This window comes from Thalassospira sp. MCCC 1A01148, assembly GCF_001613795.1.
GTDB lineage: Bacteria > Pseudomonadota > Alphaproteobacteria > Rhodospirillales > Thalassospiraceae > Thalassospira.
The window spans coordinates 1-53073 of sequence record NZ_LPVZ01000002.1 but is presented as its reverse complement, the minus strand read 5'-3'; the positions used below and the strand labels follow the sequence as shown (position 1 = coordinate 53073).

68 protein-coding genes, 1 pseudogene and 1 riboswitch (1 of these 70 only partly in view) are annotated in these 53073 nt (G+C 55.7%); of the genes and pseudogenes, 15 read left to right on the top strand and 54 right to left on the bottom strand.

From position 1 onward, the window contains the following. Together AUQ43_RS01045 and AUQ43_RS01040 are read right to left on the bottom strand one after the other, a co-directional pair. Positions 1–424, bottom strand: a pseudogene (locus AUQ43_RS01045) (methionine ABC transporter ATP-binding protein) (its annotated part extends 305 nt beyond the left edge of the window); the annotation flags it as partial. A gap of 65 nt (positions 425–489) precedes the next feature. Further along, positions 490–567, bottom strand: a riboswitch (SAM riboswitch). A gap of 105 nt (positions 568–672) precedes the next feature. Further along, entirely contained in the window at positions 673–1338 is a 666-nt protein-coding gene (locus tag AUQ43_RS01040; protein ID WP_062953777.1) for a TetR/AcrR family transcriptional regulator, read from the bottom strand. A gap of 226 nt (positions 1339–1564) precedes the next feature. Between AUQ43_RS01040 and AUQ43_RS01035 the strand changes: the two genes are divergently transcribed. Further along, positions 1565–2524 carry a homocysteine S-methyltransferase family protein gene (locus tag AUQ43_RS01035; RefSeq protein WP_062953776.1) on the top strand — a complete coding sequence of 320 codons (960 nt, stop codon included), beginning with the start codon at positions 1565–1567 and terminating at the stop codon, positions 2522–2524. A 54-nt stretch (positions 2525–2578) separates the two neighbouring features. Further along, the gene (locus AUQ43_RS01030; protein ID WP_084271931.1) at positions 2579–3205 is read left to right on the top strand and encodes a GNAT family N-acetyltransferase; all 627 of its coding nucleotides are present in this window, start codon (positions 2579–2581) and stop codon (positions 3203–3205) included. 21 nt (positions 3206–3226) lie between these two features. Here AUQ43_RS01030 and AUQ43_RS01025 read toward each other — a convergent pair whose 3' ends face one another. Both AUQ43_RS01025 and AUQ43_RS01020 read right to left on the bottom strand, forming a co-directional pair. Beyond that, positions 3227–3682, bottom strand: coding sequence for a DNA polymerase III subunit chi (locus AUQ43_RS01025; RefSeq protein WP_062953774.1), 456 nt, complete (start codon positions 3680–3682; stop codon positions 3227–3229). Between the two features lie 171 nt (positions 3683–3853). After that, positions 3854–5323: a leucyl aminopeptidase gene (locus AUQ43_RS01020; RefSeq protein ID WP_062953790.1), complete on the bottom strand. Its 1470-nt coding sequence runs from the start codon at positions 5321–5323 to the stop codon at positions 3854–3856. Positions 5324–5566: 243 nt separating this feature from the next. Between AUQ43_RS01020 and AUQ43_RS01015 the strand changes: the two genes are divergently transcribed. Next, a complete protein-coding gene (locus AUQ43_RS01015) occupies positions 5567–6799 on the top strand; it encodes an NnrS family protein (protein WP_062953773.1) in 1233 nt (410 codons plus the stop codon). 11 nt (positions 6800–6810) lie between these two features. On the opposite strand, the gene AUQ43_RS01010 is transcribed toward AUQ43_RS01015, so the two are convergent. From AUQ43_RS01010 to AUQ43_RS00995, 4 genes are all read right to left on the bottom strand, one after another. Next, positions 6811–7275 (bottom strand): GNAT family N-acetyltransferase, encoded by a 465-nt coding sequence (locus AUQ43_RS01010; protein WP_062953772.1) that lies wholly within the window; start codon positions 7273–7275, stop codon positions 6811–6813. Between the two features lie 258 nt (positions 7276–7533). After that, positions 7534–7932, bottom strand: a complete 399-nt coding sequence (locus tag AUQ43_RS01005; protein ID WP_062953771.1) for a cupin domain-containing protein — start codon at positions 7930–7932, stop codon at positions 7534–7536. Positions 7933–7995: 63 nt separating this feature from the next. Next, entirely contained in the window at positions 7996–9084 is a 1089-nt protein-coding gene (gene amrS / locus AUQ43_RS01000) for an AmmeMemoRadiSam system radical SAM enzyme (protein ID WP_062953770.1), read from the bottom strand. 69 nt (positions 9085–9153) lie between these two features. Continuing rightward, on the bottom strand, positions 9154–9690 hold the full coding sequence (locus AUQ43_RS00995; protein ID WP_114129842.1) for a hypothetical protein: 537 nt from the start codon (positions 9688–9690) through the stop codon (positions 9154–9156). Positions 9691–9790: 100 nt separating this feature from the next. Between AUQ43_RS00995 and amrB the strand changes: the two genes are divergently transcribed. From amrB to cysQ, 3 genes are all read left to right on the top strand, one after another. After that, positions 9791–11260 carry an AmmeMemoRadiSam system protein B gene (gene amrB / locus AUQ43_RS00990; protein ID WP_062953768.1) on the top strand — a complete coding sequence of 490 codons (1470 nt, stop codon included), beginning with the start codon at positions 9791–9793 and terminating at the stop codon, positions 11258–11260. Positions 11261–11265: 5 nt separating this feature from the next. Beyond that, the gene (locus tag AUQ43_RS00985) at positions 11266–11661 is read left to right on the top strand and encodes a DUF2750 domain-containing protein (protein ID WP_062953767.1); all 396 of its coding nucleotides are present in this window, start codon (positions 11266–11268) and stop codon (positions 11659–11661) included. Positions 11662–11763: 102 nt separating this feature from the next. Continuing rightward, entirely contained in the window at positions 11764–12582 is an 819-nt protein-coding gene (gene cysQ / locus AUQ43_RS00980) for a 3'(2'),5'-bisphosphate nucleotidase CysQ (protein WP_062953766.1), read from the top strand. A gap of 75 nt (positions 12583–12657) precedes the next feature. Here the strand turns inward: cysQ and AUQ43_RS00975 are convergent, their stop codons facing one another. Further along, positions 12658–12861, bottom strand: a complete 204-nt coding sequence (locus AUQ43_RS00975) for a hypothetical protein (protein ID WP_062953765.1) — start codon at positions 12859–12861, stop codon at positions 12658–12660. Positions 12862–13009: 148 nt separating this feature from the next. Between AUQ43_RS00975 and AUQ43_RS00970 the strand changes: the two genes are divergently transcribed. The 3 genes from AUQ43_RS00970 to AUQ43_RS00960 all read left to right on the top strand — a co-directional run bounded on the left by AUQ43_RS00970 (position 13010) and on the right by AUQ43_RS00960 (position 16244). Further along, positions 13010–14005, top strand: coding sequence for an L-threonylcarbamoyladenylate synthase (locus tag AUQ43_RS00970; RefSeq protein ID WP_062953764.1), 996 nt, complete (start codon positions 13010–13012; stop codon positions 14003–14005). A 12-nt stretch (positions 14006–14017) separates the two neighbouring features. Next, complete coding sequence (locus AUQ43_RS00965) at positions 14018–15430, top strand: FAD-binding oxidoreductase (protein WP_062953763.1); 1413 nt, start codon at positions 14018–14020, stop codon at positions 15428–15430. A gap of 64 nt (positions 15431–15494) precedes the next feature. After that, positions 15495–16244, top strand: coding sequence for a DUF4336 domain-containing protein (locus tag AUQ43_RS00960; RefSeq protein WP_062953789.1), 750 nt, complete (start codon positions 15495–15497; stop codon positions 16242–16244). A 62-nt stretch (positions 16245–16306) separates the two neighbouring features. Here AUQ43_RS00960 and AUQ43_RS00955 read toward each other — a convergent pair whose 3' ends face one another. From AUQ43_RS00955 to AUQ43_RS00930, 6 genes are all read right to left on the bottom strand, one after another. Beyond that, positions 16307–17158 (bottom strand): 5'-nucleotidase, lipoprotein e(P4) family, encoded by an 852-nt coding sequence (locus AUQ43_RS00955; protein WP_062953762.1) that lies wholly within the window; start codon positions 17156–17158, stop codon positions 16307–16309. Between the two features lie 170 nt (positions 17159–17328). After that, positions 17329–17643: an acylphosphatase gene (locus AUQ43_RS00950; RefSeq protein WP_062953761.1), complete on the bottom strand. Its 315-nt coding sequence runs from the start codon at positions 17641–17643 to the stop codon at positions 17329–17331. 64 nt (positions 17644–17707) lie between these two features. Further along, positions 17708–18091 carry a DUF1244 domain-containing protein gene (locus AUQ43_RS00945; protein WP_084271930.1) on the bottom strand — a complete coding sequence of 128 codons (384 nt, stop codon included), beginning with the start codon at positions 18089–18091 and terminating at the stop codon, positions 17708–17710. Beyond that, on the bottom strand, positions 18084–18818 hold the full coding sequence (locus tag AUQ43_RS00940) for an HAD family hydrolase (protein WP_062953759.1): 735 nt from the start codon (positions 18816–18818) through the stop codon (positions 18084–18086). Before AUQ43_RS00940 ends, AUQ43_RS00945 begins: the two co-directional genes overlap by 8 nt. A 267-nt stretch (positions 18819–19085) precedes the next feature. Continuing rightward, positions 19086–21086 carry an acetyl-CoA carboxylase biotin carboxylase subunit gene (gene accC, locus AUQ43_RS00935; protein WP_062953758.1) on the bottom strand — a complete coding sequence of 667 codons (2001 nt, stop codon included), beginning with the start codon at positions 21084–21086 and terminating at the stop codon, positions 19086–19088. 21 nt (positions 21087–21107) lie between these two features. Beyond that, on the bottom strand, positions 21108–22640 hold the full coding sequence (locus AUQ43_RS00930) for an acyl-CoA carboxylase subunit beta (protein ID WP_062953757.1): 1533 nt from the start codon (positions 22638–22640) through the stop codon (positions 21108–21110). A gap of 338 nt (positions 22641–22978) precedes the next feature. On the opposite strand from AUQ43_RS00930, the gene AUQ43_RS00925 reads away from it, so the two are divergent. After that, positions 22979–23944, top strand: a complete 966-nt coding sequence (locus AUQ43_RS00925; protein WP_062953756.1) for an ABC transporter ATP-binding protein — start codon at positions 22979–22981, stop codon at positions 23942–23944. A gap of 31 nt (positions 23945–23975) precedes the next feature. Here AUQ43_RS00925 and AUQ43_RS00920 read toward each other — a convergent pair whose 3' ends face one another. After that, positions 23976–24689 carry an ATP12 family chaperone protein gene (locus AUQ43_RS00920; protein WP_232310548.1) on the bottom strand — a complete coding sequence of 238 codons (714 nt, stop codon included), beginning with the start codon at positions 24687–24689 and terminating at the stop codon, positions 23976–23978. Positions 24690–24960: 271 nt separating this feature from the next. On the opposite strand from AUQ43_RS00920, the gene AUQ43_RS00915 reads away from it, so the two are divergent. From AUQ43_RS00915 to AUQ43_RS00905, 3 genes are all read left to right on the top strand, one after another. Then, positions 24961–25983: an ABC transporter substrate-binding protein gene (locus AUQ43_RS00915; protein ID WP_062953754.1), complete on the top strand. Its 1023-nt coding sequence runs from the start codon at positions 24961–24963 to the stop codon at positions 25981–25983. A gap of 127 nt (positions 25984–26110) precedes the next feature. Further along, positions 26111–26896 (top strand): ABC transporter ATP-binding protein, encoded by a 786-nt coding sequence (locus tag AUQ43_RS00910; protein WP_062953753.1) that lies wholly within the window; start codon positions 26111–26113, stop codon positions 26894–26896. A gap of 16 nt (positions 26897–26912) precedes the next feature. Beyond that, positions 26913–27683, top strand: coding sequence for an ABC transporter permease (locus AUQ43_RS00905; protein WP_008892212.1), 771 nt, complete (start codon positions 26913–26915; stop codon positions 27681–27683). Positions 27684–27761: 78 nt separating this feature from the next. Here AUQ43_RS00905 and AUQ43_RS00900 read toward each other — a convergent pair whose 3' ends face one another. Next, positions 27762–28586 carry a dienelactone hydrolase family protein gene (locus tag AUQ43_RS00900; RefSeq protein ID WP_062953752.1) on the bottom strand — a complete coding sequence of 275 codons (825 nt, stop codon included), beginning with the start codon at positions 28584–28586 and terminating at the stop codon, positions 27762–27764. Between the two features lie 272 nt (positions 28587–28858). Between AUQ43_RS00900 and AUQ43_RS00895 the strand changes: the two genes are divergently transcribed. Continuing rightward, positions 28859–29473: an HAD family hydrolase gene (locus AUQ43_RS00895; protein ID WP_062953788.1), complete on the top strand. Its 615-nt coding sequence runs from the start codon at positions 28859–28861 to the stop codon at positions 29471–29473. Between the two features lie 24 nt (positions 29474–29497). Here AUQ43_RS00895 and AUQ43_RS00890 read toward each other — a convergent pair whose 3' ends face one another. The 8 genes from AUQ43_RS00890 to AUQ43_RS00855 all read right to left on the bottom strand — a co-directional run bounded on the left by AUQ43_RS00890 (position 29498) and on the right by AUQ43_RS00855 (position 35686). Further along, positions 29498–29971 (bottom strand): SRPBCC domain-containing protein, encoded by a 474-nt coding sequence (locus AUQ43_RS00890; protein ID WP_062953751.1) that lies wholly within the window; start codon positions 29969–29971, stop codon positions 29498–29500. Further along, positions 29958–30656 (bottom strand): HAD-IA family hydrolase, encoded by a 699-nt coding sequence (locus AUQ43_RS00885; RefSeq protein ID WP_062953750.1) that lies wholly within the window; start codon positions 30654–30656, stop codon positions 29958–29960. The genes AUQ43_RS00890 and AUQ43_RS00885 overlap by 14 nt, the downstream gene beginning before the upstream one ends. Before the next feature lie 44 nt (positions 30657–30700). After that, entirely contained in the window at positions 30701–31087 is a 387-nt protein-coding gene (locus AUQ43_RS20190; protein WP_157088420.1) for a hypothetical protein, read from the bottom strand. Positions 31088–31244: 157 nt separating this feature from the next. Then, positions 31245–32348, bottom strand: coding sequence for an RluA family pseudouridine synthase (locus AUQ43_RS00875; protein WP_062953748.1), 1104 nt, complete (start codon positions 32346–32348; stop codon positions 31245–31247). After that, entirely contained in the window at positions 32345–32737 is a 393-nt protein-coding gene (crcB, locus tag AUQ43_RS00870; protein WP_062953747.1) for a fluoride efflux transporter CrcB, read from the bottom strand. The genes AUQ43_RS00875 and crcB overlap by 4 nt, the downstream gene beginning before the upstream one ends. 185 nt (positions 32738–32922) lie before the next feature. Then, positions 32923–33432 (bottom strand): DUF1499 domain-containing protein, encoded by a 510-nt coding sequence (locus AUQ43_RS00865; RefSeq protein WP_062953746.1) that lies wholly within the window; start codon positions 33430–33432, stop codon positions 32923–32925. Between the two features lie 218 nt (positions 33433–33650). Then, positions 33651–34256 (bottom strand): FMN-dependent NADH-azoreductase, encoded by a 606-nt coding sequence (locus AUQ43_RS00860; RefSeq protein WP_062953745.1) that lies wholly within the window; start codon positions 34254–34256, stop codon positions 33651–33653. Between the two features lie 119 nt (positions 34257–34375). Continuing rightward, complete coding sequence (locus AUQ43_RS00855) at positions 34376–35686, bottom strand: replication-associated recombination protein A (RefSeq protein ID WP_062953744.1); 1311 nt, start codon at positions 35684–35686, stop codon at positions 34376–34378. Positions 35687–35892: 206 nt separating this feature from the next. Between AUQ43_RS00855 and AUQ43_RS00850 the strand changes: the two genes are divergently transcribed. Then, positions 35893–37095 (top strand): MFS transporter, encoded by a 1203-nt coding sequence (locus AUQ43_RS00850; RefSeq protein ID WP_062953743.1) that lies wholly within the window; start codon positions 35893–35895, stop codon positions 37093–37095. Positions 37096–37161: 66 nt separating this feature from the next. Here AUQ43_RS00850 and AUQ43_RS00845 read toward each other — a convergent pair whose 3' ends face one another. The 29 genes from AUQ43_RS00845 to AUQ43_RS20020 form a co-directional block, all read right to left on the bottom strand. Further along, positions 37162–38619 carry a DegQ family serine endoprotease gene (locus tag AUQ43_RS00845; protein ID WP_062953742.1) on the bottom strand — a complete coding sequence of 486 codons (1458 nt, stop codon included), beginning with the start codon at positions 38617–38619 and terminating at the stop codon, positions 37162–37164. 189 nt (positions 38620–38808) lie between these two features. Continuing rightward, complete coding sequence (gene rplQ, locus AUQ43_RS00840; RefSeq protein WP_084271929.1) at positions 38809–39240, bottom strand: 50S ribosomal protein L17; 432 nt, start codon at positions 39238–39240, stop codon at positions 38809–38811. A 197-nt stretch (positions 39241–39437) separates the two neighbouring features. Next, a complete protein-coding gene (locus tag AUQ43_RS00835) occupies positions 39438–40454 on the bottom strand; it encodes a DNA-directed RNA polymerase subunit alpha (protein WP_008892197.1) in 1017 nt (338 codons plus the stop codon). Between the two features lie 123 nt (positions 40455–40577). After that, positions 40578–40970, bottom strand: a complete 393-nt coding sequence (gene rpsK, locus AUQ43_RS00830) for a 30S ribosomal protein S11 (RefSeq protein WP_044828432.1) — start codon at positions 40968–40970, stop codon at positions 40578–40580. A gap of 15 nt (positions 40971–40985) precedes the next feature. Continuing rightward, positions 40986–41354: a 30S ribosomal protein S13 gene (rpsM, locus tag AUQ43_RS00825; RefSeq protein ID WP_008892195.1), complete on the bottom strand. Its 369-nt coding sequence runs from the start codon at positions 41352–41354 to the stop codon at positions 40986–40988. A 119-nt stretch (positions 41355–41473) separates the two neighbouring features. Then, positions 41474–42118 (bottom strand): adenylate kinase, encoded by a 645-nt coding sequence (locus AUQ43_RS00820; protein ID WP_062953740.1) that lies wholly within the window; start codon positions 42116–42118, stop codon positions 41474–41476. A gap of 29 nt (positions 42119–42147) precedes the next feature. Further along, positions 42148–43494, bottom strand: coding sequence for a preprotein translocase subunit SecY (gene secY / locus AUQ43_RS00815; protein ID WP_062953739.1), 1347 nt, complete (start codon positions 43492–43494; stop codon positions 42148–42150). Positions 43495–43574: 80 nt separating this feature from the next. After that, the gene (gene rplO / locus AUQ43_RS00810) at positions 43575–44060 is read right to left on the bottom strand and encodes a 50S ribosomal protein L15 (RefSeq protein ID WP_062953738.1); all 486 of its coding nucleotides are present in this window, start codon (positions 44058–44060) and stop codon (positions 43575–43577) included. Between the two features lie 29 nt (positions 44061–44089). Then, complete coding sequence (gene rpmD / locus AUQ43_RS00805) at positions 44090–44284, bottom strand: 50S ribosomal protein L30 (protein ID WP_007091489.1); 195 nt, start codon at positions 44282–44284, stop codon at positions 44090–44092. Between the two features lie 6 nt (positions 44285–44290). After that, the gene (gene rpsE, locus AUQ43_RS00800; protein ID WP_033067174.1) at positions 44291–44866 is read right to left on the bottom strand and encodes a 30S ribosomal protein S5; all 576 of its coding nucleotides are present in this window, start codon (positions 44864–44866) and stop codon (positions 44291–44293) included. A gap of 11 nt (positions 44867–44877) precedes the next feature. After that, a complete protein-coding gene (gene rplR / locus AUQ43_RS00795; protein WP_062953737.1) occupies positions 44878–45231 on the bottom strand; it encodes a 50S ribosomal protein L18 in 354 nt (117 codons plus the stop codon). Between the two features lie 11 nt (positions 45232–45242). Next, complete coding sequence (rplF, locus tag AUQ43_RS00790; RefSeq protein ID WP_062953736.1) at positions 45243–45779, bottom strand: 50S ribosomal protein L6; 537 nt, start codon at positions 45777–45779, stop codon at positions 45243–45245. Positions 45780–45791: 12 nt separating this feature from the next. Continuing rightward, the gene (rpsH, locus tag AUQ43_RS00785; protein WP_062953735.1) at positions 45792–46190 is read right to left on the bottom strand and encodes a 30S ribosomal protein S8; all 399 of its coding nucleotides are present in this window, start codon (positions 46188–46190) and stop codon (positions 45792–45794) included. A 12-nt stretch (positions 46191–46202) separates the two neighbouring features. Further along, entirely contained in the window at positions 46203–46508 is a 306-nt protein-coding gene (gene rpsN / locus AUQ43_RS00780) for a 30S ribosomal protein S14 (protein ID WP_033067178.1), read from the bottom strand. A gap of 13 nt (positions 46509–46521) precedes the next feature. Continuing rightward, entirely contained in the window at positions 46522–47061 is a 540-nt protein-coding gene (gene rplE, locus AUQ43_RS00775; RefSeq protein ID WP_062953734.1) for a 50S ribosomal protein L5, read from the bottom strand. 11 nt (positions 47062–47072) lie between these two features. Next, positions 47073–47390: a 50S ribosomal protein L24 gene (rplX, locus tag AUQ43_RS00770; RefSeq protein WP_008892185.1), complete on the bottom strand. Its 318-nt coding sequence runs from the start codon at positions 47388–47390 to the stop codon at positions 47073–47075. Beyond that, complete coding sequence (gene rplN, locus AUQ43_RS00765; protein WP_033067181.1) at positions 47390–47758, bottom strand: 50S ribosomal protein L14; 369 nt, start codon at positions 47756–47758, stop codon at positions 47390–47392. The genes rplX and rplN overlap by 1 nt, the downstream gene beginning before the upstream one ends. Positions 47759–47792: 34 nt before the next feature. After that, a complete protein-coding gene (rpsQ, locus tag AUQ43_RS00760; protein ID WP_008892183.1) occupies positions 47793–48026 on the bottom strand; it encodes a 30S ribosomal protein S17 in 234 nt (77 codons plus the stop codon). A gap of 26 nt (positions 48027–48052) precedes the next feature. Continuing rightward, positions 48053–48253 carry a 50S ribosomal protein L29 gene (rpmC, locus tag AUQ43_RS00755; protein ID WP_008892182.1) on the bottom strand — a complete coding sequence of 67 codons (201 nt, stop codon included), beginning with the start codon at positions 48251–48253 and terminating at the stop codon, positions 48053–48055. 6 nt (positions 48254–48259) lie between these two features. After that, on the bottom strand, positions 48260–48679 hold the full coding sequence (gene rplP / locus AUQ43_RS00750; protein WP_033067183.1) for a 50S ribosomal protein L16: 420 nt from the start codon (positions 48677–48679) through the stop codon (positions 48260–48262). Positions 48680–48691: 12 nt separating this feature from the next. After that, positions 48692–49378: a 30S ribosomal protein S3 gene (gene rpsC / locus AUQ43_RS00745; protein ID WP_062953733.1), complete on the bottom strand. Its 687-nt coding sequence runs from the start codon at positions 49376–49378 to the stop codon at positions 48692–48694. Beyond that, complete coding sequence (gene rplV / locus AUQ43_RS00740; protein ID WP_062953732.1) at positions 49378–49758, bottom strand: 50S ribosomal protein L22; 381 nt, start codon at positions 49756–49758, stop codon at positions 49378–49380. Before rplV ends, rpsC begins: the two co-directional genes overlap by 1 nt. A 2-nt stretch (positions 49759–49760) precedes the next feature. Then, positions 49761–50039 carry a 30S ribosomal protein S19 gene (gene rpsS / locus AUQ43_RS00735; protein ID WP_008892178.1) on the bottom strand — a complete coding sequence of 93 codons (279 nt, stop codon included), beginning with the start codon at positions 50037–50039 and terminating at the stop codon, positions 49761–49763. A 16-nt stretch (positions 50040–50055) separates the two neighbouring features. Then, positions 50056–50883 (bottom strand): 50S ribosomal protein L2, encoded by an 828-nt coding sequence (rplB, locus tag AUQ43_RS00730; RefSeq protein WP_062953731.1) that lies wholly within the window; start codon positions 50881–50883, stop codon positions 50056–50058. 4 nt (positions 50884–50887) lie between these two features. Further along, the gene (locus tag AUQ43_RS00725) at positions 50888–51190 is read right to left on the bottom strand and encodes a 50S ribosomal protein L23 (protein WP_062953730.1); all 303 of its coding nucleotides are present in this window, start codon (positions 51188–51190) and stop codon (positions 50888–50890) included. Further along, positions 51187–51807 carry a 50S ribosomal protein L4 gene (gene rplD, locus AUQ43_RS00720; protein ID WP_008892175.1) on the bottom strand — a complete coding sequence of 207 codons (621 nt, stop codon included), beginning with the start codon at positions 51805–51807 and terminating at the stop codon, positions 51187–51189. The genes AUQ43_RS00725 and rplD overlap by 4 nt, the downstream gene beginning before the upstream one ends. A 5-nt stretch (positions 51808–51812) precedes the next feature. Beyond that, positions 51813–52529, bottom strand: a complete 717-nt coding sequence (gene rplC, locus AUQ43_RS00715) for a 50S ribosomal protein L3 (protein WP_062953729.1) — start codon at positions 52527–52529, stop codon at positions 51813–51815. A 16-nt stretch (positions 52530–52545) separates the two neighbouring features. Next, positions 52546–52854, bottom strand: coding sequence for a 30S ribosomal protein S10 (gene rpsJ, locus AUQ43_RS00710; protein ID WP_008892173.1), 309 nt, complete (start codon positions 52852–52854; stop codon positions 52546–52548). Positions 52855–52973: 119 nt separating this feature from the next. After that, positions 52974–53073 (bottom strand): hypothetical protein (locus AUQ43_RS20020; protein WP_198157127.1); only part of this gene is annotated, 100 nt, incomplete at its 5' end.

Genomic DNA, 53073 nt, shown 5'->3' with positions numbered 1-53073 from the left:
CGGCCGGATAGCGATCACGCTTTTCTTCAAGCCCGACGAGCGGCAACAGCGGGTCAACCGCCTTGGCGATATCGGCCTTGGTGGCGCCAGCCAGTTCAAGCGGCAGCGCGATATTGTCAAACACCGTGCGCGAGGAGAGAAGATTGAAATGCTGGAACACCATACCGAGCTGACGACGAAACAGCGGCAAGTCGCGCTTCGACAGCGTGGTGACATTGGTGCCATCCACCGTGACGGTCCCGGATGTCGGGGTTTCGAGCAGATTGATGCAGCGAATCAGGGTTGATTTGCCTGCACCCGAGCGGCCAATGACACCAACAATTTCGCCAGCAGCAATATCAAGATTGATGCCACGAAGCGCGATATGTTCGTCGCTGCCACGCCGGGCTGCATATGTTTTCTGGACGTTCGAGAGCCGGATCATGGGTCTCAACCTTTCCGTAGATACAAAAAAACCGCCGCGGCGTTACCGAGGCGGTCGTACATACGGAGCATATACGCCCTCTCGCTTTAGCCGCATTTTTAACGCGCCCGCAAGCTGAGGAGCAAATCGGCGCGATCAATGAACCCTGTGTATCTGACCGGACGTCATTCTTCAATGGGGAACAACATGCATTTTACGCATGGCATGTATGATTTCCCATTAAATTACAGAAGTTTATGTGTTCAACTTCAGTTCGAACGCGGGGTGAACAGCAACTTGATGAAGCTGCGCAACAACATGACCTGATCGGCCAGTTTACGCGGTTCATTGAGCGCCTTTGACATCACAATCCCGCCTTCCAGCACGGTCGAAATCATGTCAGCGACCTGTTCAAGGTCAACCGGCTCGGTCGTTTGATACTGGCCAGCAATATCATCAAGGGTTGCGCGGAAACGAATGCGCCATGCCAGAACCGCATCACGGTTCAAATCCCGGACTTCCTTGTCAAACAGGCGCTCCTGATAGCAATAAACCGCGACAATGCAGCCCGGATGACCATTGGGCAGGTCTTCGAGCACCTCGGCCAGCATTTTCAGGGCCGCAAGCAACTGTTGAAGCGGATCGTCCACCAGTTCACGTGCGCGATCAAATACCTGATCGAGGATTTCATCATCCTGTTCGATATAGCGTTGCAAAAGCGCACGCGCGAGCTCGTTCTTGTCGCGAAAATGATAGAAGAACCCGCTTTTGGTCAGGCCCGCCTCGCAAATGATTTCCTCGATCGAGGTTGCGCCAAAGCCCTTTTCCAGAATCGATTTCGAAGCAATTTCAAGAATGCGTTCGCGTGTCCGTTCGCCCTTGCGTTTGGGGCTGCCAAACGTGTCGGTGATCGTCAGTTTTTTCGTTTCGTTCATCACTTACCTTACCGCCGGTACGGTTTTTCGTCGCCAAAGGCCTGCATGGCCGCGCCAAAAAGCACCGGATCCCTTGTAAATATTTGTTTTGAATGCGTTTTCGGAAATCTGAAAAAACCGACCGCATGCCTACTAGAAGCAAAACCCAATCAGAGCGAGATTTCCGGCCCGCGTTTAAATACCCAAGCGGTAGAAAATTTGAAACCAAAAACTGAAATTCGGACACATGAGCACACGCAATCCGCACCTTCCGCCACATGGACGGGCAAAATTCATCACCGATGGCGGTCTTGAGACCACCCTGATTTTTCATGACGGGATCGAGCTTCCGCATTTTGCATCTTTCGACCTTCTGAAAACGCCAGAGGGATGCGCGCACATCACTGCCTATTACGAACGTTACCTTGCACTGGCCAAGGAAGCGCAGTCTGGCTTCATCCTTGAAAGCCCGACCTGGCGTGCCAACCGCGACTGGGGAAACAGGATCGGTTATGACGCCGCAGAACTGGCCGCGATGAACGGCAAGGCCATTGAACTGATGGCAGAGCTGCGTGACCGTTATCATTCGGATGCAACACCATGCCTGATCAGTGGCAATATCGGGCCGCGCGGCGACGGGTATGTCCCGTCAGAACGGATGACGATCAATCAGGCACGCGCCTATCACGCGGTGCAAATCGTAGGCTTTGCCAAGGCCGGTGTGGATATGATTTCGGTCGTGACCATCAACTACCCCAACGAGGCCATCGGCATTGCGCTGGCGTGTCGGGATGTCGATGTCCCCTGCGTTATTTCGTTCACCGTCGAAACAGATGGCAACCTGCCAAGCGGCGAGACAATCCGTGAAGCCATTGCGATGGTCGATGAACACACAGGCAATTACCCGGCCTATTACATGATCAACTGCGCACACCCGGATCATTTCCGTGACCGGCTGCAAGAGAATGGCGACTGGAAAAACCGTATCTGCGGCGTCCGCGCCAACGCATCGCGCCAAAGCCACGCGGAACTGGATGCCAGCACGCATCTTGATGATGGCGACCCGGAAGAACTTGGTCAGCTTTATCGCGATCTTGCCGATCTTTTGCCGAACCTGGCGGTGATTGGCGGCTGCTGCGGGACGGATCATCGTCACGTCGGTGCCATGGCAAAACACGTGCTGACGCCAGATCGCGCCGCGCACTGACCCGATACACCATAAAAAAAAGACACGACAGAAAAACCCAAAGGGACACGAGCAATGAATTCAAACCCGAAGCTGGCAGCGCAGTCGCCACAACCAAGACCGCCAATCGAACTGCGGGCTGCCACGCCAGACGATGCCGACGTCATGGCCAAACTGATCAATCTCGCCGGGGAAGGACTGCCGGTTTATCTGTGGCAGGATATGATCGAGGGCAATGAAACTGCGTGGGATGTCGGCCGTCGCCGTGCGCAACGCGAAGAAGGCGGATTTTCATACCGCAACACATGCCTTGCCGTTGGCGACGACCAGATCATGGGGGCCATCACGGCCTATGGTCAGCCAGATGCGTTTGAGCCGGTTGATCCTGCGGAAATACCGCCATTGTTCGTACCGATCCTTGAACTTGAAAGCCTTGCACCGGGCAGCTGGTACATCAATGTGCTGGCAGTGTTTCCGCCGTTTCGCGATCGCGGGGTCGGATCATTTCTGGTCCGGGCGGCTGAAAGTGACGCGCGCAAGGCTGGCAAGCTTTCGGTCAGCATCATTGCATCGGATGGCAATCCCGGCGCGGTGCGACTTTATAAACGGTTGGGATATACCGCCTGTGCATCGCGCAGGATGGTCAAGGAAGATTGGGATAATCCGGGTGAAAACTGGATCTTGCTGATCAAGGAACTTTAAAAACCAAAAGGCCGATTGCTCTTAGCTTTCGGCCTTTTTTTCCCACGCGCCTTGCGGGGTTTGTTGCCAGTAGGACAGTTTGTGTCCGGCGTCTTTCCAGTCTTTCCAGCGCGTGCGGGCCTCGGCCACCGCATCGCGGTCGCGATCATCAAACAGCATGATAACGCGTTCATAATCGCCGACCTTGTCGCTCATGGCGCGGTCGGTCAGAAACAGGAACTGGGCATTGTTGGGATTTTCATCCTCGGCCGTCAGCCAGACCGGCTGCATTTCGGCGTCGCCATCGGATTTGGAACCATGGGGCAACCAGCTTGCCGGATCATAGGTCCAAAGCAGGGTATTGATGGCCTCCACCCGTTCTTCGACACCGGTCATCACCACGGCACGCTTTTCGCGCTCCAGCGTTTTGGAGAGCAGCGTGGGCAAGGCCCGTTCCAGCGGCATGCTTGTGAGATGGTAAAACCAGATATCAGCCATAAGGCGGTTTTATCCCGAACATGAAAATGGGGCAAGGTGATCAACACCCTGCCCCACTTATTTCACCACCGTCATTCCGGGCGAAGCGAAGCGCAGACCCGGAATCTGGTTCCCGTGTAGCGCCGAAGTGGATTCCCGCCTGCGCGGGAATGACGCCAATCGGGAACGTGATTAGTTTTCGTAGTTGTCGGCCACAAAGCGATCAAGCAGACGCACGCCAAAGCCGGTCGCGCCCTTCGGGGTCACTTCCTTGTCGGACGTTGACCAGGCCATGGCGGCGATATCAAGATGCGCCCACGGGCGATCCTTGGTGATAAAGCGCTTGAGGAACTGGGCAGCGGTGATCGAGCCCGCCGCACGACCGCCGACATTTTTCATATCGGCAATGTCGGATTTAAGCTGCTTGTCATAGCCAGATCCCAGCGGCAGACGCCAGACGGTTTCATCAACCGAAAGACCCGCTGTGCTGATCTGGGTCGCCAATTCATCATTGTTGGCGAACAGACCGGCATTTTCATGGCCAAGCGCAATGATGACAGCCCCGGTCAGGGTTGCGAGGTCAACGATCAGACGCGGATCGTGTTTCTCCTGCACATAGGTCAGCGCATCACACAGAACCAGACGGCCTTCGGCGTCGGTATTGATGACTTCGATCGTCTGACCGGACATGGAGGTCACAACATCGCCTGGACGCTGTGCGGTCGATGACGGCATGTTTTCAACCAGACCAATCACGCCGATCACATTGCATTTCGCCTTACGACCAGCCAACGCCTTCATCAGGCCGGAAACCACACCGGCACCGCCCATATCAAACTTCATGTCTTCCATGCCGGCAGCCGGTTTAAGCGAGATACCACCGGTATCAAAGGTCACACCCTTGCCGACAAAGGCGACCGGTGCGTCCTTTTTCTTGCCGCCGTTCCAGCGCATGACGACCATGGCCGGTTTCTGGGCCGATCCCATGGCAACGCCCAGAAGTGCGCCCATGCCAAGCTTTTTCATTTCCTTTTCGTCAAGGACGTCAATCTCGACCCCGAGTTTTTCAAGCGCCTTGACTTCCTTGGTGAAGCTTTCGGGATAAAGAACGTTGGCCGGCTCGGACACCAGATCGCGGGTGAAGAACACGCCTTCGACGACCTTTTTAGCAGAATCAAACTGCTTCTTGGCGTCCTTGTGATCGCGGGCTGAAATATTCAGCGCCTTGAGGACCGGCTTGTCTTCCTTGGTTTCGGTGGTGCGGTATTTGTCGAAACGATAATCGCGCAGCATCGCACCGGTCGCGAAATCAGACGCCAGACCTTCCATATCAAAGAGAACGGAAAGCTCCTTCTCGCCGGTCGAGATGGCGCGGGTGGTGACAGAGCCCCCCAGTTTCTGGGCGGCAATCACGTCAAATTCGGCTTCCTTGCCGATCCCGAAAATGATCACGCGCGACAGATCGACATTGGCCGGTGCAAGGACCTGCAGGCTCTGGCCCGACTTGCCCTTGAAGGTCGACGCCTTGATCGCCTTGGTGATCGCACCCCCGGTTGCCTCATCAAGCGCAACGGCACTGGGCATCAGATCGGCACCTTCGGTCGCAAAGGCGATAACGGCACCGGTTTTCGGAATGGCGAGATCGGAAAACGTGATCTTCATGGTGAACAGGACTCCTGTCATGTTTCGGGGCGCAGCCCTTGATCAAGCAACTGCAAAGAAATTGATGTCCCTAATCTAGCGCGTTAAACGCGGTTGAAAAGGTTTATCGTTGAATTTCCTGCGCGATTTCACGCAAAGGCAACACCAACCCGGCAAAACCGGACGCCAACGAATTGCGCAACGTCAAGGCAAGATCCGCCAAGGTCGCTACTATGACGCATTCCAACATTCTGGAGGTATGTCATGGCTGGCAGAACCGCACCGATTTCGATTACCGAACCACAACGCGCCACACATCCGTTCTGGACCGGGGCTTTCCGCCCGCTTTTCCTGCTGGCCGGGCTTCTGGCCATCGTGGCTGTCGTTTGGTGGGTTGCGGGCTTTGTGCATGGCATTGCAACACCCAGTCTGGGAACAGGTTCGTGGTGGCACGCCCACGAATTGATTTTCGGATTTGGCGGGGCGGCCATCGGGGGGTTCTTGCTGACCGCGATTGCCAACTGGACAAGTCGCCCACCGATTTCCGGGGTCATGTTAATGGCGTTAACCACAAGCTGGCTGATCGGGCGGCTGGCTATTGGATTTGGCGAATATTTGGACCCGGCTTTGACGATTGTCGGGGCGCTGGTTTATTTCATCTTCCTGCTTGCCCTTGGTGTGCGGGAACTGGTAGCTGCGCGCAATTACCGCAATATGCGGGTTCTGGCCGTCATTTCCATGATCGCGCTGTTTGATGCGCTGTTTGTCGCCGCCTGCCTTGATGTCATCGCCCTTGATCCGGCCATGCTGTATCAAACGGCGATTCTCGCGATCATCTTGCTGATCGGCTTGATCGGCGGACGGGTCATCCCGGCCTTTACACGCAACTGGATGCAGCGCGAACAGATCAATGCGCCGATGCCCAGCATGTTTGGCCGGTTTGACATGGTGTGTCTGGCCAGCATTGCGCTTGGCATCGTTGCCGTGATCCTTGATCCGGCAGGCGTGATTGCCGGTTCTGTGTTGCTGTTTGCCGGGATTGTGCATGCCATCCGTTTGGTGCGATGGCGCGGGGTGCACAGCTGGCGCGAACCCATCGTGATCATGCTGCATCTGGGTTATTTCTGGGTGCCCGTCGGGCTTGTCCTGCTTGGCGTTGCGATCCTGTGGCCTGATGTCATGAGCAGTCGTGATGCCCTGCATGCGCTTACCGGCGGGGCAATGGCCTGCATGGTTCTGGCCATTGCCGGACGGGCCGCACTTGGCCATACCGGGCGGGAATTGCGTGCAGGATGGGCCTTGAACAGTGCGTTTGGGCTTATCTGGGTTTCGACCGTATTGCGCGTCATGGTCGGTTTCGCCGGATCGGGCTATGTCACCATTCTGGCGATTGCGACCATGATGTGGATTGGCGGGTGGCTGGCGTTCTTGATGGGTTATGCGCCGGTGTTACTGGGACCAAGCCAAAAGAAAACGCGCGGCATTCCGGTGCGGTAAAGCAAGGCGACCTAGCCAAAATCAAACAGTGAAAGCGACGGGTTGGATTTGATGTATTCCACCTCGTCGTTTTCGACATCGCCGGTGGAATGCCAGCCGTGGCTTTCATAAAAACCATGCGCGCGGTTTTCCGCGTTGGCCCCGGTGGTCAGCGAGATGTCATTACATCCCTTGGCAAACAGCCAGTCTTCGGCGGTGCGCAGCAATGCCGCACCCACCCCGCGGCCTTCAAATTCCGGATCGACAAACAGCGCCCAAAGCGTTGCTTCGCTCGGGATGGCAATGGCGAAGCCTGCGGCAGAGCCATCGAGATCGGCAAGCCAGATGCCGTATCCCTGTTCCAGCCATTTGCCAAAGGCGGCCTTGGTGATGCCGCGTTCGGCCAGTTCAGAAGCGGAAAGGTGGTTTTCACGCACGCGGCTTCGGATGGCAAAAATTGCCCCGACATCGCCCAAACGGGCTTTGCGAATTTTCATCCCGGCCACTGCGTGTGCTTTCTGTCCGTTTAAACATTTTCCCGAAAGCGAAAGCTTCCGCTCGCCAAATCGTCATTCCCGCACAGAGCCTGTGCCCGTGAAGACGGGTACGGGAGTCCATTTCAGGCACCATCAGGCCATGGATCCCCGCCTGCGCGGGGATGACGGGATCGGTCGCGGATACTCAGGCTTTCGTCTGATGGTGGCAATTTAGCGATATGACGCCACAGTGCCAGTAAAAACGATCACCACGCATACTTATTGGCCGAGATAATCCGCATCGGTTACGGGTTCCAGCCAATCGACCGGGGAGCCATTGAGCTTTTCCTGAATGGCGATATGGGTCATGGCGGTTTCGGGACCGGCCCCGTGCCAGTGTTTTTCGCCCGGTTCAAACCAGACGATATCGCCGGGACGGATTTCCTCTATCGGGCCGCCTTCGCGCTGTGCCCGGCCAAAACCGGCGGTCACGATGATGGTCTGGCCCAATGGATGGGTATGCCATGTGGTGCGTGCGCCCGGCTCGAACGTCACATTGGCGGCGGCCACACGGGCGGGGTCCGTGGCACTGATGATCGGTTCGATGCGAACCTGTCCGGTGAAATATTCCGGGGATCCGACCGTTGAGGCCTGTGATCCGGCGCGTTTGATATCCATGTCGTTCTCCCTGCGGAATTATGGCCGTGAATTTACGGCTGAAGTCTTGTTGGTTCTGACTGCTTAGTTGCCGGCCATCAAGCGGACCGGTTGGCGTTTCGGGCCCCATGTGCCGGGATGTGCCCGAAACACACCGGCACAATGTGTACCACAGCTTTTACATGCACCCTGCGCATCAAGGTTCCAGTCAGACAACTGATACCAGTCACGGCCAATCAGGATATCACCGCAGCCGTGGCAAAAGGTGCTGCTGTGGGTTTTGTCATGAACATTGCCGACATAGGCATAGCGAATGCCGTTTTCCATGGCGATCCTGCGCGCACGCACCAGCGTTTCGGGCGGGGTGCGCGGGGTATCCATCATTTTCCAGTCGGGATGAAAGGCCGAGAAATGCATTGGCACATCGGGGCCGAGTTCATCATGCACCCATGACGTCATTTCGTGGAATTCCGCGTCACCATCATTTTCGCCGGGAATGACAAGGTTGGTCAGCTCCATCCAGACCCCGGTTTCGTGGCGCAGATATTTAAGCGTGTCCAGCACGTCACCCAGATGGGCCGAGCACAGCTGATGATAAAAGCGATCCGTAAAACCCTTCAGATCGACATTGGCGGCATCCATGTGACGAAAGAATTCCTCGCGCGCCTTATCGCCAATATAACCCGCCGTGACCGCCACGGTGCGCAGGCCCATTTCGCGACAGGCAATGGCAACATCAACGGCATATTCGAGAAAGATCACCGGATCATTATACGTAAACGCGACCGCAGAGCAGCCATAGGCCTTGGCGGTTTTGGCGATCATTTCCGGGGTCGCGAGCGAGGAAAGCTTGTCCATCTCGCGCGCTTTTGAGATTTCGTAATTCTGGCAGAACTTGCAGGTCAGGTTACAACCCGCCGTGCCAAAGGACAGGATCGGGGTGCCGGGCAGAAAGTGATTGAGCGGCTTTTTCTCGATCGGATCAATGCAAAAGCCCGAGGATCGACCCCACGTCGTCAGCACCATCTGATCGCCTTGCCGGGCCCGTACAAAACACAAGCCCCGCTGCCCGTCGTTGAGCTTGCAAAAGCGCGGGCAGACATCGCACTGAATACGACCATCATCGAGATGGTGCCAGTAACGGGCCGGAACGGTGTCGGTTAGGTTTGCCATCACCTTGCAATCACGAGACTGGAGTTAGCATCAAGACAGCCGATCAAACATAATCTTTCGAATTCTAAACTATTTTAGCTTTCGGTTCTCTTTGAAGTTTGCCTCGGCAACGGACGCCAGTTTTTGTTTTTCTTCGATCTCACCAATGAAACCAGAACCCAGATCAAAGTCGTCGGTGATATCAGACAAGACAGCGTCCATGGCTTCTGCCGCGTCGATTAATTTATTGGCCTCTTTTAATGGCCAAGGATCATTAAACAGCCATTCAAAGTCTGGATAGAGCTGCTCAGGATGACGTAAATTTGAATGCAGTTCATAAACCCAATTGAACTTATCACCCGGACTAGGGAGTTTTTGCTTGCCACTAACACCCGAAATTTCACGCAATAGTTGCCAAAGCAAATCCGTAATTAAAATCAGCGACAATGCATCGTTGCGGCTCTTCGAATTCCTAAAGAAATGCAGTCTCTCATACATCACAGGCTCAACACGAGAGAGTGTTTTTATCACGGGAAACCGTACGTTCCATAAACTTTGATCAGAACGCTCTTCCCTTGGGAGAATATAACGAGAGAAACTGATAGCTTGATCTCTGAGTGACAACATCCGGCACCTCCAAGGTCAATTCAACTTTGAGTATACGCACTTTATTTATCTAGTCCTGATCGCTATCTTTTTCAAAGGAAGTCATGCGATTGGAAACATTATGACCATCATCCGCCCGCCTGCTGTTGCCGGGACGTTTTATCCGGCCGATGCCGATCTCTTGCGTAGCGAGATTGACGGACTGATGGGTGCGGCCTTGCAATCGGGCGTCGCGCAGCAAGAAACGGCCACGCCCAAGGCGATCATTGTGCCGCATGCGGGTTTGATGTTTTCGGGCAGTCTGGCCGCCCTTGGCTTTGCCACCGTTCGGGCGTTGAAGGACACCATCAAACGCATTGTGATCATTGGCCCTGCGCATCGCATGGCGTTTCAGGGAATTGCGCTGGCGCGCGCCGATCAGTTTGCCACCCCGCTTGGCAATATGCGCTGTGACCTGCCAGCACTGCAAAAGGCATTGGCGTTGCCGCATGTTCAGATGCTGGACGACGCACACACGCTTGAGCACGGGCTTGAGATCGAATTGCCGTTTATCCAGCGCCTGTTTGGCGAGGATGCTGATATCGGCATTGTGCCGCTTCTGGTCAGCCGATGCAGCCCGCGTCAGGTGCATGAGGTGATCGAGAAGCTTTGGGGCGGGCCGGAAACCCTGATCGTGATTTCATCGGATCTGTCGCATTTCCATGATTATGACACTGCGAAAAAGATGGATAACCGCACCCGCGCGATGATCGAGAACTTCGATGCCGAGAATATTGATACAAACGATGCCTGTGGCGCGTTGCCGGTGGCCGGGATGCTGATGGCCGCACGCAATCGCGGTATGAAGATCAAGACCCTTGGCATGCGCAATTCCGGCGATGTGACGGGCGATAAATCGCGCGTGGTCGGCTATGGCGCCTGGGCGGTTTATGACGGAAAGGCATCGGGTATGGGCGGTGACGGCGAAGACGACTTCACCAAGACGACCGAGACCCTGATCAGGACGCATGGTCCTGCGATGCTGGATCTGTGTCGGCAATCAATCCTGCACGGGATGGAGACCGGGGCACCGTTGCAGGTCTCGGCCAATGAGGTTGGTCCGGCACTTGCGGCACCGGGTGCATGTTTTGTGACGCTAAAGAAAGCCGGGCAATTGCGGGGTTGTATCGGGTCGATCATTTCGCATGCACCACTTGCCACCGATCTGTGCGAGAATGCATTCAAGGCCGCCTTTCGCGATCCGCGCTTTGCCGGGTTATCGCGGGCGGAGATTGGCGATGATCTGGAGCTTTCGATATCGGTCCTGTCGCCACCCCACCCGTTTGGCTTTGCCGATGAAGCCGATTTTATTTCCAAACTGACCCCGTTTGAGGACGGGATTATTCTTTCGGACGGCAACCGGCGGGGCTTGTTCCTGCCCCAAGTTTGGGATCAGTTGCCCGATCCAAAGGATTTTCTCGCCCATCTTAAGCGCAAGGCGGGGCTTGCGATGGATCACTGGTCACCCAATATGCGCGCAGAGCGGTTTATCACCCGCGGGATTTCATCAAGTAATATCCGCCCCAGCGGTTTCTGGGACCAGCAGGATTAAAGATTATGGCAAGCAGCACCCCCGACACCGGGCAAGATGATACGCGCTACGCCGATTTCATCCGCGAGGTTGCGGAATGGGAAGGTGTCTGGGCGCTTTACCATAATGGCTGGTTGCTGCAAACGACCGAGAGTGGCCAGAAATACTGCCCGATCTTTGCCATGCGCGACGAGGCCGAAAGCTTTGAGGCCAGCATTCAAAGCACGCATGTGCCCACCGCGATCACGCTGGTTGAGCTGATGGAAAGCCTGATGGTGCAATGGCGGGCCGAAGACATCATGGCGGGCATCTGCCCGACCCCGGCCAAACCGGCCATCGTCGTCAGCCTTGATCAGGTAAGCAATGATCTGATGGCGGCCCTTAAGGATGTCATGGCGGAACGGTTTGGCACCCAAAGCTGAAAACCCGACAATCTGACAACCTGGCAAAGCCACACTGGACCTTGTGGGCAAAATTCCCTATTCCCGTGGGATAGTTCAATCTCCCTGACAAACGAGAGTGCCATGACCGTTGCCCTGCCCGCCGATGCCGATGCCCTTGAAAACGGACTGATTGAAATCGCCCGCAAGGCGGGTGCTGCGATGATGGAAATCTATCAGACCGATTTCGACGTGCGTTCCAAGGATGATGCCAGCCCGGTGACCGAGGCCGATGACGCGGCAGAGGCCGTGATCCTGCCAGGTCTTCGCGCGCTCACCCCCGATGTTAAAATCGTGTCCGAGGAAAGTGCCGCCAAGGGCGATGTGCCCGATGTGAATGGCGAAACCGATTTCTTCTGGCTGGTTGATCCGCTTGACGGCACCAAGGAGTTTATCAAGCGCAATGGCGAGTTCACGGTCAATGTGGCCCTGATTGCCAAAGGAAAGCCGGTTCTGGGCGTGGTTTATGCCCCGGCCATCGACAAGCTTTATTATGGTGGCCCCGATGGTGCCAAGCTGATCGAGGGCGATGTTATGGAACCCAAAACCACCGCCATTTCGGTCCGCGAAATGCCCGAAGACGGTGTTGTCGTGGTCGGATCGCGATCACACGGCGATCCGGAAGCGATGAAAGCCTTTCTGGGGGATCTTGCGGTCAAGGAACTGCGCCCGGCGGGAAGCTCGCTCAAGCTGTGTCTGGTGGCCGCCGGTGAAGCAGACCTTTATCCCCGCCTTGGCCCGACCATGGAATGGGATATTGGTGCGGGTCATGCGGTTCTGCTTGCTGCCGGCGGTGTGGTTGAAAATATGGACGGATCAGGATTCGTTTATGGCAAGGCCGATTTCCGCAACCCGTTCTTCATCGCGCGCAGCCCGTCTGTGCCGGTCAAATACGAGAACTGATCCTTCGCAAAGCGGGATCAAAAGCAAATTTCAAAGCCGCATCAGCAGCTTGCCGATCCCGCATTGCAACAGTGATCAAATCGGCATTTTTCGGGAAAGCTTGAAACTGCTCCACCCCGCAGATTTGTTGACTTTCAGCAGGTTTTGCGCTATCAATTCCTTATCGCCACACAGAGTGTAGGTGACGTAAATAGCCGCCGGAATCACGGCGACGCGGTCCAGTTTCACCACCGCGGGGCGAAACCGGGCTAGAGCGTAAATTGGAGCCGCCATTTTCATGGCGGCTCTGCGCTGTTTGGGCCATATTTTTCACCAGATCATTGTTGGTTTTTCACCTTTGATTGCGGGCTTTGCGCGTGATCGTCCTTGTCATGGCACAGCATCATAGTTAGGTATTTGACTAGCTTGTGTTTTCAGAGATTGTTGCATGTCGCCAGCCCTTACCATTCGACCCTATTCCGAAGGTGCCCTTAGTCAGGCGGCAGCGAAGCTGCGCGCGGGTGAACTGGTGGCCTTTCCGACCGAGACGGTTTATGGGCTGGGTGCCGATGCAACCAATGCCGATGCGGTGGCGGGGATTTATGCCGCCAAGAAACGGCCAAGCTTCAATCCGCTGATCAGCCATTTTCCCGATCGTGATTCTGCGGCCAAGCACGCCAAATTTGATGCGCGCGCCGATAAACTGGCCGAGGCGTTTTGGCCCGGTGCCCTGACACTGGTTCTGCCGCGCAAAGCCGATAGCGATGTTTGCGATCTGGTAACCGCGGGCCTGCCCAGCATTGCAGTGCGCGTTCCGGCCCATCCGATGGCGCGTGAGCTGTTGCGTGCGGTTGGTCGCCCGGTTGCCGCCCCGTCAGCCAACCGGTCTGGCAAGATCAGCCCGACCACGGCGGGCCATGTGGCCGGGTCGCTTGGCGATGCGATTGGCATGATCCTGGATGGCGGTCCGTGCGGTGTCGGGCTTGAAAGCACGGTGATTGACCTGACCACGGATCGGGTGGTGATGCTGCGCCCCGGCGGAGTGACGGCCGATCAGGTATCCAAACTGCTCGGCACCGAAGTCATCATGGCGGAAAGCGATGATACCGCCCCCAAAAGCCCCGGCATGCTGACCAGCCATTATGCGCCGGGTCTGCCGGTGCGCCTTGAGGCCACCACCGCTGATCCGGCCAAACATGGTCATGAGGTCCTGCTTGGCTTTGGCGATTGCAACACCAAGGGATTTGATGCGGTCTTGTGGCTATCAAGAACCGGCGATGATATCGAGGCCGCCGCCAATCTTTTTGCCAAGCTGCATGAAGCCGATCAAAGCCACTTTGCCGGCATCGCGATTGCACCAATCCCGGATAAAGGATTGGGCATTGCGATCAATGACCGCCTGAAACGCGCGAGCGCCCCGCGCGCGCGCCATGATGCCAAGTAAGGGAACAACACCATGTCGTTCCTGCCAGAAGCCGCACTCACAGAACTAAAAGACCTGCTGGGCCCCAAAGGTTTCAGCATGGAAAGCGATGTGCTGGCCGCCCACAACGCAGAGGCGCGCGGCAAGTTTGAAGGCCATGCCGAAATCATCCTGTTTCCGGCCAGCACCGAGGAAGTCGCCAAGGCAGTCGCCATCTGTGCCGCACATGACATCGCGATTGTGCCCCAGGGTGGCAATACCGGGCGGTGCGGCGGGGCGGTTGCCAGTGACAAACAGGTCCTGATCAATCTCAAGCGCATGAACCGCGTGATCGAGATTGACGGCCGTGATTTCACAGCCACCGTTGACGCCGGTGCAATCCTGCAAAACATTCAGGAAGCGGCCGAAAAGCAGGATTTACTTTTCCCGCTATCACTGGGTGCTGAGGGCACATGCCAGATTGGTGGCAACCTTGCGACCAATGCCGGGGGCCTGAACGTTATTCGTTATGGCAATGCGCGTGATCTTTGTCTTGGGCTTGAGGTCGTATTGCCCGATGGCACGGTGTGGAATGGCTTGTCCAAACTTCGCAAGGACAATACCGGCTATGACCTGCGCGATCTGTTTATCGGCGCGGAAGGCACACTTGGCATCATTACAAAGGCGACGCTGAAGCTTTTTGCCCAGCCCAAACACACCGCCACCGCCTGGATTGCCGTGCCGTCGCCGGAATGCGCGATTGATCTTCTTGCACTCGCGCGCCGTCATACCGGCGATGGCATTGCCGCCTTCGAGCTGATCAGCAATTTCGCCCATGATCTGTCTGTCACGTATCTGCCGAACCTGACGCGCCCGCTTGCAACCAAAACGCCGTGGCATGTGTTGATTGAGCTGACATCGTCGCGCCCGAATGATGATCTGGAAACACTTCTGGTCGATCTGTTGGGTCAGGCGGTTGAGATCGGGCTTGCCGTTGATGCCACCCTAGCCCAGTCAGAGGCACAGCGCAAAAACCTGTGGGCGATCCGCGAAGGCATCCCGGAAGCACAAGGATATGAAGGCGGATCGATCAAGCATGATGTATCGGTGCCGGTTTCAAAGGTTGCCGAACTTATCAAGCGCGGCATGGCGAGTGCTGATGCGCTGATACCCGGCATTCGCCCCTGCCCGTTTGGCCATGTGGGTGATGGCAATATCCATTTCAACTTCACCCAGCCCGCGACCATGGACAAGCAAGCCTATCTTGCGCAGTGGGAAAGCCTGAACAGTGTCATTCACGACATTGTTGTCGATCTTGGCGGGTCGATCAGTGCCGAACACGGCATCGGGCAGCTTAAACGCGATGAACTGGCGCATTATGCCAGTGTGGAAAAGCTGAAACTGCTGCGTGCGATCAAGGTGGCAATTGATCCGGATGGCAGGCTTAATCCGGGCAAGGTTGTATAATCGTCTCTGTCGTCGGCATCGCGTTGCCCTGTGCCACCACAAACGTAAGATGGAAGACCGCCCCATGTTCTCTGTCGAGACCTATGCGCCCCTTGATACGCCCAAACAGATTGCACCGGACGTCTGGATTGTTGATGGCCCGGTGATCGGGTTTCAATATGCCGGGCTTAAACTGCCCTTCCCGACCCGAATGACGATCATCCGCCTTAAAAGCGGCAAACTGTTTGTCCATTCGCCGATCCGCCTGAATGAAACGCTTCGGACCAAGGTCGACGCACTGGGCGAGGTTTCTTATCTGATTGCATCCAATACCATCCATTATGCCGGTGTACCCGACTGGCAAAAGGCTTATCCGGATGCAAAGGCGTTCTGTGCGCCCGGTGTGATCAAGCGGGCCAAATCGGTTGGCATTTCGGTTGATTTTGATGCGGAGCTTGCCGATACGCCGGAACCGGAATGGGCCAATGAAATCAGGCAGGTGTTGGTGCGGGGCAGTTACCTCAATGAGGCGGTGTTTTTCCATGACGCATCCAAAACGCTGATCCTGACCGACCTGATCGAGAACTTCGAAGCCGACAAAATCAAAAACCCGATCTGGCGGTTTATGGTCAGGTTACTTGGCACCATGGACCCGCATGGCAGCATGCCGCGCGACATGCGCCTGACCTTTGCCGGATACAAGGATGGGGTGCGCAAGGCAATTGAAACCATGATTGACTGGGCACCCGACTATGTGGTGCTGGCGCATGGGCGTTGCTATGACAAGAACTGTGTGGCGGAGCTCAGGCGCGCCTTTTCCTGGGTTTTGAAATAGTTCGCAAAAAAAGGGCGCCCCGTAATGGGACGCCCTTAAAGCAATTGCGATATGCGCAAAGCTTATTCAGCCGGACCAGCCCATGGGGTCATGGCGTTGATCTTGTCCTGACGGCGTTCGTCGCCGGACTTGCCCCAGTCGCCACCGAAGGCCGCGGATTCCCAGGAACCGTAGCTCGGGTTCGGGAGCATGAACCAGCGTTCACCCCAGTAGTTGCCGTATTTTTCCATGACTTCGAGACGCTCGATAATCGAGCCGTCGATTTCGTCGGTGAAATCGCCGAAGTTGTCACCAAACTGCATGATGACACGGTAATCTTCGGTCACAGCCGCACGGCGCGGCGTTTTGTTCGAGCCCCATTCTTCGACCTCGCCCCGCAGCATGACGTGTTTTTCATCCGCATAGGGGAAACCGAATTTCTTGAGGTTTTCGATGGTCGGATCTTCTTCCGGTGCCTTGCGGTTCGAAACATAGAAGACTTCAACACCACGCGCCGCTGCCGCCTTGGTGAATTCCAGTGCGCCCGGCGTCGGGGTGGAAATCATGTCATGCACGAATGCCGCCCAGGTTTTGGAGCTGTAATGGGTTTTCTCGGCAACAACCCATGCCTGATAGGCGGAGTTATCAAGAACGGTTTCATCAACATCAAGGATCACCGCCGGCGGCTTGGTCGAATAATTGCCGTCCTGCTCAAGTGCGGCGGTCCAGTTGTGATCGCCAATGGCGGCGTCCAGCAAGCGGGTCGCGCCAGCATAGACCGACATGGCAGTCGTTTTGTATTCGACCGAGGTCTGCAACCACAGTGTGCCATTCAGGCCGTCATTCTGCTCGGACTCTGCCTGTGCGCCAAACGCGAAAAGCGCACTGGTCGCCATGATGGCAGCCACGCCAAATGATTTTCCGATAAAAGTCATATGTAGTCTCCCTGTTGATTTCCGGACTGCATCGATCTGACCATGCAGACAGGATTTCATAACCATGCCACCGCAGTGCGATAAAGAAAAAGCCTTTTTCCACATTATCGCGCAAAAAGGCTTTTAGAGCGGCTTTGATAAAGACGCCAATTCATTGAGTTTGGCGGCATTTACGCGGTTGGGCGTTTTTCAAATGACGTATAGCCGTCTTCAAGGGCAGGTTCTTCGTGAATGCGATCCACGCGTGCATGGGTCGGGCCTTCGTGGCAGGCGTCGATCATGGATTGAACGACCTTGACCGGCCCGCAAAAGACCGCCTCGACCGTGCCATCATTGCGATTGCGCACCCAGCCGGTCAGGTCGCGCTTGCGGGCCTGTTCCACGGTCCATGCGCGATACCACACGCCTTGAACGCGGCCTTCGATCCGGGCATGAACGGCGATGTTTCCGGCCCCGGTTGACGGGTCGGGACTTGTATCTGTCATGATCGGACGTCCTCCCTTTCCGATATGTCAGGATGTCAGATTTGATCGGCCTGTCTGCCGGGCGTTATTTCGCGCCGGGGATTTTGGCGTGCAGATGGGCGGTATCCTGAAACTTCTGTTTCTGTTCCTCGGATGCGGGAAGTTGATGGTTTTCCTTCCAGTCGTCATAGGTCATGCCATAGACGACTTCACGAGCACCATCGTAATCCATGGCGACACCGCGTTCGCGCGCTGCGGCCAGATACCATTTGGCCAGACAGTTGCGGCAGAACCCGGCAAGGTTCATCAGATCAATATTCTGTGCATCCTTGCGGTTTTGCAGATGGGTCACCAGCCCGCGAAAGGCAGCGGCTTCGAGTTCCAGTTTGGTTTGCGGATCAAGATCGGCTGCCGGGCCGTTGGCCAGTACGGCTTCTGTCGACATTTCAGAACCGGCGCAATCAGACATGCTCCATACTCCCGCTGGTCTTTTCCTGTTCCAGTTTTTCAATGACCTGGGGCACATGTGCAATGCTTTCGGCCGTAATGATGCTGGCATTGTCGATTTCGGTCTGATCGACCATTTCATGCACCCAGGTGATTTCATAGGGAATGTGGATCGCCGTCGCCCCGCACGCAAGGACCGGCAGAATATCGGATTTCATCGAATTGCCGATCATGATCGCCTCTTCGGGCTCAACGCCATAGCGGCCAAAGATGTTGCGATAGGTCAGCGAGTCTTTCTCCGAGACGATTTCAATCCCGTCAAACAGGTCTTCAAAGCCGGAACGTTCGATCTTGAGCTGCTGGGCGATCAGGTCACCCTTGGTGATCAGCACCACCTTGTATTTCGGGTGATTGGCATATTGCCTGAGCACGGCCTCGGCCCCTTCAATGATCCGGGTGGGCGCGCGCAGCATGGATTTACCTGTTTCGGCCAGTTTGTGGATGTCTTCGGCACTGATTTTACCATCAGACAATTCGATCGCCGTTTCGATCATCGACAGGGTAAAGCCCGTCACGCCATAGCCATAGATGGAAAGGTTGGCCAACTCGGCCTGATAGAGGCGATCATCAACCTGTTCGGGATCAACATAGTGTCCCAGCATTTCGCGAAGCTGCACATGGGCTTGGCGGAAAAGTGGCTCGTTGTGCCAAAGGGTATCGTCGCCATCAAAAGCAATCAGCTTGTACATTCTTACGCCTCGTTTCTTGTTATTGGATGGCCGCAGGCACGTTCAATGCGTTGGCAGTCAACCTTGATGTTCACAGGGATTACGGCCTCAATTCACGACCATATGGCAGTGCAAACGCGCCGTAAAGCCCCGTTATCTGTATTTAATATGCGTGAAACGGATCCGAAAGCCCTTGAAAACACAAGTGTTTGAACAGGTTAAAGAAAAAGCACTGACCGTTTCCAGTCAGTGCCTTAATCATGCATCACCCTTGAGGGATCAGGCTGCTTATTCGTCTTTTTCGAACTCGATGATGATGGCATCGACCGAGAGGTTTGCGCCCTGTTCGGCGTGGATCTTTTTGACGACACCCTTGCTTTCGCATTTAAGGACGTTTTCCATCTTCATGGCCTCAAGGATGCAGAGTTCCTCGCCCGGCTGGACGGTCTGGCCTTCCTCGACCGAGACCTTGACGAGCAAGCCCGGCATTGGCGAGAGCAGGAAGTTCGACATATCCGGCGGGGCCTTGAACGGCATCAGTTTTTGCAGTTCCGCGACGCGTGGCAGCATCACCTTGAAGCTGCGCTGAATGCCGTTGGCCGACAGGCGATAGCCCACCCCTTCGAGGTCGATCTGCACACAGACCGGGGCACCGTCGATTTCACCGACAAACATCGGATCGCCGATCTTCCAGTCCGAGACCACGCCGTAGCTGCGGTCCCCTATGGCAACGATGTAATCGCCGTTAACACCATCAAACTCGATATCAAACGGCGTGTATTCATCGCCGCAGACCGCCACCCAGCTTTCGGCAATTTCAAGCGGATGATCGCTGACCTGGCCTGTGATGCCGGCATTGCGTTCGGCAAGACGCTGATTAAGGTAGGCCGCGACCACGATCAGGGTCGATGGATCGTCGTTGGGCAGATCATCGGCCGAGAAACCATCCGGGTATTCTTCAGCGATGAAGTTGGTGGTGATATTGCCATCCTGGAAACGTTTGTTGGCCATAACAGCGGCCAGGAACGGGATATTGTGCGAAATGCCGCGAATATAATAGGCATCAAGCGCGCGGCGCATTTCACCAATCGCCTGATCGCGGTTTTCACCATAGGTGATCAGTTTCGCGACCATCGGGTCATAGAACATCGAAATCTCGCCGCCTTCAAAGACGCCGGTATCCACACGCACGGTGTCGGATTCTTCTGGTGGCTGATAGCGTACCAGGCGGCCGGTAGAGGGCAGGAATTCGCGGAAGGGATCCTCGGCATAGACGCGGGTTTCCATGGCCCAGCCGGTCAGTTTGACGTCATCCTGTTTGAGCGTCAGTTTTTCACCACCGGCGATCTTGATCATCCATTCGACAAGATCCTGGCCGGTGACAAGCTCGGTCACCGGATGTTCGACCTGAAGCCGGGTGTTCATTTCAAGGAAGTAGAAATTCTTGTCCTTATCAACGATGAATTCCACCGTCCCGGCAGAGCAGTAATCCACCGCGCGTGCCAGTGCAACGGCCTGTTCGCCCATGGCCTTGCGGGTGGCAGGGTCAATGAAGGGTGACGGGGCTTCTTCGACGACCTTCTGGTGGCGGCGCTGGATGGAGCATTCGCGCTCGCCAAGATAGATCGCGTTGCCGTGCTTGTCGGCCAGCACCTGAATTTCGATATGGCGCGGTTCCTCGACGAATTTTTCGACAAAGACGCGGTCATCGCCAAAGGAGCTTGCGGCTTCTGACGTCGCACGTTCGAAACCTTCGCGGCATTCGGCATCGTTTCGGGCAATACGCATGCCCTTGCCGCCACCACCAGCGGATGCCTTGAGCATCACCGGGTAGCCGATATCATTGGCGATCTTGACGGCCTCGTCGGTGTCCTTGATCACGCCCATGAAACCGGGAACGGTTGAAACACCCGCATCGGCCGCGATCTTTTTCGAGGTGATCTTGTCGCCCATGGCGGCAATGGCACCATTCGGCGGGCCGATAAAGGCAATGTTTGCTGCATCAAGGGCCTTGGCGAAGGCCTGATTTTCCGACAGGAAGCCATAGCCGGGATGGACGGCCTCGGCCCCTGTGGATTTGCAGGCGTCAATGATGTTTTCAATAATCAGATAGGACTGATTACTGGGTGCCGGGCCGATGCGGACGGCCTCGTCGGCCATCTGAACATGCAGGGCGTTTTTATCGGCATCGGAATAGACCGCAACGGTCTTGATGCCCATTTTGCGGGCTGATTTGATCACACGGCAGGCGATTTCACCGCGGTTGGCAATCAGGATCTTGCTAAACATTTTTCTGTCTCCCAATTTGTCTTACAGCGGAATGTTGCCGTGTTTCTTTTCAGGGTTCTTGATGTCCTTGTTGCGCAGCATGCCAAGCGCCTTGCAAACGCGGCGGCGCGTGCCATGCGGCATGATGACATCATCAATGAACCCCTTGCGGCCCGCGACAAACGGGTTGGCGAATTTTTCGCGGTATTCTTCGGTGCGGGCTTCGATCTTTTCAGGATTGTCCATATCCGCCCTGAAGATGATTTCCACCGCCCCCTTGGGCCCCATCACCGCAATTTCGGCGGTCGGCCAGGCATAGTTGACATCCCCGCGCAGATGCTTCGATGACATCACGTCATATGCGCCGCCATAGGCCTTGCGGGTAATGACGGTGACCTTGGGCACGGTGGCCTCTGCATAGGCATAAAGCAGTTTCGCACCATGTTTGATGATGCCGCCATATTCCTGTGCGGTCCCCGGCATGAAGCCCGGCACATCGACAAAGGTGACAATCGGAATGTTGTAGGCATCGCAGAAGCGCACGAAACGCGCGGCCTTTTTGGAGCTGTCGATATCAAGGCACCCGGCCAGAACCATCGGCTGGTTGGCGACGATACCAACCGTGCGGCCATCCATGCGCGCCATGCCGATAATGATGTTTTTGGCGTAGTCGGCCTGAATTTCAAAGAAGTCGCCCTCATCGACGATCTTGGTAATCAGTTCCTTCATGTCATAGGGCATGTTGGGGTTTTCTGGCACCAGGGTATCGAGCGAGAAGTCATCACGCGTGATTGGATCTTCGCACAGGCGTGCAGGCGGATCTTCCTTGTTGCACAGTGGCAGGAAGTCCATGAAACGCCGGGTCTGAAGCAGCAGGTCGACATCATTGTCAAAGGCGAGATCAGCCACACCCGACACGCTGGTGTGGGTCGATGCCCCGCCCAGCTGTTCGTGGGTGACTTCTTCGTGGGTGACGGTTTTGACCACGTCAGGACCGGTCACGAACATATAGGAGCTGTCCTTGACCATGAAGATGAAGTCGGTCATGGCCGGGCTGTAAACCGCCCCACCGGCACACGGCCCCATGATCAGCGAGATTTGCGGGATGACGCCGGATGCCTCGACATTGCGCTGGAAGACATCGGCATAGCCAGCCAAGCTTTCGACACCTTCCTGAATACGCGCCCCGCCCGAATCATTAAGCCCGATCACCGGCGCGCCGACCTTCATCGCCTGATCCATGATCTTGGCGATCTTGCGCGCATGCGCCCCCGAAAGTGCGCCGCCGAACACCGTAAAATCCTGCGAGAAAACAAAGACCAGACGGCCATTGATCGTGCCGTGACCGGTGACGACACCATCGCCGGGAATGCGGTTTTCGGTCATGCCGAAATCCACACAATCATGTTCGACAAACATGTCCCATTCTTCGAAGGAGCCTTCGTCAAGCAGCACATCAAGGCGTTCACGCGCGGTGAGCTTGCCTTTCTTGTGCTGATTATCAATGCGGCGCTGGCCACCGCCCATGGCAGCTTCGGCGCGCTTCGCTTCGAGTTTGGCGACAATATCCTGCATGTTGCGTTTTCCTTGCTGTGATCGGCCATTTGGCACATTTCGGCCCAATGTGCGCGTCTCGAGAATGAAATAGCATTATTCGGTACTGGAATGCCAATTATTTTTGCTATTCTGCCAGAGGTCGAGAATACCCCGTAAACACCTGATTTCCCTAACGTCATCGCGATATATGTGAATGGGCTGGACTAAAGTCTAGAGTTGTACCCGCGCGACCCGTGTCACAGGATCATTTGCGCGCATGGCGCGTTTCAGGAGTAGCTTACCGTGCGATTACCCTGATCCGGGGTCCTGTTATCGCGTACAGTATATGCCTGTCGTCACCACAACCGATTGAGCCCATGTTAAAATTCAGCCCCCGCAATCCGGAAAAAACCGGCGATGATCGCCCTGCTGGCTCCTTGTGGGGGTATGTCTGGCGCATGAGTGGCTGGCATCAGGTGGCGGTATGCAGCCTTGCGGTGATTGTGGCCGCCCTTGGCATCGCCCCGATCGAGCTGCAACGCCGGATTGTTGATAACGCCATCACCCCGCAGGACTTTGACCTTCTGATTACGCTGGCCATTCTGTATCTGGGTGTGATTGTCGTGCATGGCAGCATCAAATATGTGCTGCGCATTTATGAAGGCTGGCTGAGTGAAAGCGCGATCCAGTATAACCGCAAGCACCTGACGCGCCTGCGCGCCCACAATCAGGCCGGAAGCGACGATGAAAGCAACGGACGTGCAGTTTCGATCATCGGGGCCGAGATCGAGAAACTGGGCGGGTTTGTTGGCGATGGCCTGTCGCAGCCGGTGGTCAATAGCGGCATGCTGATCTTTGGGCTTGGCTATATGATCAGTGTTGAACCGATGATCGGCCTGATCGGGGTGATCGCCCTGATCCCGCAGATCGCGCTTGTGCCGATCATTCAGAAACGCATCAATGCCCTGATTGAAGATCGGGTCGAGAAAATGCGTGAAGTCAGTGACGAGCTTTCAGATCTGTCATCTGACAAAAGCGATGACGAGCAACTCAGCCCGATCAATCGCGGGATCACCGGGCTGTTTGACAACCGGATGCAGTTGTTCGTTCTGAAATTCGGCATGAAGTCACTGATCAACTTGCTGAATGCGCTGGCACCGCTGAGCGTGCTGTTTGTTGGCGGCTATCTGGTGATTCAGGACCAAACGTCGGTCGGTATCATTGTGGCGTTTATTTCAGGCTTTGACCGGATGTCGTCACCGATGCGCGAATTGTTGTCCTATTACCGGGTGGCGGCACAGGCAGCCGTGCAGCACAGAATGATCGCGCGCTGGATGAAATAGCATTGATGGCGGCAAATGCCGCCACCAAGGGTCAGCCAAGCAGTTCGAGATAGCGGCCCGCGGCCAGAAGCTCCGCCCGGTGACGGTCGCGCCGGGCAATTGCCTCTGCGTCTTCGCCCCATTTCTCCATGGCGTATTCTTCATCAAGCATGGCGCACTCAAAGGCGTTCTGGGCGTCGATCTTCTTGTTCATCACCGCAAGGCCAATGATGACCGACCCCGACACCGTGGTCAGGCTGTGCAGGGCTGTCAGATAATAATCATCGAAAGATTCGACATGATCCTGCAAACGCAAAAGCGCGTGGTCATCCTGAGTGATCGGCATCACACCTTCGGTGACCTGAAGCGCCACGCCAAGATCGTCCTTTGACCAATCGAGCAGCGGTTGCCATTTTTTGGCCTGACGTTCGATCAATTCTTCCGGATAGGGTGCGCGATAACACAGCAGATCGGAGCGCCCATAGCCGGTCAACTCTGCGATCACCCCTGCGCGGTTCGGACGCACACGGTCAATGGCGGTCGCGGCAAGCTGCATGATCGGCATGGTGGAAGGCTGGACCTTTTCACCCTGCGCTTCCCATTCCGCAGCGATTTCACGCGCAAGTACTTCTGATGGCAGGAGGAAATCCGCCTTGGCCGGGGTTTTCACCGCCCGCCCGTCAAGAAGAACGCGCCAGCCTGCCCCGCTGTCATCAGCAGCGGCGTCGGCCTTTTTATAGAAACGATTGATCGATTGTGTAAGCATGAACGCCATATGCCTAAATGCAGCGTTTTGCGCAAGTGATTTACAAGATAAAGCGCGTCAAATGGGCGATTATCAAGAATTCCTGTATAATTTTTGATCAATTTGCCCCATTGACCAAATAATAAACACCACTACTCTGCTCGGTGAAGATTACAAAACCGCGACAAAGCGGGCGCATTGGCAAGATGGCATGACCATTGCTGAGAGCGCATTGGATTTATCAGGTAGCTGGATTGTTACATCAATCCGCAATCAGGAGGCTTCTTTAAACATGACCACGCTTACGAACAGACTTTTGGGGGCTGCTATCGGGGCAGCTGTTGCCCTTGGCGCGCATGCTGCACTGGCAGATATGGCGATTAAATTCTCGCTCGACTGGAAATATGAAGGTCCGGCTGCACCGTATCTTCTGGCCAAGAAGAACGGCTATTTTGACGAAGAAGGCCTTGATGTCACGATTGACTCGGGCAACGGTTCGGTCGGTGCGATCACCCGTGTTGCCAGCGGCGCTTATGATATATCGCTTGCTGACATCAACTCGCTGGTGGAATTCAACGCATCCAACCCGGATCGCGCCATGAAGTCGATCTTCATGGTTTATGATCGCCCGCCATTTGCGCTGTTCATGCTTAAAAGTTCCGGCATTACCAAGCCGGAAGACCTGATCGGCAAGACCCTTGGCGCACCGGTCTTTGATGCATCCCGCAAACTGTATCCGGCCTTTGCATCGGCAACCGGTCTGGACCTTGACGCTGTGACCTGGGAAAGCATGGATCCGCCGCTGCGTGAGCCGATGCTGGTGCGTGGCGATGTGGATGCGATTTCCGGTCACTACTTTACCTCGATCCTGAACCTGCAGGCACAGGGTGTTGCCAAGGATGACCTGACCGTCTTTATGTACAAAGACTTTGGCATGGACTTCTATGGCAACGGCATTCTGGCTTCGCCGGACATGATGGAAAACCACCCGGAAGAGGTTAAAGGCTTCCTGCGCGGTGTGGTCAAAGGCTGGGCTGCGGCGATTGCCGATCCGCAATCCGCAATTGACGCCCTTAAGGAAGTTGATCCGCTGATCAACCCGGATCTTGAGCTGCAGCGCCTGCAGATGGCGATCGACGAAAACGTCGTTACCCCGGCAACCCTTGAAGAAGGCATGGGCCTTGTCAAAGCCGACCGTATGGCCAAGGCCATCGATCAGGTTGCCCTGGCGTTCGGTTTCGAGAACAAGCCGTCTGTTGATGACATCTATACCGATGAATTCATGCCGTCTGCCGAAGACCGCATGCTGAAGTAATCATTTTGGGAAACGGGGCAGTCGGAATTTCCGGCTGCCCCGTTTTTTCATCTGCCCGCAAAAAGAATAAAGATACAGGGTCCCGACCCAGGGTCAGGGCCCAGGCCAAGCAGGGGGAATAACTGCAGTGTCCAATAGCTTCGTCGAACTCAATGACGTCAAGCTTCGCTATAGTGAAGGCGATGAACTGGCGCTTGATACCACCAACATGAAGATCGACAAGGGCGAGTTTATCGCCGTTGTGGGTCCGTCGGGGTGTGGCAAATCATCGTTGATGAAACTGGTTTCGGGCCTGATGCCGCCAACTGAAGGCAATGTGATTGTCGATGGCAAGGAGGTTTCCGGGCCGCTCAAGATTGTTGGCATGGCGTTTCAGAACCCGACCCTTTTGCCGTGGCGCACGACCCTTGATAACGTCCTGCTGCCGATGGAAATCGTCAAACCGCATCGCCATCGCCTGCGCAAGCATCGCGCGGAGTATGAAGAACGCGCACGCAAACTTCTGGCGACTGTCGGGCTTGAAGGCCACGAAGACAAATACCCGTGGGAGCTTTCAGGGGGCATGCAGCAACGTGCGTCATTGTGTCGGTCGCTGATCCATGAGCCGGATCTTCTGATGCTGGATGAACCGTTCGGTGCGCTGGATGCCTTTACCCGCGAAGAGCTTTGGGACATTTTGCAGAACCTTTGGATGATCAAGCCGTTCACGGTTATTCTGGTCACCCATGATTTGCGTGAGGCGGCCTATCTTGCCGATACCATCTATGTGATGTCCAAACGCCCGGGTAAAATCCTTGTGGAACGTGAAAACACCCTGCCCCGCCCACGCGATCAGGAAACCACCTTTACCCAGCCTTTCACCGATCTTGTCCACGAATTGCGCAGTCACATTCGTGACGTGCGAGAATCTTGAGGGGGCTGGCGATATCATGAAAAAGAAATTGAACCTTCGCAAAGCAACACCGTGGCTTAGCGCCATCGGGCTTTTCGTGCTGTGGGAACTGATTGTGCGGATTTTCAACATTCCGCCCTATGTCCTGCCGACCCCGTCTGAAAGCATCATTGTCGGCTGGCAGTTCCATGAAGCGATCTGGATGCATGCCTATCACACGCTGTATACCACGCTGGCGGGCTTTGCCATTGCCGTGGTGTTCGGTGTGGTGCTGGGCGCGCTGGTCGGATCAAGCCGGGCGATCTATGATGCGGCCAACCCGCTTTTGGTTGGTTTTAACTCTGTGCCGAAAGTGGCCCTTGTCCCGGTTCTGGTCATGTGGTTTGGCATCGGCACCGTACCGGCAATTATCACGGCATTCCTGATTTCGTTCTTCCCGATTGTGGTCAATGTTGCCACCGGCCTTGCGACCCTGGAGCCGGAGTTGCGCGATGTTCTGCGATCGCTAGGTGCGACCCGTCGTGACATCCTGATCAAGGTCGGATTCCCGCGGGCGATGCCGTATTTCTTTGCGTCCCTTAAAGTCGCGATCACGCTGGCCTTTGTCGGCTCGGTGATTTCGGAAACCGTGGCGTCGAACGTTGGCGTTGGTTATCTGATGCTGTCGGCGTCGTCGAAATTCAACATGCCGCTGGTGTTTGCCGGGTTGCTGGTGATCGCGGTGATGGGCATTGCGATGTACGAAATCTTCAACGTCATCGAACGCCGGTCGACCAAATGGGCAAATCGCGGAAATCCAACGAACTAAGCCCCATTTGGACCAATCATCAGACAAATAAAAAGGCCGGGAAGTCCCGGCCTTTTTTCATCGTACCATTGGCGATGGTTAGCTTAGATGTTCGTCAAAGAAGGCCATGGTGCGGTTCCATGCCAGCATGGCGTCTTCGCTGTCATAGCGACCGCCGGTCGGGTTGGCAAACGCGTGATCGGCGTCATACCAGAAGAACTCGTAGTCGGTCTTGCCAGCAATCCGCAAAGAGCGTTCAAACCCGTCGACCATTTCCTTGTTGATGTTTTTATCAAGGGTGCCGAAATGCCCCATGATCGGCGCGCTGAGCGTTGCGACCTGTTCCGGGGTCTTGTTGACGTTGCCGTAATAGATCACAGCCGCATCAATATCGGTTGCAAGGGCGGTATTCAGCGACCAGCCACCACCAAAGCACCAGCCAACAGAGCCGACCTTGCCAGTTGAATCCTTGTGACCGCGCAGGAATTCGACAGAAGATTGCAGCTTGCGGGTCGCAACCACCGGATCCATCGAAGACATCAGCGCACGCGCACCATCAGGTGTCGTCGCGGGCGGTTCGCCATAAAGGTCAACCGCAAGGGCGATATAGCCCTGCTTGGCATATTCGGCAGCAACCGCACGAATATGGTCATTCAACCCCCACCATTCATGGATCAGAATGACGGTCGGGGCCGGAAGGGTGTGCGGCATGGCGATTTCGGCAACCATTTCGTCGCCTTCAGGCGTGGTGATGGTTACCTTATCAAGCCCGTGGCCTGCTGCATGGGCAAGCATCGGGTCGGCGAGAACAACAGCCAAAGGCAGGGCAGCGGCCCCTTTGAGAAACAGTCTGCGTTGTTCGTCAGTCGCCTTGGGCGGCGGACCGAGATGTTCGTGGGAGCCACATCCGTCAAGCGTACACATGTTCTAGCCTCCTCTTATGCCTGTTTTCAGGGGATATCCCCAATTAACATTGTTTGCGACAGCACGCCCGGTTGGCAAATGACAATCCCGTCATCGGGCATTCCCATACCTTCACGCGCCACGGTACTTCGTTCAAGTTTGTTTACGGGGCTGATCGCACCAAGGATCATGTTTGCGATGGTGTTTCATATAACGGCTGCTTGCACCTTGGCATCGCACCTGATTTAAAGGGCCGACAAACCCCATACATGCCCCAACCATTCGGAGACGACATGCGCGATATTGAAACGGTTCTTTTTGATCTTGGGGGTGTGCTTGTTGATTGGAACCCGCGTTATCTGTATCGCAAGCTATTCAAGAATGAAGCAGAGATGGAGCGCTTTCTGGGTGAAGTTTGCCATCCGCACTGGAATCACCTGCATGATCAGGGGATGCTGAGCTTTGCCAATTCCATTCCCGACCTTCAGCACCGCTATCCGCAGCATCATGACGAGATCGCAGCGTGGCAGGAACGCTGGCCGGAAATGCTGGGTGGGGCGATTGATCGCACAGTGGGCGTTCTTGAAGACCTGAAAAAACGCAAAAAGGTGCGCCTGTTTGCCCTGACCAACTGGTCGGCAGAGACATGGTCGCATGCGTTGGAGCGGTTTGGTTTTCTGGATCACTTCGAAGGGATACTGGTATCGGGGCAGGAAAAACTGGCCAAACCCGATCCGCGGATTTTTGATCTGGCGATTTCGCGCTTCAATCTTGATCCCCGCGAGACCCTGTTTATCGATGACAACGAACGCAATATTCAGCAGGCCCGCGAACTGGCCTTTATCACCCACTGGTTCAGTGACCCGGTGAAGTTGCAGCGTGAATTGATCGAATACGGACTTTACTGAACTGTACTGATCAGGGTTCAGGCCCTAGCGCTGTTGGCGCAGGTAATCGCCAAAGCATTCGCCAAAGGCAAATTCCCAGCCCTTGAGATAACCTTCACGCAAAGCCGGCGCGATATCGCCGACATTTTCCCATGCCTTGTGTTCAAGGCGGATGACACAACGGCCGAAGTCATTCAGGTCAAACGATACCTCGACCAGGGTAAAGTCGCCCTCGTTCCAGCCCGGGTGCCATGTAAAGGACAGGTGTTCGCCAGGCTGCCAGCTTCTTACCCGGCCCCATGGGATGTCCTTGGCGCCTTTGGTCCGTTCGATGATTTCCCCGCCGACACCTTCATTGAACTCGACCGTGATGCAGTCCTTTTTGGCGATTGAATGGGTGTCGGTCGGCCACCATTGCCCAAAGCCCGCCGTGAAAGCGGTAAACGCATCATCAGGATCGACGGCCAGGGTCAGCTCAAAACGGATCGGGGCCAGTTCGGGGTTCTTAAGCGGCGTCACAGTCAATTTCCCAAATCGTATCAAGGGCGGCAGCCAATTCATCAAAGTGGCTGATGACAGCATGTGCACCAGAGGCATGCAGCGTATCAACATCATGATAGCCCCAATCGACCCCAATGGCGATCATGCCAGCCGCCCGGCCCATTTCGATATCATAACTGGTATCACCGACAATCACCGCGTTGGGCGCATCGACCCCGGTTTCCTCAAGGGCTGCCATCAACATCGCGGGGTTGGGTTTTGACGGGTGATTGTCGCAGGTCTGCAAGGTAACAAACCGACCTTCGAGTTCATTGCGCGCCAAAACAGCATCCAGCCCCCGGCGGGCCTTGCCGGTTGCCACCCCGCTCAGCCATTGGCGGCTGTCGAGTTCGGTCAGCACTTCGCGCACGCCAGGGAATAGCGGTTCGTGAAAATCGGGCGTCTGACGCAAGGTAAAGAACGCGGTTTTATAGGCCGCTGTCACGGCTGCGATGATGTCATCGTCAACCCGTGCCGGGCTTGCCAGCTTTGTGATGGCTTCGGGCAGGCTCAGACCAATGATCGTGCGCGTGTTTTCCAACCCCGGACAATCCAGACCGTGCTGCGCAAAGGCATGATCCATGCAATGCGCGATGGCGTGCTGGCTGTCGACAAGAGTGCCATCGCAGTCAAAAATCACAAGTCGGAGCGGATCGTTGGTCATGTGGGGTCTTTCGTCTGGATTTTGGAAAAGCGGAGACTAATGGATCAGATCGAAAAGATCGAGTCTCCCGCGGTTGTATTGCGTGCGGGTTTTTGTGCTTTGCGGGAAGCACCAGAAACCACAAGTGAATTTTGTATTACTTCTTTGAGCCAGTGATCGGCGTTATAATAATCCTCTGGCCGACCGAGCCCCGCCGAGAAGGCCGGGCACATGACAGGAGGCAAATCATGCTTACGCTTCGCGATTGCATCGACTTCAGCGACCTCACCGAGGAGGAAGTGCTTGCCATTGCCGAATGTGAGCATATTCCACTGGTCACCGCCCTTGAGGAGGGTGAGTGCATGGTGCATACCAAAAGCGGCCGCAAACAGCTTGCCGTGATGATCAAAGGCCAGGCCGAAATGTGTGAACGCACCGGCAATACGGTTCATGCCCGTCATTTGAACAGGGTTTATGATGCGTTCATGAAGCGTTTCGACAGCAAAACACACTGATACAGTTTCTGTTTCAACATCGTTTGATCAGGAGGACGAAAAAGCCGACGCGATGCGTCGGCTTTTCGGTGTTTGATGCTGTTTGGGCCCGGCCCTATTTCCTGCGCGAACGCGACGGTTTTGCCTTTGGCTTGGGCTTTTCTTCCTTTTCGCGGTGAATTTCCGGGGTCAGGAATTTGGTCGGCGTTTTCGGATCAAAATTGAGCTTTTTGAGCGTTTCGGCGAAATGCTCCGGCACGGGTGCCTCAATCACGACGCGATGGCCGGTAACCGGGTGCGGGAAATCAATGGCGCGCGCATGCAGATGCATCTGATTGGGCAGGCCATCAATAAAGGCCTGCGACCCGCCATATTTGCCGTCCCCAAGGATCGGGCAGCCGATTGCCTGACTGTGGACACGCAGCTGGTGGGTACGACCGGTCAGCGGTGACAGGGCAAGCCACGCGGCCTTGCGTCCGGCGCGATGCAGCTGGCGGAAGACGGACTGCGCAGATTTTCCAAGCTTCTCGTCGATCACCATTTTCTCGCCGCCCTTGCCCGACAGTTTGGCAAGCGGTGCGTCAATCATGCCTTCGCGTTCCGCAGGCGCACCGGTGACAATCGCCCAGTAAAGCTTGCGGGTCGATTTATCCTTGAACGCCTTGGTCAGGGCATGGGCCGCACTGGCAGAACGGGCCAGCAGCAAAACGCCACTTGTATCCTTGTCCAGTCGGTGAACAAGCTTCGGGCGTTCCTTGCTGTCGAGTTTAAGCGCGTCAAGCATGCCATCGACATGAACATTGGTGTTGGTCCCGCCCTGCACGGCAAGGCCAGCGGGCTTGTTGATCGCCAGCACCAACTCGTCATAGAAAATAACGGAATCACGAAGGGCTTGCAGCTCTGCCTCGGTCGCATCGGACTTGGCGGGGCCGGCCTGTTTGCGTTGCTGGACTTCGGCCGGGTTATAGCCCGAACCATCTTCACCCCATGGGCCGGTGCCACCACCGGACATGACAGGCACGGGCGGCACGCGGATTTCCTGGCCAGGCTCGACGCGTTGATTGGCCTTGGCACGTTTGCCATCGACGCGGATCTGACCGCCACGCAGGAACTTCTGGACCTGGCCAAATGTGAATTCCGGGCAGTTGCGCTTGAACCAGCGATCCAGCCTGATATCGGCTTCGTCTGCCTTGACCTTGCGCAGAGTGACACCACTCATTGCAGAACACCCCTTACCAGCGCGATTGCGCCAAACAATGCCGAAATGCCGACGACCACGGAACCAATGACATAAAGGGCCGCAAGGCCCATATTGCCCCGTTCATACAAGGTCGCAGCATCCAGCGAAAACGTCGAAAAAGTTGTAAACGCCCCCAGAAAACCTGTCACAAGGAGTGCGCGCATTTCAAGCCCCATGGATAGTTTCAGGGCGGAAACCTCGATCAGCACCCCCATCAGGAACGAACCAACGATATTGACCGTCAGGGTTCCCCAGGGAAATCCAGAGCCCATCACCGAGCCCATCATGACGGACACACTGTAACGCGCAACGGCACCAACGGCACCGCCCAAGGCAATGGATGCGATTAACAACGGTGAAAATTGCATGGCGCGGAACCTATTCCCTCAGTCCTGAAATGTCACGTGTGAATACGGCATGGGACCATGGCAAGAATGGAGGCCCGGTCAATATCAATGTCCATGTCCAGCACATAACCCCTTTGTCACATCAAACACCAAGGGCTGCGGTTGATCAATCCTGTTGGTGCTGGCTCAGGTCCGCTCAGGACCGCTCAGGATCCTTGGCCCATGCGGGTTTCGACATCGGCCAGCCAGGCGCGCGTGCGTTTTTCATTTTGCCCCATATCTTCAACGCCATAAACCGATTGGGCAAACAGGCAGAATGAGACGTCATTCCCGGTTTCTGGCAAGATCAACTCGATCTCGACCCAGTCGGGAAAACGAAAGACCGGCGTGCGCGCCAGGAAATAAAGCCGACCGGCTTCGCCGCCCTCGACATCGGTCATCAGCTTCATGCCGTGATCAGGCGCGGTTTCAATCAGAACTTCGGTCAGGGATGCGACCGATGCCTTGAAGGTCGGGCTTTGCATGGCACGCTCGGTTGTCGGCAACCGGTCCGCCGGACAGGTTATGAAGAAATTGCGCGCATCCGGAAGATCCATGTCCTGCGCGAAGGCGATATTGGGGGGATCACCCGCAGGCAACATGTGGTCGATCAGCCCGGTAAAGCGGACGGTCACGAAAATGCCTGCCAGTACAAGCAGCCCCCAGATTGCAAACATCGCCAACCGTTTCAAATATACCACCTGCCAATGACAAAGCGCCTGCCCGAACGGGCACAGATACAATAGTACCAAATGCCGCAGAATCAAAATGCCCGAACGGATAAACCGTCGGGCATTTGGCGTACAGCCCCGTCAATCAGCGAACCAAGGGGGGGGGATTATCTGGAAATTCGCTGATCGGCGGGAGTGTATCGGAGTTTGGTATTTTCGAATTCTCAGGCCGCAACCGGAAGCGGAGCCGCTTCGACATTGGCAAGGGCGCGGGCCATGGCTTCTTCGGCGTTGACCGCAAAGCCGGATGCCTCGACGACTTCGACATCAGAGATGCCAATAAATCCGAGAACCTGCTTCAGGTACGGGGTTGCGAAATCAGCCGGGCTGTTGACCGGGACACCGCCGGTTGCCGCAACGATATAGGCCTTTTTGCCGGTCAGAAGACCCACAGGACCATTTTCGGTGTACTGGAACGTCACACCGACGCGTGCAATCAGGTCAACCCAGGCTTTGAGCGTCGAGGGGATCGAGAAATTGTACATCGGCGCACCGATCACAATGACGTCGGCATCCTGAAGTTCAGCAACCATTTTGTCGGAAACGGAAATGATTTCCTTCTGGGCGTCCGTCCGGTCTGCTTCGGGGGTGTAATAGGCGCCGACGGTTTCACCGGTCAGGGCGGTGATCAGGGTGTCGTTGGTATCGCGTTCAGCAACTTTCGCCGACGGATCCGCCGCCGTGATACGATCAATCAGCTTGGTCGCAATCTGGCGGGAATTTGAATTTGCACCATTTACCGATGCGCTTACGTGCAGAATGTTGGTCATTTGCCGTCTCCTAGTCCGGGTTTCTGTGTTGCCCCGAACTTAAGCCCGCAAAGCCGATCTGTTTAGTCAGAGACTTTTCACCAAATTGTTTCCAATTTGATAACTAAACAAACCGTCAGTTACTTATTGTCTCGTTTCTTTTGACGTTCTGCGCGCAAGCGGTCGAAATATTCGACACGTTTTTTAAGATCGCGCTCAAACCCGCGTTCGACCGGTTCATAAAAGTTTTGCCGCCGCATGCCCTCGGGGAAGTAGTTTTGCCCGGAAAAACCGTCTTCCTGATCATGGTCATAGGCATAGCCACTGCCATAGCCGATATCAGACATCAGCTTGGTCGGCGCGTTGAGAATATGGGCGGGCGGCATCAGTGACCCGGTATCGCGCGCGATCTTGAGCGACTTTTTATAAGCCGCATAGCCGGCATTGGATTTTGGCGCGAGCGCCAGGTAAATCACCGCCTGGGCCAGCGCCAGTTCGCCTTCGGGACTGCCAAGCCGTTCATAGGATTCCCACGCGCCGATGCAAATTTGCTGGGCCTGCGGATCGGCAAGACCGATATCCTCGACCGCCATGCGGGTCAGGCGGCGGGCAACGAATTTCGGGTCCTCGCCCCCGGCCAGCATGCGGTTAAACCAATACAACGCTGCATCCGGGTCAGAGCCCCGAATGGATTTATGCAGCGCGCTGATCAGGTTGTAGTGACTGTCATCGCCCTTGTCATAGATCGGCATGCGCTTTTGCACGGTGCGGGCAAGTTCCGCCACGCCAAGCGGGCCATCATCACTGGGCGGCAGGGAAAAAAGTTCCTCGGCCAGATTAAGGCAATAACGCCCGTCGCCATCGGCCATGGCGCGCAGGGTCTCACGGGCCTCGGGAGTGACGGGCAGATCAAAGCCCATTTCCTTTTCGGCCCGCACCAGAAGTTCTTCAAGGCCCTGATCATCCAGACGCTTGAGCACCAATACCTGACAGCGCGACAGAAGTGCTGCGTTCAATTCAAAGGACGGGTTTTCTGTGGTCGCGCCGATCAGTGTGATGGTGCCGTCTTCAACATAGGGCAAAAAGCTGTCTTGCTGGGCCTTGTTGAAACGGTGGATTTCATCAATGAACAGCAATGTCGCCCCACCGGTGGAACGCCGCGCACGGGCACGTTCAAACACCTTGCGCAGATCCGCCACCCCGGAAAAGATCGCCGAAAGCGGCTCAAACGCCATATCGGCGACATCGGCCATCAGGCGGGCCAGTGTCGTTTTGCCACAGCCCGGCGGCCCCCACAGCACGACCGAGGGCACCCGGCCGGTCTTGATCATGCGGGTAATCGGCCCGTCATCGCCAAACAGATGCCCCTGGCCAACCACCTCATCGAGTTTGGCGGGGCGCAATCTGTCGGCCAAAGGGCGCGTGACCTGACTTTCAAACAGGGAAACCATGCTGGAACAATACGATGTTGGTTTTTGGGGCGTCTTGACCGGAAAGTAACACGCAGATGACATTGATGACAGACGAAACATCGTCGATTGACGCCCTGAAAGGCACAGCATAGCTTTCAACCGTAATCCCGCATAACAACCAAGAAGAAGCCGTTTGTGACGCCTGTTCCTGCCTGCTTGATCCGTCCTGATTGCTGGGGTCATAAATGACACCGCATCGCGCACCGGCCAAACTGCCGATCGTCATCGGATTGGGCACGGGACAAACCCTTGCATTCGGAACCACGCTTTATCTGCCGGCCATTCTGGCAGAACCGATGGCGATTGAGCTTGGTTTTCCGCCGGGTTGGGCGTTTGGCGCGTTTTCACTGGCGCTGATCTTTGCTGCCCTTTTGGGGCCCAAGGCCGGAGCGCGGATTGATCGATTTGGCGGGCGCACGGTGCTGGCAGTTTCCAGCCTGATCTTTGCCGCGGGTCTTGCATTACTGGGCACGGCGGACAGCCTGGTCATGATGTGTGTGGCGTGGTGCGTGATTGGTGTTGGCATGTCGATGGGGCTTTATGAGTCAGCCTTTGCGACGCTGAGCTGGATTTACGGGCATGATGCACGCGGCCCGATTACCGGCATCACCCTGATTGCCGGTTTTGCCAGCACGATCTGCTGGCCGATTACCGCCGGGTTAGAAGCCGAATTTGACTGGCGCACGGCATGCTATTTCTGGGCGGTGATGCACATCGTGCTGGGCTTGCCGCTTAATCTGTTTCTGATCCCGCGCACCAAGGGCGACGCGCATACGACGGCAGAACACGAAACACCCACAGCGCCCCCTGCCCCGACCAAGCTGTCACGACAGGATATCTTCAATTTGCCGATGATCCTGCTGGCGATTGTGTTTGCCACCAGCTGGTTTACTGCAACGGCCATGGCGGCCCATTTGCCGCGCCTGTTGCAAATATCGGGTATGGATGCCGCCAGTGCCCTGATTGCCGCATCGCTGGTGGGCCCGGCACAGGTTGCCGGCCGGCTGGCCGAATTCGGGTTGCTTAAAAAGATGCATCCACTGATTTCATCACGGCTTTCGGCCCTGACCCATCCGGTGGGGGCGGTGTTGCTTTTGATCTTTGGCGGGCCTGTCGGGATGCTGTTTACCAGCCTGCACGGGATCGGCAACGGGATCCTGACCATTGCCAAGGGGACCTTGCCATTGGCAACGTTTGGCCCTGCGGGATATGGCGCACGGCAGGGTTATTTCATGGCACCATCACGCTTTGCACAGGCGGCGGCCCCGTTTGTCTTCGGGCAGTTGATTGATGATTACGGGCAGTATGCGATTTTGCTGACCATCGGGTTGGGTCTAGTCACCTTTGTTGCCCTGATGATGTTGCGTCACCAGCCGCAAACCCGTTGACCAGACAACGAAAAAGGCGCGCCATCAGTTGGCGCGCCTTTTGTTTTGCTGCGACGGGCTGGCTGCCTAAAGAGTGAAATCACCCGTCAGGACCTTGCCGTCGCGTTTAACAGCGATCTTCCAGTCGCGGCTGCGTTCACCGGCCCGGATGACTTCCTTGAAACGCGCGACCGAGGTGATCGGTTCGCCATTGACCTCGACAATATAGTCCCCGGCCTTAAGGCGTGTTCGGCGTGCAAGGCTGTCACGGGCGACGGCCAGGATTATAACCCCTTCACTTAGGGTATCGATACCGAGTTCATCGGCCAGTGCCGGGTTCATATTGGCGATCTTGGTGCCACTGAACGGGTTGCGGCCATCAATGATGCTTTCATCGCGTGCGGGGATTTCCGGGGCGACTTCAAGCGGCATGGCAAGGGTGACTTCACGCCCGCGACGCAAGACGGCCAGCGTGGCCTCACCATTCAACTCCAGCGTCGCGATACGGAATTTAAGCTCGTTCGGGTTATCAACCGCCAAACCATTGACCGCGATCACCACGTCACCTGATTGCAGCCCACCCCGTTCAGCCGGACTGCCGGTGCGCACCCTGTTGATCAGAACACCATGCGGGCGATCCAGTTCAAGTGATGCGGCCAGATCGGCAGTGACCGCCTGCCCCGCAGCGCCGAGCCACGGACGACGCAAATCGCCACTGATCAGGCCACGCATCACCACCTTGACCATATTGGCCGGAACGGCAAAGCCAATGCCGTTCGACCCACCGGATTTGGTGAAGATTGCCGAGTTGACCCCGATCAGGTTGCCATCAATATCGACCAATGCCCCGCCGGAGTTGCCCGGGTTGATCGCCGCATCTGTCTGAATGAAGGATTGATAATCCTGCCCGGTGACACCGGCGCGCGCCAGTGCCGACACAATGCCGCTGGTGACGGTTTGTCCAACACCAAACGGGTTGCCGATCGCCAGCACAAGATCGCCGACTTCGACCGCATCCGAATCGCCAAACGGAATGGCAGGCAATTCTTTATCAACATCACGCAGCTTGAGGACGGCCAAATCAGTGCGTTCATCCGACCCGACCAGATCAGCATCAAATTCGCGGTTGTCATGCAAGACGACGCGGATTTCACTGGCGCCAGCAATGACGTGATGGTTGGTCACCACAGTGCCATCACCAGATACGATCACCCCCGACCCAAGCGAGCGTTCAACGCGCTGGCGCGGCGCACCAAAGGCACCGCCGAAGCGATCCCCGAAGAACTGCTTGAAGAACGGATCATTGAAAAATGGCGTGCGCTGGCGCTGCTCGACCACCTTCTTGGTGTAGATATTGACAACCGCAGGCGCGGTTTGCTTGACCAATGGCGAAAGCGACATCTTGATTTCCGTCTGGCTCGACGGCAAACGCCGATCCAGAGTGGCTTCATCGCTTTGGGCATAGGCCAGATTGCCGGTACCAGACACAGCCGCCATCCCGATCACGGCAAAGGCGACAATCTTTGAAATCCAATTTGCCTGCACGTCACACACTCTCTCTTTTTGTCTTGCGGCAACCGGTCATCTGACCGGCATGGCTTGTCATCAATTAGGAAAAATAGAACTGCTGCGCAACCTTGGCGGAAATATGAAACCAATGCCATTTAGCAAAAAGAAAACGGGCGACACCATAAGGCGTCGCCCGTTTCTGTTTCTTAAAGGCCGAAACGTTGCTTATTCAGCAACAGCTTCTTCGCCTTCGCCCTCTGCTTCGAGGCGAGCACGGTCTTCCGCGCCTTTTGCATCGGCGTTGCGATCGACAAGTTCAATCACAGCAACCGGAGCCGCATCGCCGTAACGGAAGCCAGCCTTGAGAACGCGGGTGTAACCACCGGAACGCTCTTTGTAGCGGTCGGCGATTTCGCCGAACAGCTTGGCTACGACTTTGTCGTCACGCAGGATCGAAATGGCCTGACGGCGTGCATGCAGGTCGCCCCGCTTGCCCAGCGTAATCAGTTTTTCGACATACGGGCGAAGATCTTTGGCCTTCGGAAGAGTGGTTTTGATCTGCTCGTGGGTGAGCAGCGAAACTGCCATGTTGGCAAACATCGCCTTACGATGGGACGAAGTACGATTAAGCTTACGGCCTTGCATACCGTGACGCATGGTAACTCTCCTTAATAGCCTGGCTTCGCTCACGAAACCGATTGTAAAACCGCCCCGCCACCCTGATCACTTTCACAGAAAGGCCAGGTTATGCACGTGCGGTGTGGGCAACGCGCCCGCCGGATGCCCAAACAACTGGGTTCTCCGGTTTGGAACACGAATGTTCCGATAACGGCCCGAAGGCCGAAGACCCGTTCTTAGAACGGATCTTCGAACTTGCGCGCAAGTTCTTCGATGTTTTCCGGCGGCCAGCCGCCGACTTCCATACCAAGATGCAGACCCATCTGAGCCAGAACATCCTTGATTTCGTTCAGCGACTTACGGCCGAAGTTCGGCGTACGGAGCATTTCTGCTTCGGTCTTCTGAACAAGATCACCGATATAGATGATGTTGTCGTTCTTCAGGCAGTTTGCCGAACGTACCGACAGTTCAAGCTCGTCAACCTTACGAAGAAGGTTGCGGTTGAACGGCAGTTCGTCTTCTTTCTTCTCTTCGACAACCGCTTCCGGCTCTTCGAAGTTGACGAACAGCGACAGCTGGTCCTGGAGGATACGGGCAGCAAGCGCAACCGAATCTTCCGGGGTCAGCGCACCGTTGGTTTCAACGGTCAGCGACAGCTTGTCAAAGTCGGTATCCTGACCAACACGGGTGTTTTCCACCTTGTAGGCCACTTTACGGATCGGGCTGAAGATCGCATCGATCGGAATAAGACCAATCGGCGCGTCAGACGAGCTGTGCGAGCTGGCTGCAACATAGCCTTTACCGTTATCAACGGTGAATTCGATGTTGAGCGTTGCACCATCATCAAGATGGCACAGCTCGAGATCCGGGTTGAGGATTTCGATATCCGCACCGGTTTCGATCTGACCTGCGGTGACGGCACCAGGGCCGGTCGCCTTCAGAGCCATTTTCTTCGGACCTTCAGCATGCATGCGCACGCCCATGGTCTTAATGTTCAGGATGATGTCGGTGACATCTTCACGCACACCCGGGATCGACGAAAATTCGTGCAATACACCGTCGATCTGGATCGCAGTAACTGCCGAACCCTGGAGCGACGACAGCAGAATGCGACGCAGCGCGTTACCCAGGGTCTGACCAAAACCGCGCTCCAGCGGTTCTGCCACGATCGTACCAATACGGCTGGCATCAGTACCCGGAGTAACATCAAGCTTCGTCGGCTTAATCAGTTCCTGCCAGTTCTTTTGAATCACGAGACCCACCTTCGCAACTGGAGCCTATGGAAATGAGGGCAAACATTTTGCCCCCACGAGAAACGCGAAGAGGCCCGGTCATCCCGGGCCCAAACGCGGGGTCGTCCGCAAGGATCGACGCGATTAGACGCGACGACGTTTACGCGGACGGCAACCGTTGTGCGGAATCGGCGTTACGTCTTTGATCGACGTAATGGTGAAACCGACAGCCTGAAGCGCACGCAGTGCAGATTCACGTCCCGAACCCGGGCCTTTAACCTGTACTTCGAGGGTTTTCATGCCGTGTTCAGCAGCTTTCTTACCTGCATCTTCGGCAGCCATCTGTGCAGCATACGGAGTCGATTTACGCGAACCGCGGAAACCCATACCACCAGCGGTCGACCAGGAAATGGTATTTCCCTGAACGTCGGTGATGGTGATCATGGTGTTGTTGAAGGTCGCGTTTACGTGCGCGATACCGTTCGTAATGTTCTTGCGCTCGCGGCGACGCACGCGAGTCTGAGGAGCTTTCGCCATTGTCGTTCCCCTACCTTACTTCTTCTTGCCAGCAATCGGCTTAGCCGGGCCCTTACGGGTGCGAGCGTTGGTGTGGGTACGCTGACCGCGTACCGGGAGACCGCGACGATGACGCAGGCCGCGATAGCTGCCCAGGTCCATCAGACGTTTAATGTTCATTGCGGTTTCACGACGGAGGTCGCCTTCGACGGTGTAATCAGCGTCGATGACTTCACGAACCTTCAGAACCTGGTCATCAGAAAGCTGATGAACGCGGGTTGCGGATTCGATACCGACCTTTGCGCAAATTTCTTTGGCTTTAGCCGGGCCAATACCGGTGATGTAGGTAAGCGCAATCACGACACGCTTAGCGGTCGGGATGTTTACGCCAGCAATACGAGCCACTATGTGAACTCCTGTTTCCTGTTAACAAACCCAGGGGCAGATCCGGTAGGGTAGGACGCTGCAAAAGCGGGCCAGCATTACTGCCAACCCGCCAGCAAAAAAACGCCCTGCCCGGGAAATTACCCCAGGATGGCTTCAATCTCGCGCGTAACTTGGTCGATTTCGGCCATCCCGTCAACTGTTTTCAGCTTACCGACCTTTTCATAGTAAGGAATGATCGGTGCTGTTTGCTTGTGATAAGCTTCCAGTCGCGATGTGACCGTCTCGGCGGTATCGTCCGCACGGCGTTTAAATTCGGTGCTGCCACATACGTCACAGACACCTTCCTTGGCGGGTTTCTGGAACTCGTCGTGATAGCCCTGCCCGCATTTCGCGCACGTATAGCGACCCACAACGCGGGCCACCAATGCTGCATCGTCAACACGCAGTTCAATCACGTAATCAAGTGCCAGTCCCTTGGATTCCAGCATAACGTCCAGAGCTTCTGCCTGGGCGGTGGTACGCGGGAACCCGTCCAGAATGAAACCACCTTTGGTATCATCCTGGTCAAGTCTTTCAGAAATCAGGCCGATCATGAGATCGTCAGAAACGAGTTGCCCCGCATCCATGACTTCTTTTGCCTTCTGCCCAAGTTCCGTACCGGCAGCAACCGCTGCACGGAGCATGTCGCCCGTCGAGAGCTGGATCATGCCGCGTCCTGTTTCAAGACGCTTGGCCTGGGTACCTTTCCCTGCGCCGGGTGGGCCAAGAAGGATAATGTTCATCGTCTTCCCCCTGAATGCGGTGGCGGCTTTTAGCGGCGGCGACCACGCAGTTTGGATTTCTTGATCAGGCCTTCATACTGGTGAGCCAGCATATGAGACTGAATCTGCGCAACGGTATCCATGGTTACCGTGACAACGATCAGGAGGCTAGTCCCACCAAAGTAGAAGGGAACCGACCATTCCGCGATCAGAAGTTCCGGCAGGATACAGACGAATGCAAGATACGCTGCACCGATCACCGTCAGACGGGTCAGAATGAAATCCAGATGATTCGCGGTATTTTTACCCGGACGGATGCCCGGGATAAAGCCACCATGTTTCTTCAGGTTGTCTGCCGTATCTTCCGGGTTGAAAACAACCGCAGTGTAGAAGAAGGCAAAGAAGACGATCAGGCCGATATAAAGCGCAATATACAGCGGCTGGCCACGGCCCAGCAGTGCGGTCGCAGTGGTCAACCATGCCGGGGCATCAACACCGGTGGTGAACTGCGCCACCGAGAGCGGCATAAGCAGCAGCGAGCTTGCGAAGATCGGCGGAATAACACCGGCAGTGTTGATCTTGAGCGGCAGGTGCGAGCTCTGACCTTCCATGACCTTCATGCCGACCTGGCGTTTCGGGTACTGGATCAGAACGCGGCGCTGGGCACGTTCAACAAAGACGATGAAGGCAATAACCGCAATCGCCAGAACGATGATTGCAACGATAACCAGTGCAGAAATCGCACCGGTACGGCCCAGTTCAAGGGTGCCTGCAATCGCGCTTGGCAGGCCGGCAACAATACCGGCAAAGATGATCAGCGAAATACCGTTACCGATGCCGCGCTGGGTGATCTGCTCACCGAGCCACATCAGGAACATGGTGCCACCAACAAGCGTGATGACCGCGGTCAGACGGAAGAACATGCCCGGATCCGGCACAGCAGCACCGGATGAACCGGTCATGCTTTCAAGGCCAACGGCAATGCCCCACGCCTGCACGGTCGCAATCAGCACCGTCAGATAGCGGGTATATTGGTTAATTTTTTTCCGACCCTGTTCGCCTTCTTTCTTGAGTTGCTCAAGGGTTGGCGAAACAGTTGTCATCAACTGAATAATAATCGAGGCCGAGATGTACGGCATGATATTCAGCGCAAAGATCGTCATACGACCCAGCGCACCACCGGCGAACATGTCAAACATGCCCAGAACGCCGCCCGCATTCTGACGGAAAATGTCAGCAAGAATGGACGGGTCAACACCAGGAACCGGAATATAGGTTCCAAGACGGTAAACAATAAGCGCGCCCAAAGTGAACCAGATACGCTTTTTAAGCTCGGTCGACTTTGAAAAAGCGGACCAATTCAGGTTCGCGGCAAGCTGCTCGGCGGCCGATGCCATGCACTCATCTCCCAATACACATAAACTGGAGGGTCCGGTCCCGTGTGCTGGAACCGGACCCTCGCGAAGTCAATTTAGGCTTATTCTGCGGTTTCTGCAGCAGCGACCGGAGCAAGAACCTTGACCGAACCGCCGGCTTTCTCAACAGCTTCAACAGCTGCTTTGGAAGCACCGGAGATTTCGATGTTCAGTTTCGCTTTCAGTTCGCCTTTTGCGAGAAGACGCAGACCGTCTTTCTGCGGACGGGCCAGTCCTTTTTCCGCCAGAACAGCGACGGTAACATTTGCACCTTCTTCAAGAACACCGTTATCAACGGCAGTCTGAAGGGTACCAAGGTTCACAACGCCGAACTGTTTCTTGAACGGGTTTTTGAAGCCGCGTTTCGGAAGACGGCGATAGATAGGCATCTGCCCACCTTCGAAGCCATTAATGGCTACACCCGAACGGGACTTCTGACCCTTCTGACCTGCGCCAGAAGTTTTGCCTTTGCCCGAACCGATGCCGCGACCGACGCGGGTGCGCGCCTTGCGGGCACCCGGGTTATCGGCGAGTTCGTTGAGTTTCATCGTTCAACACCTTTTCGATCTGGGGTCAATCAAGCCTCGTCCACACGGACGAGGTGCTTGACCTTTGCGATCATACCGCGAACAGCCGGAGTATCTTCCAGCTCACGAGTCCGGTGCAGTTTGTTCAGGCCAAGACCAACGAGGGTCTGGCGCTGATCAGCCGGACGTCCGATCGGCGAACCCGTCTGGGTAACGCGTACGGTCGCTTTTTTCTTAGCAGCCATATCGAATTACTCCTTTTCGAGAACGGCGGCAGCAGCCGAACCGCTATCGCGACGGGCAACGACGTCACCGACTTTCAGGCCACGCTTAGCAGCGACCTGACGCGGGGAAGCACCGTTGACCAGAGCGTCAAGGGTTGCGCGGATCACGTTGTGCGGGTTGTTCGAACCGGTGCATTTGGACACAACGTCCTGAACGCCCATGGTTTCGAAAACCGCACGCATCGCACCGCCTGCGATGATACCGGTACCAGCCGGTGCGGAGCGAAGGACAACCTTGCCTGCACCGAAGTGGCCCTGCGTATCATGGTGAAGGGTACGGCCTTCACGCAGCGGAACGCGGATCATGTTACGTTTAGCAGCTTCGGTTGCCTTACGGATCGCTTCTGGAACTTCACGGGCTTTACCCGTGCCGTATCCGACGCGACCGCGCTGGTCACCGACAACTACCATTGCGGAGAAAGCAAAGCGACGGCCGCCCTTAACGACTTTCGCGACGCGGTTGATACCAACCAGCTTGTCGACGAGTTCGTTTTCTTCACGGGCTTTCGGCGCCTGCTGCTGTTGATTCTGGTTACGTGCCATGGTCGTGCTCCTTAGAAGTCCAGACCGCCCTCACGGGCGGCATCGGCCAGAGCTTTCACCCGGCCATGGAACAGATACCCGCCACGATCGAAAACGACCGTTTTCACACCAGCTTTGACTGCGCGTTCGGCAATTGCCTTGCCAACCAGAGCAGCGGCTTCGGCATTGCTGCCTTTCGCCTTCAGATCTTTCTCCGCCGTCGAAGCAGCCACCAGGGTGGTGCCTTTGACGTCGTCGATGATCTGAGCATAGATGTGGGCGTTCGAACGGTGCACGCTGAGGCGCGGGCGACCGGCCGCTTTTTGGCGGATCGCAAAACGAACGCGACGCTTGCGGCGTTCGAAAAGGCTTCTCACGTTTTTCATCGTGCCTGTCCTTACTTCTTCTTGCCTTCTTTGCGCAAGATATACTCGCCTTCGTAGCGGACACCCTTGCCTTTGTAAGGCTCCGGACCGCGCCAGCCGCGTGCATTTGCAGCGAACTGACCGACGACTTGTTTATCTGCGCCAGAAATGGCGACGAGGGTCGGCTTTTCAGCGACGACGTTAAGACCCTCAGGGATCTCCATTTCTACGTCGTGTGAGAAGCCAAGCTGCAGAACAAGTTTTTTGCCCTGAACCTGTGCACGGTAACCAACACCGGTGATTTCCAGCTTCTTGGTGAAACCTTCCGAGACCCCGGTAACGAGGTTCGCGATGTTGGCACGGGTGGTACCCCAAAGGGCACGCGCGCGCTTGCTATCGTTTTTCGGTTTCACCCAGATCTGGTTATCTTCCTGGGTGACGGAAATGTCAGCACTGTTCAGCGGAAGGTTAAGCTCACCGAGCTTGCCTTTTGCACTGATCTGCTGTTCGGTCAAGTTGATGGTAACGCCGTTAGGCACGACCACCGGATTTTTTCCTACTCGCGACATCGTTGGCCCTCCTTAGAATACCTTGCAGAGGATTTCGCCGCCGACATTCTGCTCGCGAGCCTCCTGATCCGAAAGAACTCCTCGTGGAGTGGACAGGACTGCGATGCCCAGACCGTTATATACCTTCGGAAGATCTTTGATCTTCGAGTATACACGACGACCCGGGGTCGAGACGCGGTCGATCTGCTTAATCACTGCATCGCCTTCAAAGTATTTGAGTTCGATGGTGATTTCGCTGACGCCCTTGCGAATTTCATTAATGTTGTAACCGCGGATATAACCTTCGCGCTGGAGAACATCCAGCACACCGGTACGCAGTTTCGAAGCCGGCGAAACGACGCTGGATTTACCAACGCGCTGGCCGTTGCGGATACGCGTGAGCATATCACCGACTGGATCAGTCATCGACATGTGATGTCCTCCTTACCAGCTCGACTTCACCATGCCCGGAATCTGACCACGCGAAGCAAGTTCACGAAGGGCGATACGGGACAGGCGGAATTTGCGATAGACACCACGCGGACGACCGGATACCTGGCAGCGAATACGCTGACGGATACGGGCCGAGTTACGCGGCAGCTGGGCGAGTTTCATCACAGCAACGATACGATCCTCAGGGGTCGTCTCGCGATTTGCGATAACCGCTTTAAGGGCGGCACGCTTGGCAGCATATTTTTTTGCCAGGCGTTCACGTTTGAGTTCACGCTCTACAGCGCTTTTCTTGGCCATGGGCCAACCTCCGTTAGTTTCCGAACGGAAGATCAAAACCCTTAAGAAGGGCAAGAGCTTCATCGTCGGACTTAGCCGTGGTACAAATGATGATATCCATCCCGCGAACAGAGTCGACCTTGTCGTACTCTACCTCAGGAAAGACGAACTGTTCTTTCAAGCCCATGGCAAAGTTGCCACGACCATCGAAAGATTTTTTGTTCAGGCCGCGGAAGTCACGCACGCGCGGAAGCGCGATGGAGACCAGGCGGTCCAGGAACTCAAACATACGGTCGCGACGCAGGGTCACTTTACAACCGATGTTCATACCTTCACGCAGCTTGAAAGCCGCAACCGACTTTTTCGCTTTGGTGAAGACAGGCTTCTGACCGGTGATGGCAGCGAGATCCGCAGCAGCACCTTCCAGCTTCTTACGATCCTGGGTGGCGTCACCGACACCCATGTTGATCACGATTTTTTCGAGGCGCGGAATCTCCATGGTGTTCTCGTAGGAGAACTCCTTCTGGAGTGCGTCACGCACCACTTCTTTGTAATGTTCGCGCAGGCGCGTCATTTTTCCGTCCCTCAGTTGTCGATGACTTCGCCGCTGAGCTTCGCTACGCGAACCTTGCGACCATCATCGAGGGTCTTGAAACCGACGCGGGTCGGCTTGTTTTCTTTCGGGTCAACAATCGCGACGTTGGAAACAGCAATCTTTGCTTCCTTTTCGACGATGCCACCAGCATCAGCACCGGTCGGGCGCTGGTGACGTTTCACCAGGTTAATGCCCGAAACCAGAACTTTGTTCTCGGTCGGGAAAGCGGCGAGAACTTCGCCGGTTTTCCCTTTGTCTTTACCCGTCAGAACAACGACGCGATCGCCCTTTTTAATCTTGGCAGCCATTACAGCACCTCCGGAGCGAGCGAAATGATCTTCATGTAACCTTTCGAACGAAGTTCACGGGTTACCGGGCCAAAAATACGCGTGCCGATCGGCTCGCCGTTCGCATTAATGAGAACGGCAGCGTTACGGTCAAAGCGGATCGCCGAGCCATCGGCACGACGAATTTCCTTTGCGGTGCGAACGATGACAGCTTTGTGAACTGCACCCTTCTTTACGCGACCGCGCGGAATGGCTTCCTTGACGGAAACCACGATAACATCACCAACGTGAGCGGTTTTGCGCTTCGAGCCGCCCAGCACCTTGATGCACTGGACGCGGCGAGCGCCGCTGTTGTCGGCGACGTCCAGATTGGACTGCATCTGGATCATGGGTTTACCCCTTGACTATGATTGGGCTGAGGACTCACTCCTCGACCACTACTTCCCAAGACTTCAACTTCGAGATCGGTTTGCATTCGCGAATGCGAACAACGTCACCCGTTTTGAAGCGGTTCTCTTCATCGTGCGCGTGGAATTTCTTCGACTTACGCACGTACTTTTTATACAGCGGGTGCATGACCTGGCGCTCCACTCGGACCACCACGGTCTTGTCGTTTTTGGTCGAAACGACTGTCCCCTGCAATACACGCCTCGGCATGTGTGTTTACTCCTCTGCGTGTCCAGTTAGGCCGCGGTAGCACCCTTCTCGTTACCGAGAAGGGTTTTAATGCGGGCAATATCACGACGGACCTGGCGGACCCGCGCAGTGTTCTCGAACTGCCCGGAAGCCTGCTGGAATCGCATGTTGAACGATTCTTTACGCAGGTCCAGAAGCAGCTGCTTCAGTTCGTCAGCGCTTTTCGCGCGGAGATCAGCAATTTTCATCACTAATTACTCCCCTTCACCAAGACGGGTGACAAACTTGGTCTTGATCGGCAGTTTTGCCGACGCCAGCTCGAAAGCACGGCGTGCAAGATCCAACGGAACACCGTCGAGTTCAAACATGATCCGACCCGGTTTAACGCGTGCCGCCCAATATTCGGGCGAGCCTTTACCTTTACCCTGACGGACTTCGGCAGGCTTCTGCGAGACCGGGAGATCCGGGAAAACGCGAATCCACACACGACCTTGACGGCGGATGTGGCGGGTGATCGCACGGCGAGCCGCTTCGATCTGACGCGCCGTTATACGCTCAGGCTCCATGGCTTTCAAGCCATAAGCGCCGAAATTAAGGTCCGTGCCACCCTTGGCCTCACCTTTAAGGCGGCCTTTGTGGGCTTTACGGAACTTTGTACGTTTCGGAGAAAGCATATCTGGATCTCCTTACTTACGGCCTGAACCGGTCGACTCGAGCGCTTTACGCTCGGAAGCCAACGGATCGTGAGCCATGATTTCGCCCTTGAAGATCCAGACCTTCAGACCGCAAACACCATAGGTGGTGTGTGCTTCCGAAGTGCCATAATCAACGTCCGCACGCAGAGTGTGCAGCGGAACGCGACCTTCACGGTACCATTCGGTACGAGCGATTTCAGCACCACCAAGACGACCAGCAGCATTGATACGAATGCCACCGGCACCGAGACGCATTGCGTTCTGAACCGAGCGCTTCATAGCGCGACGGAACGAAACACGGCGCTCAAGTTGCTGGGCGATGTTGTCAGCGACCAGCTTGGCATCGAGTTCCGGCTTGCGGATCTCGATGATGTTAACCTGCACTTCGGCATTCGCCAGTTTCTGCAGATCGTTCTTGAGCTTCTCGATGTCCTGGCCTTTCTTCCCGATCACAACGCCCGGACGAGCGGTGTGGATCGAGATGCGGGCTTTCTTCGCCGGACGTTCGATAATCACCTTCGATACACCCGCCTGTTTCAGACGGTTGAAGATGAAATTGCGGATCGCGAGATCTTCGTGAAGAAGACCAGCGAAATCGGACTTGTTGGCGTACCAGCGGGAATCCCAGGTACGGTTAATGCCAACGCGCAGACCGATCGGATTGATTTTCTGACCCATTACTCGGCCTCCTCACGTTCGCAAACTACGATGCGCATGTTGGAGAACGGCTTCAGAAGTTTACCAACACGACCGCGTGCACGGGCGCGCCAGCGCTTCATTACGAAGGCCTTACCAACAGATGCCTCTTTAACGTAGAGACGGTCGACATCGAGCTGATGGTTGTTTTCGGCATTAGCAATTGCCGATTCCAGCAGCTTTTTGACGTCCTGCGAAATGCGTTTATTGGAGAAGGTCAGCTCTGCCAAAGCAGCTTCTGCCTTCATTCCACGAATCGACTCGGCGACGAGGTTGAGCTTACGCGGGGAAATGCGTACTGCCCGGAGCGAAGCCGCAGCCTCGTTATCCGCCAGCCGACGGATGTCAGCTTTCTTACCCATCGTTACTTCCTCTTCGCCTTTTTGTCGGCCGCGTGACCATAGTAGGTACGGGTCGGCGAGAATTCACCGAACTTGTGACCAATCATGTCTTCGGTCACCAGCACCGGCAGGAATTTCTGGCCATTGTAAACCCCAAAGGTGAGGCCTACGAATTGCGGCAAAATCGTCGAGCGCCGCGACCAGGTCTTAATTACCTCATTCCGGCCTGAGGCACGGACAGTATCGGCTTTCTTAAGAAGGTATCCGTCAACAAACGGACCCTTCCAAACGGAACGCGCCATAGTCTAGCCTCCTCCGTTAGCTCTTGTGACGACGGCGCATGATGAGCGCGTCGGTCTTTTTGTTCGAGCGGGTACGTTTGCCCTTGGTAGGCTTGCCCCACGGCGTAACCGGATGACGACCACCCGATGTACGACCTTCACCACCACCATGCGGGTGATCGATCGGGTTCATGGCAACGCCACGAACCGAAGGACGCTTGCCAAGCCAGCGATTACGGCCGGCTTTACCAAGGTTTGCGTTCTGATGGTCCGGGTTGGACACGGCACCGATGGTAGCCATGCATTCACCACGAACCAAACGTACCTCACCGGAGGACAGCTTAAGCTGGGCGTAACCCTGGTCCTTACCAACAAGCTGTACATACGAGCCTGCTGAACGTGCGACCTGACCACCTTTACCGGCTTTCAGTTCGACGTTATGGACAATGGTACCGACCGGAATGTTCTTCAGCGGTGCGGCGTTACCCGGCTTAATGTCTACGCGGTCAGCGGCAACAACGTTGTCGCCAACAGCAAGACGCTGCGGTGCGAGGATGTAGGCCAATTCGTCGTCAGAATAACGAACCAGTGCGATAAACGCGGTACGGTTCGGATCATATTCCAAACGCTCGACGGTACCGACGACATCAAACTTGGTACGTTTGAAGTCAATCATACGGTAACGACGTTTGTGACCACCACCAATACGGCGGGCGGTGATACGACCAGTGTTGTTACGGCCACCTTTCTTGCGAAGACCTTCGGTCAACGCTTTGATCGGCTTGCCCTTGTGGAGATCGGAACGATCCACGAGAACCAGCTGACGGCGACCAGGAGAGGTTGGTTTAAACTTCTTCAAAGCCATTGTCTTAGATTCCCGTAGTCACATCGATGGACTGGCCCTCTTCGAGGGTAACCATCGCTTTCTTGAAATCACTCCGACGACCGGAAATACCGCGAAAACGCTTGGTTTTTCCTTTTACCACAGAGGTATTGACCGTCTTGACCTTCACCCCGAACAGACCTTCCACAGCAGCCTTGATCTCCGGCTTGGTGGCGTCGATCGCGACTTTGAACGCAACAGCGTTGTGTTCAGAAATCAACGTCGACTTTTCAGTGATATGCGGGGCGCGGATGACTTCGTACATCCGCTCTTTGCTGATGATCGTCATTTGAGACGTGCCTCCAACGCTTCGACCGCACCCTTGGTCAGCACCAGGGTGTCACGGCGCAGGATGTCATAGACGTTAGCACCAATCTGCGGGAGCACATCAACCTGCGGGATGTTGCGCGCTGCGCGTGCAAAACCCTCATTGACCTGCGCACCGTCGATGATCAGTGCAGACTTCCAGCCGAGCTTATTGAAAACTGCGACCAGATTCTTGGTTTTGGCGTCCGAGAATTCCGCATTATCAAGAACGATAAGCTTACCGTCTTTTGCCTTGGCCGACAGAGCGGTTTTCAGCGCGAGTTTACGGAACTTCTTGGTCAGATCGTGTGCGTGGTCGCGAACGCGCGGACCGTGCACGGTACCACCACCACGGAACTGTGCGGCTTTACGGGAACCGTGACGTGCACCGCCACTACCCTTCTGACGCACGAATTTTTTCGTGGTTGCGGAAACTTCCGACTTTTCCTTTACCTTGTGGGTACCGGCACGGCGTTTTGCCAGCTGCCAGTTCACCATACGGTGCAGGACGTCGCGACGTACTTCCAGGCCAAAGATGTCTTCTGCAAGATCAATCTTACCGGACTTGGAAGCGTCAAGTTTGAGAATGTCGAGCTTCATGATGCTTATTCCTTATCCTCGGCGACAGCTTCTTCAGCAGCCGGGGCAGCACCCTTGAGCGCAGCCGGGAACGGAAGACCTTCCGGTGCAGCACGCTTCACAGAGTCCTTAACAAGGACGTAGGCACCCTTGTGACCAGGGACTGCACCGTGGATCAGGATCAGACCTTTGTCGGCATCCGAAGACACGACTTTAAGGGACTGAACAGTCACACGTGCGGCACCAAGGTGACCAGCCATCTTCTTACCTTTGAAGACGCGGCCCGGGTCCTGGCACTGACCAGTGGAACCATGCGAACGGTGCGAAATCGACACACCGTGCGACGCACGCAGACCACCGAAGTTATGACGCTTCATCGCACCGGCAAAACCTTTACCGATGGACGTGCCGATTACGTCAACGTACTGGCCTTCAATGAAGTGGGTTGCAGCAAGTTCTGCACCAACTTCAATCAGGCCGTCTTCGCTAACGCGGAATTCAGCAAGTTTGGCTTTCGGCTCAACCTTGGCTTTGGCGAAGTGGCCACGCATCGGCTTGGATACGTTTTTCACTTTCGCTTTGCCATAACCAAGCTGAACAGCGACGTAGCCGTCGGTGTCGTTGGTACGGTTGGCGACGACCTGAAGATCTTCGACCTTCAGAACGGTTACAGGAAGGTGGGAACCGTCATCGTTAAAGATACGGGTCATACCGACCTTCTGGGTAATAAGTCCACTACGCATTGCGGCTTACTCCCGATTAAAGTTTGATCTCGACATCGACACCGGACGCAAGGTCGAGCTTCATAAGAGCATCGACGGTTTGCGGGGTCGGGTCGACAATGTCGAGAAGACGCTTGTGCGTACGGATTTCGAGCTGTTCGCGTGATTTTTTGTTCACGTGCGGAGACCGCAGAACAGTGTACTTTTCAATGCGGGTCGGCAGCGGAATCGGGCCGCGGACCTCTGCGCCAGTGCGCTTCGCCGTATTGACGATCTCACGCGTGGACTGATCCAGCACGCGATGGTCAAACGCCTTGAGGCGAATGCGAATGTTCTGACTATCCATGTAATTATGTACCGGAGCCCTCAAAAGGACACCGGCCCCTCAACTGGAGTTGACGATTGCCGCAAAAGTGTTGCGGGCGGCTTAAATAGCCGCCCGCTTCACAAAGATCAAGAGAAAAATTATTCGATGATCTTGGCAACAACGCCCGCGCCGACGGTACGACCGCCTTCACGGATTGCGAAACGCAGACCTTCGTCCATTGCGATCGGTGCAATGAGG

Bases quoted from the DNA above. Each gene is read 5' to 3' on its own strand.
- AUQ43_RS01040 (WP_062953777.1), bottom strand. From the start codon at position 1,338: ATGAACGAAACGAAAAAACTGACGATCACCGACACGTTTGGCAGCCCC.
- AUQ43_RS01035 (WP_062953776.1), top strand. From the start codon at position 1,565: ATGAGCACACGCAATCCGCACCTTCCGCCACATGGACGGGCAAAATTC.
- AUQ43_RS01030 (WP_084271931.1), top strand. From the start codon at position 2,579: ATGAATTCAAACCCGAAGCTGGCAGCGCAGTCGCCACAACCAAGACCG.
- AUQ43_RS01025 (WP_062953774.1), bottom strand. From the start codon at position 3,682: ATGGCTGATATCTGGTTTTACCATCTCACAAGCATGCCGCTGGAACGG.
- AUQ43_RS01020 (WP_062953790.1), bottom strand. From the start codon at position 5,323: ATGAAGATCACGTTTTCCGATCTCGCCATTCCGAAAACCGGTGCCGTT.
- AUQ43_RS01015 (WP_062953773.1), top strand. From the start codon at position 5,567: ATGGCTGGCAGAACCGCACCGATTTCGATTACCGAACCACAACGCGCC.
- AUQ43_RS01010 (WP_062953772.1), bottom strand. From the start codon at position 7,275: ATGAAAATTCGCAAAGCCCGTTTGGGCGATGTCGGGGCAATTTTTGCC.
- AUQ43_RS01005 (WP_062953771.1), bottom strand. From the start codon at position 7,932: ATGGATATCAAACGCGCCGGATCACAGGCCTCAACGGTCGGATCCCCG.
- amrS (WP_062953770.1), bottom strand. From the start codon at position 9,084: ATGGCAAACCTAACCGACACCGTTCCGGCCCGTTACTGGCACCATCTC.
- AUQ43_RS00995 (WP_114129842.1), bottom strand. From the start codon at position 9,690: ATGTTGTCACTCAGAGATCAAGCTATCAGTTTCTCTCGTTATATTCTC.
- amrB (WP_062953768.1), top strand. From the start codon at position 9,791: ATGACCATCATCCGCCCGCCTGCTGTTGCCGGGACGTTTTATCCGGCC.
- AUQ43_RS00985 (WP_062953767.1), top strand. From the start codon at position 11,266: ATGGCAAGCAGCACCCCCGACACCGGGCAAGATGATACGCGCTACGCC.
- cysQ (WP_062953766.1), top strand. From the start codon at position 11,764: ATGACCGTTGCCCTGCCCGCCGATGCCGATGCCCTTGAAAACGGACTG.
- AUQ43_RS00975 (WP_062953765.1), bottom strand. From the start codon at position 12,861: ATGAAAATGGCGGCTCCAATTTACGCTCTAGCCCGGTTTCGCCCCGCG.
- AUQ43_RS00970 (WP_062953764.1), top strand. From the start codon at position 13,010: ATGTCGCCAGCCCTTACCATTCGACCCTATTCCGAAGGTGCCCTTAGT.
- AUQ43_RS00965 (WP_062953763.1), top strand. From the start codon at position 14,018: ATGTCGTTCCTGCCAGAAGCCGCACTCACAGAACTAAAAGACCTGCTG.
- AUQ43_RS00960 (WP_062953789.1), top strand. From the start codon at position 15,495: ATGTTCTCTGTCGAGACCTATGCGCCCCTTGATACGCCCAAACAGATT.
- AUQ43_RS00955 (WP_062953762.1), bottom strand. From the start codon at position 17,158: ATGACTTTTATCGGAAAATCATTTGGCGTGGCTGCCATCATGGCGACC.
- AUQ43_RS00950 (WP_062953761.1), bottom strand. From the start codon at position 17,643: ATGACAGATACAAGTCCCGACCCGTCAACCGGGGCCGGAAACATCGCC.
- AUQ43_RS00945 (WP_084271930.1), bottom strand. From the start codon at position 18,091: ATGTCTGATTGCGCCGGTTCTGAAATGTCGACAGAAGCCGTACTGGCC.
- AUQ43_RS00940 (WP_062953759.1), bottom strand. From the start codon at position 18,818: ATGTACAAGCTGATTGCTTTTGATGGCGACGATACCCTTTGGCACAAC.
- accC (WP_062953758.1), bottom strand. From the start codon at position 21,086: ATGTTTAGCAAGATCCTGATTGCCAACCGCGGTGAAATCGCCTGCCGT.
- AUQ43_RS00930 (WP_062953757.1), bottom strand. From the start codon at position 22,640: ATGCAGGATATTGTCGCCAAACTCGAAGCGAAGCGCGCCGAAGCTGCC.
- AUQ43_RS00925 (WP_062953756.1), top strand. From the start codon at position 22,979: ATGTTAAAATTCAGCCCCCGCAATCCGGAAAAAACCGGCGATGATCGC.
- AUQ43_RS00920 (WP_232310548.1), bottom strand. From the start codon at position 24,689: ATGCTTACACAATCGATCAATCGTTTCTATAAAAAGGCCGACGCCGCT.
- AUQ43_RS00915 (WP_062953754.1), top strand. From the start codon at position 24,961: ATGACCACGCTTACGAACAGACTTTTGGGGGCTGCTATCGGGGCAGCT.
- AUQ43_RS00905 (WP_008892212.1), top strand. From the start codon at position 26,913: ATGAAAAAGAAATTGAACCTTCGCAAAGCAACACCGTGGCTTAGCGCC.
- AUQ43_RS00900 (WP_062953752.1), bottom strand. From the start codon at position 28,586: ATGTGTACGCTTGACGGATGTGGCTCCCACGAACATCTCGGTCCGCCG.
- AUQ43_RS00895 (WP_062953788.1), top strand. From the start codon at position 28,859: ATGCGCGATATTGAAACGGTTCTTTTTGATCTTGGGGGTGTGCTTGTT.
- AUQ43_RS00885 (WP_062953750.1), bottom strand. From the start codon at position 30,656: ATGACCAACGATCCGCTCCGACTTGTGATTTTTGACTGCGATGGCACT.
- AUQ43_RS20190 (WP_157088420.1), bottom strand. From the start codon at position 31,087: ATGAACCGTATTGCCGGTGCGTTCACACATTTCGGCCTGGCCTTTGAT.
- AUQ43_RS00875 (WP_062953748.1), bottom strand. From the start codon at position 32,348: ATGAGTGGTGTCACTCTGCGCAAGGTCAAGGCAGACGAAGCCGATATC.
- crcB (WP_062953747.1), bottom strand. From the start codon at position 32,737: ATGCAATTTTCACCGTTGTTAATCGCATCCATTGCCTTGGGCGGTGCC.
- AUQ43_RS00865 (WP_062953746.1), bottom strand. From the start codon at position 33,432: ATGTTTGCAATCTGGGGGCTGCTTGTACTGGCAGGCATTTTCGTGACC.
- AUQ43_RS00860 (WP_062953745.1), bottom strand. From the start codon at position 34,256: ATGACCAACATTCTGCACGTAAGCGCATCGGTAAATGGTGCAAATTCA.
- AUQ43_RS00855 (WP_062953744.1), bottom strand. From the start codon at position 35,686: ATGGTTTCCCTGTTTGAAAGTCAGGTCACGCGCCCTTTGGCCGACAGA.
- AUQ43_RS00850 (WP_062953743.1), top strand. From the start codon at position 35,893: ATGACACCGCATCGCGCACCGGCCAAACTGCCGATCGTCATCGGATTG.
- rplQ (WP_084271929.1), bottom strand. From the start codon at position 39,240: ATGCGTCACGGTATGCAAGGCCGTAAGCTTAATCGTACTTCGTCCCAT.
- rpsK (WP_044828432.1), bottom strand. From the start codon at position 40,970: ATGGCGAAAGCTCCTCAGACTCGCGTGCGTCGCCGCGAGCGCAAGAAC.
- AUQ43_RS00820 (WP_062953740.1), bottom strand. From the start codon at position 42,118: ATGAACATTATCCTTCTTGGCCCACCCGGCGCAGGGAAAGGTACCCAG.
- secY (WP_062953739.1), bottom strand. From the start codon at position 43,494: ATGGCATCGGCCGCCGAGCAGCTTGCCGCGAACCTGAATTGGTCCGCT.
- rplO (WP_062953738.1), bottom strand. From the start codon at position 44,060: ATGAAACTCAACGAACTCGCCGATAACCCGGGTGCCCGCAAGGCGCGC.
- rpmD (WP_007091489.1), bottom strand. From the start codon at position 44,284: ATGGCTGCTAAGAAAAAAGCGACCGTACGCGTTACCCAGACGGGTTCG.
- rpsE (WP_033067174.1), bottom strand. From the start codon at position 44,866: ATGGCACGTAACCAGAATCAACAGCAGCAGGCGCCGAAAGCCCGTGAA.
- rplR (WP_062953737.1), bottom strand. From the start codon at position 45,231: ATGAAAAACGTGAGAAGCCTTTTCGAACGCCGCAAGCGTCGCGTTCGT.
- rplF (WP_062953736.1), bottom strand. From the start codon at position 45,779: ATGTCGCGAGTAGGAAAAAATCCGGTGGTCGTGCCTAACGGCGTTACC.
- rpsH (WP_062953735.1), bottom strand. From the start codon at position 46,190: ATGTCGATGACTGATCCAGTCGGTGATATGCTCACGCGTATCCGCAAC.
- rpsN (WP_033067178.1), bottom strand. From the start codon at position 46,508: ATGGCCAAGAAAAGCGCTGTAGAGCGTGAACTCAAACGTGAACGCCTG.
- rplE (WP_062953734.1), bottom strand. From the start codon at position 47,061: ATGACGCGCCTGCGCGAACATTACAAAGAAGTGGTGCGTGACGCACTC.
- rplX (WP_008892185.1), bottom strand. From the start codon at position 47,390: ATGGCTGCCAAGATTAAAAAGGGCGATCGCGTCGTTGTTCTGACGGGT.
- rplN (WP_033067181.1), bottom strand. From the start codon at position 47,758: ATGATCCAGATGCAGTCCAATCTGGACGTCGCCGACAACAGCGGCGCT.
- rpsQ (WP_008892183.1), bottom strand. From the start codon at position 48,026: ATGCCGAGGCGTGTATTGCAGGGGACAGTCGTTTCGACCAAAAACGAC.
- rpmC (WP_008892182.1), bottom strand. From the start codon at position 48,253: ATGAAAATTGCTGATCTCCGCGCGAAAAGCGCTGACGAACTGAAGCAG.
- rplP (WP_033067183.1), bottom strand. From the start codon at position 48,679: ATGCTTTCTCCGAAACGTACAAAGTTCCGTAAAGCCCACAAAGGCCGC.
- rpsC (WP_062953733.1), bottom strand. From the start codon at position 49,378: ATGGGTCAGAAAATCAATCCGATCGGTCTGCGCGTTGGCATTAACCGT.
- rplV (WP_062953732.1), bottom strand. From the start codon at position 49,758: ATGGGTAAGAAAGCTGACATCCGTCGGCTGGCGGATAACGAGGCTGCG.
- rpsS (WP_008892178.1), bottom strand. From the start codon at position 50,039: ATGGCGCGTTCCGTTTGGAAGGGTCCGTTTGTTGACGGATACCTTCTT.
- rplB (WP_062953731.1), bottom strand. From the start codon at position 50,883: ATGGCTTTGAAGAAGTTTAAACCAACCTCTCCTGGTCGCCGTCAGCTG.
- AUQ43_RS00725 (WP_062953730.1), bottom strand. From the start codon at position 51,190: ATGACGATCATCAGCAAAGAGCGGATGTACGAAGTCATCCGCGCCCCG.
- rplD (WP_008892175.1), bottom strand. From the start codon at position 51,807: ATGAAGCTCGACATTCTCAAACTTGACGCTTCCAAGTCCGGTAAGATT.
- rplC (WP_062953729.1), bottom strand. From the start codon at position 52,529: ATGCGTAGTGGACTTATTACCCAGAAGGTCGGTATGACCCGTATCTTT.
- rpsJ (WP_008892173.1), bottom strand. From the start codon at position 52,854: ATGGATAGTCAGAACATTCGCATTCGCCTCAAGGCGTTTGACCATCGC.